Origin of the sequence: Butyrivibrio sp. MC2013 (genome assembly GCF_000424585.1) — a bacterium.
GTDB lineage: Bacteria > Bacillota > Clostridia > Lachnospirales > Lachnospiraceae > Butyrivibrio.
This window is the reverse complement of sequence record NZ_AUKE01000009.1, coordinates 57,672-115,342: the sequence shown is the minus strand read 5'-3', so window position 1 is coordinate 115,342 and position 57,671 is coordinate 57,672. Positions and strand designations below refer to the sequence as shown.

Annotated in this window: 50 protein-coding genes and 1 riboswitch (2 of these 51 cut by a window edge); of the genes, 10 read left to right on the top strand and 40 right to left on the bottom strand. The window is 42.8% G+C overall.

Annotated elements, in window-relative coordinates; all coding sequences use genetic code 11:
- From G636_RS17670 to G636_RS20815, 9 genes are all read right to left on the bottom strand, one after another.
- Nucleotides 1–755: the 5' portion of an ABC transporter substrate-binding protein gene (locus tag G636_RS17670; RefSeq protein WP_051226662.1), read on the bottom strand. It extends 514 nt beyond the left edge of the window; 755 of the gene's 1,269 nt are visible here — the first part of the coding sequence; it begins with the start codon at nt 753–755; the stop codon falls past the left edge of the window.
- 141 nt (nt 756–896) lie between these two features.
- Nucleotides 897–1,853: a hypothetical protein gene (locus G636_RS20480; protein ID WP_196803049.1), complete on the bottom strand. Its 957-nt coding sequence runs from the start codon at nt 1,851–1,853 to the stop codon at nt 897–899.
- Between the two features lie 2 nt (nt 1,854–1,855).
- Nucleotides 1,856–3,106, bottom strand: a complete 1,251-nt coding sequence (locus G636_RS0106955; RefSeq protein WP_026507456.1) for a sirohydrochlorin cobaltochelatase — start codon at nt 3,104–3,106, stop codon at nt 1,856–1,858.
- 118 nt (nt 3,107–3,224) lie between these two features.
- A riboswitch (cobalamin riboswitch) is annotated at nt 3,225–3,423 on the bottom strand.
- Between the two features lie 79 nt (nt 3,424–3,502).
- Nucleotides 3,503–4,606, bottom strand: coding sequence for a hypothetical protein (locus tag G636_RS0106950; protein ID WP_026507455.1), 1,104 nt, complete (start codon nt 4,604–4,606; stop codon nt 3,503–3,505).
- Nucleotides 4,607–4,728: 122 nt separating this feature from the next.
- Nucleotides 4,729–5,214 carry a hypothetical protein gene (locus G636_RS0106945; protein ID WP_026507454.1) on the bottom strand — a complete coding sequence of 162 codons (486 nt, stop codon included), beginning with the start codon at nt 5,212–5,214 and terminating at the stop codon, nt 4,729–4,731.
- 67 nt (nt 5,215–5,281) lie between these two features.
- The gene (gene mnmA, locus G636_RS0106940; RefSeq protein WP_026507453.1) at nt 5,282–6,364 is read right to left on the bottom strand and encodes a tRNA 2-thiouridine(34) synthase MnmA; all 1,083 of its coding nucleotides are present in this window, start codon (nt 6,362–6,364) and stop codon (nt 5,282–5,284) included.
- A gap of 3 nt (nt 6,365–6,367) precedes the next feature.
- Nucleotides 6,368–7,069 carry a pseudaminic acid cytidylyltransferase gene (gene pseF, locus G636_RS17660; RefSeq protein ID WP_035779075.1) on the bottom strand — a complete coding sequence of 234 codons (702 nt, stop codon included), beginning with the start codon at nt 7,067–7,069 and terminating at the stop codon, nt 6,368–6,370.
- An 80-nt stretch (nt 7,070–7,149) separates the two neighbouring features.
- The gene (locus tag G636_RS0106930; RefSeq protein WP_026507452.1) at nt 7,150–7,482 is read right to left on the bottom strand and encodes a helix-turn-helix domain-containing protein; all 333 of its coding nucleotides are present in this window, start codon (nt 7,480–7,482) and stop codon (nt 7,150–7,152) included.
- Nucleotides 7,483–7,624: 142 nt separating this feature from the next.
- Nucleotides 7,625–7,825, bottom strand: coding sequence for a hypothetical protein (locus tag G636_RS20815; RefSeq protein WP_242826933.1), 201 nt, complete (start codon nt 7,823–7,825; stop codon nt 7,625–7,627).
- Between the two features lie 290 nt (nt 7,826–8,115).
- Between G636_RS20815 and G636_RS0106920 the strand changes: the two genes are divergently transcribed.
- Nucleotides 8,116–9,000 carry a metallophosphoesterase gene (locus G636_RS0106920; RefSeq protein WP_026507451.1) on the top strand — a complete coding sequence of 295 codons (885 nt, stop codon included), beginning with the start codon at nt 8,116–8,118 and terminating at the stop codon, nt 8,998–9,000.
- A gap of 627 nt (nt 9,001–9,627) precedes the next feature.
- Here G636_RS0106920 and hslO read toward each other — a convergent pair.
- The 29 genes from hslO to G636_RS0106775 all read right to left on the bottom strand — a co-directional run bounded on the left by hslO (nt 9,628) and on the right by G636_RS0106775 (nt 40,878).
- Nucleotides 9,628–10,515, bottom strand: coding sequence for an Hsp33 family molecular chaperone HslO (gene hslO / locus G636_RS0106915; protein ID WP_026507450.1), 888 nt, complete (start codon nt 10,513–10,515; stop codon nt 9,628–9,630).
- Between the two features lie 276 nt (nt 10,516–10,791).
- A complete protein-coding gene (locus tag G636_RS0106910; RefSeq protein WP_051226658.1) occupies nt 10,792–11,847 on the bottom strand; it encodes an LCP family protein in 1,056 nt (351 codons plus the stop codon).
- A 351-nt stretch (nt 11,848–12,198) separates the two neighbouring features.
- Nucleotides 12,199–12,834, bottom strand: a complete 636-nt coding sequence (locus G636_RS0106905) for a hypothetical protein (protein WP_026507448.1) — start codon at nt 12,832–12,834, stop codon at nt 12,199–12,201.
- Nucleotides 12,835–12,881: 47 nt separating this feature from the next.
- Nucleotides 12,882–13,880, bottom strand: a complete 999-nt coding sequence (locus G636_RS19445; RefSeq protein ID WP_196803048.1) for a class B sortase — start codon at nt 13,878–13,880, stop codon at nt 12,882–12,884.
- Nucleotides 13,867–14,589 (bottom strand): CpsD/CapB family tyrosine-protein kinase, encoded by a 723-nt coding sequence (locus tag G636_RS0106895; RefSeq protein WP_026507447.1) that lies wholly within the window; start codon nt 14,587–14,589, stop codon nt 13,867–13,869. Before G636_RS0106895 ends, G636_RS19445 begins: the two co-directional genes overlap by 14 nt.
- Before the next feature lie 9 nt (nt 14,590–14,598).
- Nucleotides 14,599–15,543, bottom strand: coding sequence for a YveK family protein (locus G636_RS17645; protein WP_051226654.1), 945 nt, complete (start codon nt 15,541–15,543; stop codon nt 14,599–14,601).
- A gap of 18 nt (nt 15,544–15,561) precedes the next feature.
- A complete protein-coding gene (locus G636_RS0106885; protein ID WP_026507446.1) occupies nt 15,562–16,296 on the bottom strand; it encodes a CpsB/CapC family capsule biosynthesis tyrosine phosphatase in 735 nt (244 codons plus the stop codon).
- Between the two features lie 180 nt (nt 16,297–16,476).
- Nucleotides 16,477–17,670, bottom strand: coding sequence for an FprA family A-type flavoprotein (locus G636_RS0106880; protein WP_026507445.1), 1,194 nt, complete (start codon nt 17,668–17,670; stop codon nt 16,477–16,479).
- A gap of 40 nt (nt 17,671–17,710) precedes the next feature.
- A complete protein-coding gene (locus G636_RS17640) occupies nt 17,711–19,228 on the bottom strand; it encodes an LCP family protein (protein ID WP_081668304.1) in 1,518 nt (505 codons plus the stop codon).
- Between the two features lie 24 nt (nt 19,229–19,252).
- The gene (gene larC / locus G636_RS17635) at nt 19,253–20,641 is read right to left on the bottom strand and encodes a nickel pincer cofactor biosynthesis protein LarC (RefSeq protein ID WP_081668303.1); all 1,389 of its coding nucleotides are present in this window, start codon (nt 20,639–20,641) and stop codon (nt 19,253–19,255) included.
- Nucleotides 20,642–20,713: 72 nt separating this feature from the next.
- Nucleotides 20,714–21,217 (bottom strand): transcription elongation factor GreA, encoded by a 504-nt coding sequence (gene greA / locus G636_RS0106865; protein ID WP_026507444.1) that lies wholly within the window; start codon nt 21,215–21,217, stop codon nt 20,714–20,716.
- Nucleotides 21,218–21,282: 65 nt separating this feature from the next.
- Nucleotides 21,283–22,221 carry a class II fructose-1,6-bisphosphate aldolase gene (gene fba / locus G636_RS0106860; protein ID WP_026507443.1) on the bottom strand — a complete coding sequence of 313 codons (939 nt, stop codon included), beginning with the start codon at nt 22,219–22,221 and terminating at the stop codon, nt 21,283–21,285.
- 171 nt (nt 22,222–22,392) lie between these two features.
- Entirely contained in the window at nt 22,393–24,459 is a 2,067-nt protein-coding gene (locus G636_RS17630) for a glycoside hydrolase family 13 protein (protein WP_051226650.1), read from the bottom strand.
- 403 nt (nt 24,460–24,862) lie between these two features.
- Nucleotides 24,863–26,746 carry an ATP-dependent zinc metalloprotease FtsH gene (ftsH, locus tag G636_RS17625; RefSeq protein ID WP_035779072.1) on the bottom strand — a complete coding sequence of 628 codons (1,884 nt, stop codon included), beginning with the start codon at nt 26,744–26,746 and terminating at the stop codon, nt 24,863–24,865.
- Between the two features lie 13 nt (nt 26,747–26,759).
- On the bottom strand, nt 26,760–27,284 hold the full coding sequence (hpt, locus tag G636_RS0106845) for a hypoxanthine phosphoribosyltransferase (protein ID WP_026507442.1): 525 nt from the start codon (nt 27,282–27,284) through the stop codon (nt 26,760–26,762).
- Nucleotides 27,285–27,292: 8 nt separating this feature from the next.
- The gene (gene tilS / locus G636_RS0106840; RefSeq protein ID WP_026507441.1) at nt 27,293–28,846 is read right to left on the bottom strand and encodes a tRNA lysidine(34) synthetase TilS; all 1,554 of its coding nucleotides are present in this window, start codon (nt 28,844–28,846) and stop codon (nt 27,293–27,295) included.
- A 175-nt stretch (nt 28,847–29,021) separates the two neighbouring features.
- Nucleotides 29,022–29,324 carry a septum formation initiator family protein gene (locus G636_RS0106835; RefSeq protein ID WP_026507440.1) on the bottom strand — a complete coding sequence of 101 codons (303 nt, stop codon included), beginning with the start codon at nt 29,322–29,324 and terminating at the stop codon, nt 29,022–29,024.
- Nucleotides 29,325–29,584: 260 nt separating this feature from the next.
- Entirely contained in the window at nt 29,585–29,824 is a 240-nt protein-coding gene (locus tag G636_RS0106830; RefSeq protein ID WP_026507439.1) for an RNA-binding S4 domain-containing protein, read from the bottom strand.
- A 153-nt stretch (nt 29,825–29,977) separates the two neighbouring features.
- Nucleotides 29,978–31,309 carry an ATP-binding protein gene (locus G636_RS0106825; protein ID WP_026507438.1) on the bottom strand — a complete coding sequence of 444 codons (1,332 nt, stop codon included), beginning with the start codon at nt 31,307–31,309 and terminating at the stop codon, nt 29,978–29,980.
- A 306-nt stretch (nt 31,310–31,615) separates the two neighbouring features.
- Nucleotides 31,616–32,608, bottom strand: a complete 993-nt coding sequence (locus tag G636_RS19440) for a hypothetical protein (RefSeq protein ID WP_051226648.1) — start codon at nt 32,606–32,608, stop codon at nt 31,616–31,618.
- Between the two features lie 311 nt (nt 32,609–32,919).
- On the bottom strand, nt 32,920–33,966 hold the full coding sequence (locus tag G636_RS19435; protein WP_155832335.1) for a glycosyltransferase family 32 protein: 1,047 nt from the start codon (nt 33,964–33,966) through the stop codon (nt 32,920–32,922).
- A gap of 22 nt (nt 33,967–33,988) precedes the next feature.
- Nucleotides 33,989–35,191: a glycosyltransferase family 2 protein gene (locus G636_RS19430; RefSeq protein WP_081668302.1), complete on the bottom strand. Its 1,203-nt coding sequence runs from the start codon at nt 35,189–35,191 to the stop codon at nt 33,989–33,991.
- 48 nt (nt 35,192–35,239) lie between these two features.
- Nucleotides 35,240–36,508: a glycosyltransferase family 2 protein gene (locus G636_RS19425; RefSeq protein ID WP_026507437.1), complete on the bottom strand. Its 1,269-nt coding sequence runs from the start codon at nt 36,506–36,508 to the stop codon at nt 35,240–35,242.
- Nucleotides 36,509–36,828: 320 nt separating this feature from the next.
- Nucleotides 36,829–37,734, bottom strand: coding sequence for a nucleoside-diphosphate sugar epimerase/dehydratase (locus G636_RS0106800; RefSeq protein ID WP_026507436.1), 906 nt, complete (start codon nt 37,732–37,734; stop codon nt 36,829–36,831).
- Between the two features lie 3 nt (nt 37,735–37,737).
- Nucleotides 37,738–38,322, bottom strand: a complete 585-nt coding sequence (locus tag G636_RS0106795; protein WP_026507435.1) for a hypothetical protein — start codon at nt 38,320–38,322, stop codon at nt 37,738–37,740.
- Entirely contained in the window at nt 38,322–38,534 is a 213-nt protein-coding gene (locus G636_RS0106790) for a hypothetical protein (RefSeq protein ID WP_026507434.1), read from the bottom strand. The genes G636_RS0106795 and G636_RS0106790 overlap by 1 nt, the downstream gene beginning before the upstream one ends.
- A gap of 15 nt (nt 38,535–38,549) precedes the next feature.
- A complete protein-coding gene (locus tag G636_RS0106785) occupies nt 38,550–39,074 on the bottom strand; it encodes a hypothetical protein (protein WP_026507433.1) in 525 nt (174 codons plus the stop codon).
- Nucleotides 39,075–39,176: 102 nt separating this feature from the next.
- The gene (locus G636_RS0106780) at nt 39,177–40,259 is read right to left on the bottom strand and encodes a hypothetical protein (protein WP_026507432.1); all 1,083 of its coding nucleotides are present in this window, start codon (nt 40,257–40,259) and stop codon (nt 39,177–39,179) included.
- A gap of 67 nt (nt 40,260–40,326) precedes the next feature.
- Complete coding sequence (locus G636_RS0106775) at nt 40,327–40,878, bottom strand: hypothetical protein (protein WP_026507431.1); 552 nt, start codon at nt 40,876–40,878, stop codon at nt 40,327–40,329.
- Between the two features lie 311 nt (nt 40,879–41,189).
- On the opposite strand from G636_RS0106775, the gene G636_RS0106770 reads away from it, so the two are divergent.
- From G636_RS0106770 to G636_RS19410, 9 genes are all read left to right on the top strand, one after another.
- The gene (locus tag G636_RS0106770) at nt 41,190–42,356 is read left to right on the top strand and encodes a tyrosine-type recombinase/integrase (protein ID WP_026507430.1); all 1,167 of its coding nucleotides are present in this window, start codon (nt 41,190–41,192) and stop codon (nt 42,354–42,356) included.
- Nucleotides 42,357–42,503: 147 nt separating this feature from the next.
- Nucleotides 42,504–43,055 (top strand): hypothetical protein, encoded by a 552-nt coding sequence (locus G636_RS0106765; RefSeq protein ID WP_026507429.1) that lies wholly within the window; start codon nt 42,504–42,506, stop codon nt 43,053–43,055.
- Nucleotides 43,056–43,117: 62 nt separating this feature from the next.
- Nucleotides 43,118–44,209, top strand: a complete 1,092-nt coding sequence (locus tag G636_RS0106760; RefSeq protein ID WP_026507428.1) for a hypothetical protein — start codon at nt 43,118–43,120, stop codon at nt 44,207–44,209.
- Nucleotides 44,210–44,271: 62 nt separating this feature from the next.
- Nucleotides 44,272–45,090 (top strand): radical SAM/SPASM domain-containing protein, encoded by an 819-nt coding sequence (locus G636_RS0106755; RefSeq protein WP_026507427.1) that lies wholly within the window; start codon nt 44,272–44,274, stop codon nt 45,088–45,090.
- Nucleotides 45,091–45,123: 33 nt separating this feature from the next.
- Entirely contained in the window at nt 45,124–46,140 is a 1,017-nt protein-coding gene (locus tag G636_RS19420; RefSeq protein WP_051226642.1) for a glycosyltransferase domain-containing protein, read from the top strand.
- A gap of 192 nt (nt 46,141–46,332) precedes the next feature.
- Entirely contained in the window at nt 46,333–47,559 is a 1,227-nt protein-coding gene (locus G636_RS0106745) for a DUF5672 family protein (RefSeq protein ID WP_026507426.1), read from the top strand.
- Between the two features lie 90 nt (nt 47,560–47,649).
- Nucleotides 47,650–48,963 (top strand): glycosyltransferase family 2 protein, encoded by a 1,314-nt coding sequence (locus tag G636_RS19415; protein WP_026507425.1) that lies wholly within the window; start codon nt 47,650–47,652, stop codon nt 48,961–48,963.
- 50 nt (nt 48,964–49,013) lie between these two features.
- Nucleotides 49,014–50,033, top strand: a complete 1,020-nt coding sequence (locus G636_RS0106735) for a stealth family protein (RefSeq protein WP_026507424.1) — start codon at nt 49,014–49,016, stop codon at nt 50,031–50,033.
- A gap of 101 nt (nt 50,034–50,134) precedes the next feature.
- Nucleotides 50,135–51,181, top strand: a complete 1,047-nt coding sequence (locus G636_RS19410) for a glycosyltransferase family 32 protein (RefSeq protein ID WP_051226641.1) — start codon at nt 50,135–50,137, stop codon at nt 51,179–51,181.
- A gap of 115 nt (nt 51,182–51,296) precedes the next feature.
- On the opposite strand, the gene G636_RS0106725 is transcribed toward G636_RS19410, so the two are convergent.
- Nucleotides 51,297–52,721, bottom strand: a complete 1,425-nt coding sequence (locus G636_RS0106725) for an AAA family ATPase (protein ID WP_026507423.1) — start codon at nt 52,719–52,721, stop codon at nt 51,297–51,299.
- A gap of 230 nt (nt 52,722–52,951) precedes the next feature.
- Nucleotides 52,952–57,671 carry the 3' portion of a family 43 glycosylhydrolase gene (locus tag G636_RS17585; protein WP_035779068.1) on the bottom strand. The gene runs 2,114 nt beyond the window's last position, so only the last 4,720 of its 6,834 coding nucleotides appear in the window; its start codon lies beyond the right edge, outside the window; it ends in the stop codon at nt 52,952–52,954.

The window sequence follows — 57,671 nt, the reverse complement described above, 5'->3', positions numbered from 1 at the left end:
ACTACTATCCATTCAGTCCTTCCAAGAGGCTCTGTTTCCATGGATGAGAGATCTATGAGTACCGGTATGCTCAGTTCAGTAAGCTTGTCTATGTTTTCCGGCTTGTGTAGGATCATGGCATTTTCTATTGCCAGATTGCAGCCCCCTTCAAGAAGCATCTCATAATCAGGCTGGGAGTACTTGCCCGCATAGAGGATATCTCCCCTTTCCATGGCAGCTGCCGCCGCAGCTATCTCCCAGTCTTCCTGCCTGGTGCCGCTGTAGGCTACATTATCCATAGCTCCCAGGGATTCAAACCTGCACATTGCAGCCGAAGCTGCAAGATATATTTTCTCAGCAGGGACATGTATTATTATCCTGTCCCTGATAGTTTTAGATGCCATCAGTTCGTCGTATTTACTATCCGTTTCTATACCTGCGACGTCGTTGCTATTTTCATTAGCGGCTTCATTAGGTATGAGAAGATACTTTCTCCCATCCCTTACCCGGATTTCTTTAAATCCACCTTTATAATTTATGATCTTAAAGCCTTCTGCTATAGAGGGCTCGTAAACAGACTCTGTGACCAGTTCTTCTATGTCACTTTCTATATTACTATCTTTAGTACTTTCTATAGCAGTTTCCGGGGTCCCTTTTTCATCAGCTGCTGCATCATTTTGGCAGCCATAAAGGCCAAAAAGGGCAAGCGCTGCCGTAAAGACAGCCCCCACCCTTATTGAATCCCTATATATCTTATGCATATATTGTTTAGTCATATCCACCCTTCACAGATAGCATTGCTATCAGTTATTAGCCCACGCTGCAGTAGAAGTTATTTTCCTCGCTCACTGTGGATAATAATCTTCTACTGCAGCGTTATCAAATATCTTGATAGCAAAACAGAAGTGTTTAGTTCATCAGTCTGCAGGAGAGAGGCTCGCCAGATCAAGCTTCACTTTATATTCTATCTCATGAGGCTTGCTCATGGCTGTAGTATCTGCAATAATATCGTACTCATCCTGCAGCTCTTCTGCCTCCAGATTAAAGACTGAGAGTCCGCCGGTGGTATCAGCTTCATACCTCTTATCCCCTGCGAGCATGTAATCATAGTTGGCACTGGAGAACTCAAGCTTTAAACTTACCTTGCCGCCTTCTATTGTCAGCTCGGTAGGGCTTGTGATGGAAGCCTTGCCGCTGCCGCCTTCCAGTACTGCTTCTACGGTGTAAGTGCCGTCTGCAAGTTCGGAAGTAGCTGCCCCGGCATCATCTGCAGCATTCTCTTCAGAGCCTGTTTCTGCAGGAGCTGTCTCATCATCAGACGCTTCTACTGACTCTGATCCATCAGCCTCACTTGCTTCATCAGCTGTTTCAGAAGCAGATGCCTCCTCTGAAGAGATACCAACCAGCCCCGGTACGCTATCACCTTCTGTCAGATCTGATACAGACACCTTGTGATCATACCACTTGCCCTTGGTACCTATCAGCGCCAGGTCAAATTCCTCATCAATAGCAGGAACGGGTACATCAAAGCCGTGCACCTCTTCTCTTGTCCCATCGGAATATTCCACAGTATCCACGGTGGGCATAAGAAGCTTTGCACCATCAGCCTGGGCATCTTCCTTAAGACCGGGATAGAGATTCAGGGTCTTCTTGGAAGGAAGAGAGATATGCACTGTCATCTCTCCGCCGCTTACGGTAAGGAGCGCCTTGCCATCTAAGGCCTCATTTATCTTAAACATAGTGCTGTCTGTGTTAAAAGTGCAGACATAGCTTCCGTCTGCCACAGCAGGCACTTCTTCCTTATGACCGCAGCCGGTCATAAGGAAGGTCAGCATTATAATTGCCGCAACTGTACTTTTGAATATCTTTTTCATTATTAGTCTATTACCTCTCCCAGGTGCTCAATATACAACGCCTGGACATCCGGGATCCTTCCAAGACCCTCGATCTGACAGTCTACGCTAAATCCGGCTTCTGTCAGCATGCTCTTCCAGGAATCCTCATCATCTCCTGCCATGTCATTATGGGCATGGTCACCTGCTACTACCATAAGAGGACGGATGATGATCTTCTCAAAGCCTGCCTCTTTGATCCTGTCTATTACATTTTCAATCTCTGTATCTTCAGGCTCACCTTCTACAGTACCTACGAATACATTGCTGTGGCCCAGGCTTTCAAAAGCTGTCTGCATCTGATCATAAGTTACATTAGCAGTATGGCTTGTTCCGTGTCCCAGGAAGATAAATGCTGTCTTATCTTCAGCTGCTGCATCAATGCTGTCATAAGATGAAGCTGCTACTGCTGCATTAACTACATACTCAGCAACTCTTGTCTTATCCTCATTGATCTGGGATGCATCCGCACCTACTTCACCAAGAAGGGGCTCAGCGATCTTCACAGTCTCAAACTTGTCTTCATAGCCGGCTACTGCCTCAGTAAGCTCATCATATTCAGCGCCGTGCATAAGGTGTGTGGGCTGGATCAGGAGGTTCTTTACTCCGTTATTAACAGCACGCTCCAGTGCCTGCTCCACATTATCGATTTTCTCACCATCTCTTGCCTGAACGTGGTTGATGATGATCTGTGCTGTAAAAGCTCTTCTTACAGACCAGTCAGGATAAGCCTCTGCCAGGGCATCCTCGATTCCCTTGATATCCAGAGATCTGCTCTCGTTAAAAGATGTACCAAAGCTTACTACCAGGATCTCATTTTCTCCGATTTCATCTGCGTTTCTAGGATCATCCATAGCTGCATCTCCTGTGTCATTGCCAAAGTAATCAGGGTCCGCATACTCACCCTCTACCAGCTCCTGCTGCTCGGGAGTCAGCGCATCCCAAGCTTCTTTTGCTGCTGCACACTGCTCGTCAGTATCTTCTGTTCTTGACTGTACATATATGGCATCTATCATGTCAGCTACAGCCTGGGCAGCCTTTTCATCATCAGAGAGCTCTCCCCCAGCATCTGTCTGCTCACTTTCTTCTGAAGTGATCTCTGCAGCCTCATTGTTTTCTGCCTCAGCTTCTGCAACAGGAGCCTCAGAATCTGTCTTTTCTCCTGCCTTGCAGCCTGCTACACAAGCGGCACAAACTACTGCTGTCAATACCAGTGTCATCAGTCTCTTTTTCATTTGTCCTCTCCTTTTTGGGTATAAAAAAACCTCTTGCTCGCTAAATTTGGGCAAAAGGCATCAGGCGCATTCACGTTGAAAGAATGCACCAGTGACACGCATTGCCGATTACTCGCGGCACGCATCTTCAATTCAGGCAGGTCTCCCGGCTGGGGCCATCAGGACCGGCCTTCCCATAGCTACGGCTACAGTGGCAATCGGTCCCTATGTCTGACTATGACATTGGCCGTCACGGTGACGAGTTCGTGCAGGATTTGCACCTGCTTCCCTATTATCCGGGTACTATTACTTCCCCGGCACCTGATGAATCAACAAGTGGATTATAGAGCATTAATTTGTATCTTGCAAATCTATGCTGAATTATGATTGAACAGTTCCTAATCAATTATTTGCATATCACAGTATTATATTATCAAATACAAGATGAGCATCCTGATAGACAATATATTTGTCTTTACTCACATCATACACCACTCTGCGTTGATACGATTTCTCACCACTGTAATCTGTTGCGGTAAAAACAACGTATCTATCCTGTAAAACGCAAGCAATATCCTCCAATTCAACATTTTCATATTCTTTGGTCAACTTTGAATAGTTTATTTCAGCAATCATGCAGCCATGTTCATTGTATAAATCTATTGTTTTAGCAAAGCTGTTCCACTTGTACATACAAGACAAGTGCCCATTTAAATAAATAACCTTATCAATTCTGCTCTTAAGCAGTAATTCTGCCCTTGCAGTTCTGCTTTGAAGATCGTATTGTTTGATAGTTGTCCTGGTTTCTTCTGCATCTGTCTCCAAATACACAAGCTTCGAATTGTCTACTGCTGCAATTTGAATATATTCATCCTCATTCGCAGAGGCAAAAACTTCCCAATCTACTGCTTCACCATTCATAGCATTTGCTATCAAATCTGATACTCCAACAACGAGTACATCATTTTTGTATGCTGTATCTGTATACCGTGATGCCTCTTGAATTTCAAAAGGATCTATATGTGAATTTTCGGCTACAATATACAGCTCATCTCTATATTCTGTTATATAAGGCATATTGTAAGAATAAAGTAATATATCATCCTCACACACTATAATTTTACTCGTTTTTAAATCAACAAAGTAAAAACTCTTTTTTTGATCATCATCCGTTATATTTCGACATGTTTTCACACACAAATAATCGCTTCCCACTGAGCTTCCAATCATGTATTCTTCTTCAGATAATAATCCAAATTCAAATCGATTCAAATCTGGAATTGACACTATAATTAGTTGTTTGCCAAGAATTTCAACGGCATACAGTCTTTCTTTACTCTGATCAAAAATAAAATCAAACTCTTTTGAAAAATGCGAAACATCTTCTAATGTCTCTCCCGACTGTTTACGTACGACGAAATCACCTTCTCTTTCAGTAATAAAAAAGTGATTTCCGCGCAAAATAAAGCATCTATCAGATATCACCTGTGTCATTCCAAAAGGATGAAAAAGATTATCCATTACTATCTCCACTTATCTGTGTTCATATCAATTGAAGTAGCTTTTTGCTTGTGTAAAAGAGTCAAGTCCTGATTTTTGGAATTTACACCAAAATCAGGACTTGACTGTCTCAACCACACAAATTAAGATACATCTGCTTTTCGGACGTACAAGTTTTCATTATCAACGAGAAGCATTGCCAGTTCAAGCACTTCACTACTCCCGCTATAAAAATCAACTGAAAATCCACCATTTATGCTCATTAAGCTTAATTTATCACTGTCTTTTATAAGGATTTGCAATGAAGAAACATCATAAATTATAGTATGTCTAATTATTTCATCTATTTCTGATAAAGGTTCATCTCTTAAATCCTTGTCCAAATAATCTTTATAAAATGTATCATCTTTTTTAGATGGTTCAACTATAAAGATTTTTGATGGATAATAATGAATCAATCTAATAACAATACTTGATATTTTTGCTGCAAAATCTTCTATATACGTTTTAAGAAGATAATCCTCCAACTCAAAAAATTGGCTCCCAGACATTTTTCGGGGTAGAAAATCCACGATATAGCAGGTACACTCTGACTGCAAAAAATCTATTATAGTCTTTAAATCTTCCACTAAAATCTCTCCTTTTCCCGAAAAATTAAGTATACCTTTAGCCTCATATTATATTTAATTAATATTATCAAATGAAAGTTATAGTACCGCCGCCTATTACCAGGTCGCCGTCATATATTACAGCTGCCTGGCCTGTGGTCACGGCGCGGAGAGGTTCATCCATAGTCACTGTTACGCTTCCGTCTTCCATTACGGTAAATTCTGCCGGTTCTTCCTTTTGGCGGTATCTGGCCTTGCAGGAAGCACGGAAGCTCTCGCCTGCCTTTGGCTCCGGCCTCATCCAGAACATATCCCTTATTTTAAACTCTCTGCTAAAGAGGTCCTTTGAAGGTCCCACTGTTACTCTGTTGGTCTCCATATCCTTGGAAAGTACATATACAGACTCAGGCACAGCAAGGCCAAGGCCCCTTCTCTGACCTATGGTATAGTGCTCTGCGCCCTTGTGCATGCCAAGGACCTTGCCTTCCTTATCCACTATCTCGCCGGGCCTGCTCTCCCTATTGGTAGTCCTGTTGATAAAAGCGGCATAATCTCCATCAGGAACAAAGCATATATCCTCACTATCATGCTTTGTAGCATTGACAAAGCCCTGCTCCATGGCGATCTTTCTCACTTCAGTGCTCTTGATAAGGCCTCCTAAAGGAAGAAGGAGCATGGACAATGTATCCTGGGTAACGGGATAGAGGACATAGCTCTGATCCCGACTGTCGTCAACAGCCTTTTGCAGATACCATCTGCCGTCTTTATATACCTTGCGGGCATAGTGACCTGTAGCTAGGTAGTCATAGCCGTTATCTATTGCCCACTGTTTAAAGATCCCGAATTTGATCCTGCGGTTACAGTCTATACAGGGATTAGGTGTATTACCCCTTAGATATTCCGCAGTAAATCTGTCCATGACTTCCTGCCTGAACTCGGTCATGAAATTGATGACTCTAAAGTCCACGTCCGCCCTGGCAGCAGCCTGCGCTGCATCCTCCACGTCATTGATACCGCAGCAGGTATTCTGCTCTTCCATGCCTATACCTGTATAGTCATAGAGGCGCATGGTGCAGCCTGTAACATCATAGCCCTCCTCCTTAAGGAGAAAAGCCGCTACGGAGGAATCTACTCCTCCGCTCATTCCTACTAATACTTTCTTTTTACTCATATATTATTTCACCGATCCAAACTTCTGATACTTGATAAATCTCTGATACTTAAGCTCTGCTATCTCCCAATCGGACATATTGTCAATGTCCTGTACCTCAGTCTCCGGCACGATTATGGGCACATAGCTGCTGCCGTTCCATTTGATGCAGTCATATAGTCTATAGAAATAGAACTGTCCTGCGTCATGATAGATAGGCTCCAGATCCTGGGATCTGGTGGTAGCATACTCCGGATGCTGATAATATATCCTGCCATCTCTAAGGACATATCCCCTCTGAGGCGGATATGAGAACTGGACCACAGGCATTACGCTGTCCGCCTTATTGGCAATCATCTCCAGCATGGCCTTCTTTAATTTATCCGCAGTCACAAAAGGAGCTGTGGGATAGATGCAGCACATAAAGTCAAACTTTTTGCCCAGGCTCTTGTAATTGAGGAGCACTTCATTTAACACTTCAGCAGTAGTAGCATAATCGCTGCTGGTCTTTTCAGATCTCAAAAAAGGCACAGAAGCACCTGCCATCTTGGCAATATCTGCTATCTCCTTGCTGTCGGTAGACACCATTACTTCGTCAAATACACCTGACTCCAGGGCCGCCTCGATACTGTAATTGATAATAGGCTTACCAAGAAATGATCTGATATTCTTATGTGGTATACGCTTGGATCCCCCTCTGGCAGTAATGATAGCAATAGCTGACATATGCTCCTCCTTTTAGTAACCAATCTGCTATTATTCCCTTACACCCAATGCAATGGAATACTAGTCCTATATTTTTAATTTTACTTTGCCATTACGTTTGTCACAAAAGGAAACTTAATAATAAGTTCCTTATCCATCTCAATCATACTGAGAAGTCTGCTTGCAGCTCCTGATGGATGATTAGTTCCGGCTTCCCACGCCTCAACAGTCTTATCAGATACGCCCATATAGCTTGCAAAAATCTTCTGTGACATGCCAGTTGAATTTCTGATTTTCTTGACCTCATCAGCCTCAAAGACCTTTACTGGCTCAACTGTAACCTTATGTCTCTTAAGTATTGGCTTCTCGCTCTGAGCATCAGCCAACGCTTCGTTTAATCCTACCATCAGGCTTTCATATACACTGTTGCCCATATCATTCACCTCCAAGACTATTCTTAAGTGCTTCAATCGCTTTTTTGATGTTGTTACGCTCTTCTTTGGAAAGATTAGCTTTTTCATTCTTACCATAAACTGTAATCAAATACACTGTCTCAGCAAAAACAAAATCAACATATCAAACTCTAGCTCCGCCGCTCTTCCCTTTATTTTCTAATGCCACTCTTGCCTTACGTAGCCCTCCCGTGCCTTGCATTACTGGGTACTTATCTGGATGCTTCATTATATCAAGTTCCAATAATCGTAGATCTTTATCATCAAAACCTAATCTATCCCAATTACGCGAGAACTCCGCTGTCTGAATAAATGTTCTTGTCATACTTTCTCCTTCTACCTTAAATATACTCCCTATTCAATAGGGTGTCAAACGCATCCTCATGCCTCTTAGCACTTCACAACATTGTTCGTATCTGCGAGTCTGATTAGCATCCTTTCTTGATCAATTATTATTTCAGCAAAGATGGATCGATATATATTATAGTATTATATGGCCTACTCACTGTTTATAAGTAGTGGCAAACGGACAGTAACAGTGATCGACGCATTATTATATATTGCTATAATCACACTATAATAGACTAATTTTTGATCATATGGAGAATAAAAAACATGGCTTTATACGCTTTAAGTGACCTGCATCTGTCATATGCAGAGGATGCCAGGGATATGACTATATATAGTCCCATTTGGAAAGAGCATGAAGAGAAGATAAAGAGAAACTGGCTCTCTACTGTCACAGAGGATGACACCATCGTCCTTGGCGGGGATCTGTCCTGGGGTAAGAGCCTTGAAGATTGCAGGCAGGATTTTGAATTTGTACTGGGACTCCCGGGACGCAAGATCATGCTCCGCGGCAATCATGACAGATTCTGGAGATCCAATTATACAGAGAGACTGAATAAGGAATTTGAAGGCAGGCTCTTGTTTCTGCAGGATAACTTTTACAGCTACAAAGGCTATGCCCTGGTAGGCAGTAAGGGCTACTGCTTTGAGAATCTGGATCCCTTCGATCATTTCAGGAGGATCCAAAAAAGAGAAGTAAAGAGACTGAAGAAATCCTTTGAAGAGGCAGCTGCTGCAGGCTTTGACAAATACATCGTATTTCTCCACTATCCTCCAACCTCCTGCATATGGCCCCCCACCCATGAGCTCTGCGAAGCTCTAGGCTATAGCCCCGCTCAGGAAGAACTCATAAAAGAAAAAAACAGGGACATACTAAGGGCTCACGGATATGTGGACATAGGCAGGAATCTTGTGATCAATCTCAAAAACCTCAGCCAAAAAGAACTCCTCGCCATAAAGGACTGCACCGAATACCTCTCAAGCCCCATAACCGACCTGATCTCCAAGTACAAGGCAGAGCAGGTTATCTACGGTCACTCCCACGGCAAAGAGCACTTTGACGACTCCATCCTTGGAGAGCATCACGGCAGTCTCTACAGACTTTCTTCCGGCGACTACGTAGACTTCGCCCCAATCAAGATCCTTGATTAAGGCAGTGCCATCCCCCTCGCCCACTGCATGCCGGCAGCAAAGTCCGCCCCGCTGTATCACCTCAAAGCATTATAGCCCCGGGGGATACTGATAAACATATGCTGCACTTCAGAAACTCACTGGTCTGCCAAGAATCAGATACCCATTCATCGGCAGATCTTTACACTTAGCTCGCTAGTTTTTCTTAAGGAGAAAGATCGCTTTCTCGCATGGGCCGAATACCTGTCTGAGCATGACGCTCACAGTATTCTAACTGTCATGGTCATACGGTGCGAAGCACCTGCACCAAAAAAGCATTGAAAACCAAGCTGTTCCAGTTTGATTTTCAATGCTTTTTTTGGTGCTATCGCCCGATTCTCGGGCTATGACCATGACCTATTCAAATTACAAGGAGCGTCATGTGAGTTTATTTGGCCCATGCGTTTTTTAGAAAGCGATCTCGACTTTAGAAAAACAAGAGCGTGTGTCGATCTGCCGATGAATGGGTTCTGATACTAGAGCAGACCTGTTCAAACAGTCTTCGTGCAGCATATATCAGCATCCCCCGGGGCTATAATTTCGCTGAAAACAGCGGGGCGGACTTTGCTGCCGGCCTGATAGGGCGAGGGTGCTTGACAGAGCGTCTCCTTATTTGGATTTCTCGCGCATGGCCTTGATCTCGTCAAGGCTGAAGCGGTAGCTCTCGTTGCAGAAGCGGCACTTGGTCTCGATCCCTTCGCCCTGGGTTATGATATCGTCAAGTTCCTTGCGGCCCAGGAGGATGAGACCTCTTTCCATTCTTTCCTTGGAGCAGTTGCAGTACCAGTTTACATCCTTCTTGTCAGTAAAGTTGATGTCAAAGCCTTCCAAAACGATCCTCAATAGATCCTCAGGGCTCTTACCTTCCCTTAATACGTCCGTAACCGAGCTGAACTTTTTCAGGTTAGCCTCAAGCTTATCTATGACATCATCTGCTGCAAAGGGAAGGAGCTGGATGATAAAGCCGCCGGCTTCCCTTACAGTATTATTCTCAGGATTCATAAGAACGCCCAGTCCCACTGAGGAGGGAGTCTGCTCAGACTGAGCATAGTAATAGGTGATATCCTCGGCGATCTCTCCTGTCTGGAGGGGTACCTGGCCCACATAAGGATCCTTTAGACCCATATCCTTGATAACTGTTAATGAGCCCTTGCCAATAGCGCCGCCTACATTCAGATGGCCCTGCTCATTGGGCGGCATGATCACCAGCTCATTTGTGGCATAGCCTTTGACATTACCCTTGCAATCAGCAGTTGCAAGGAGTCCGCCCATGGGGCCGTCGCCCTCTATCCTCACAGTGAGAAGGTCATCTTCATTGTCAGTCATGGCAGCCATCATAAGAGAAGCACTCATGAGTCTTCCCAGTGCCGCTGTTACTATAGGGCTGCTGCCGTGAGCCTTTCTTGCTTCTTCTGTGAGATCCCTGCTGGTGATGGCAAAGGCCCTGATCTGATCTCCTGCTGCTGTTGCCCTTACCATATAATCCTTATATTCCATTTCTCTAACCTGCTTTCATAAATATTTGCATATATTCATATGTATCAAAAATATACTTACCAGCTTATGATATGACGTAAGGGTCAAAAGTCATTTCGATTCGAGCTTGCTCGAAATCGAATATGAATTTATGACCCACAAAACATGAGCAAAGTAGCACGTAGTGCGGATTTGCGAATGTTTTAGGATTGTGAGAGTTTCGAAGAAACGGAACAATCCGTTAGTCATAAGGTGTCAAAAGGAACTTTTGACACCTACCTCATGATATACCAACTATCAATTACCGTATTCTTCGGCAGGCAGCTCTGTATAGAACACCGATACTATAAGATCTGCGAGAGCATCCTCATCATGGTAGAATTCCTCAAAGCCCGAATCGCCCATGGTGGCTACGCCCTTGATAGTCATTATGCCCTCCGTATCAAAGCTGTAATCCTTGCTATTATCAGCCAGATAGACCATCTCATCAAGAGTCAGATCTGTTACGGTATACTCTGCCAGATCCCTGTATATCCTGGGCACTGTAGAGATATCCTTTTTTATGGATTCTCTAAGTATTGGGATAAGCGTCTGAAGGAACTGCTTTTGCCTCTCCATACGGCCTGCTGCCGAATTAAAGACCTCTGTATCCCTGTACTTGGTATACCAAAAGGCGCTGGCTCCTGTAAGGACTACATCCTGTCCCCTGGTCAGCCCTTCAAATGAGCCCATAGGCGGGATATCTTCAAGCACTGTGACAGGTACTCCTCCCACAGCCCTGCTAAGAGGTACCATGCCGCCCATATTGACAGATATGTAGCCTGCCAGAGGCAGATTGTGAAAGAGCCTTCTAACTGCTGCTGCCTGTCTCTCGCAGGACAGGACCATGCCGTCGCCGTATCCGTGCTGGATACAGAGCTGGCCATTGCCTGTATACTCATATTCCCCGGCTTCATTATATACATCAATATCGGTCATGATATTTCTGTTAATAGCGATCAGGGATATCTTCTCCAGGTCAGGGTCCAGGACCATGAGAAATAGGGCATCTGCCTGGCCTCCGCTGGTATAATCCTCAGCCTGAGATACAGGCATGGGGTCATCTATACCCATTACCAAAAAAGTGAGCAGGTCTTTGTTATACTCATATACCCGTCCGTTTCTCAGGATCTGTCCGGGGCGGAGCCTTATCTCTTCTTCCTGATCATCTGACTGATCACTAAGAGACGCGGTATCTAAGTCTTCTGAGTAGTTGGCCGCATAGAGGCTGTCTCTTCCTCTTCCTGACAATATCCTCCAGGATACCATGATCCCTAGGGCAGATATGATGAGGAATATGCCTGTAAAAGCCAAAACTCTTTTGATTATACTATAAATAATTTTACTGTGAGATTCTTTTTTGAATCGCGAATGATCGTCGTGTATCCTCTGACTATCACTGTAATGAGAACTGCGATGAGATGAACGATGAGATGAACTCCTATCTGAGCGCGAAGGCCTGTCCTCATGGGAAGACATAAGTCCCTCAAAAGGATTCAGACTAAACCTATGAACTTTATGCACTCTCCCATACCTGTCAACCCTGAAGGCAGGCGGTCTTCTTCTCCTTGCTCGTCCCACAGCCCCTCGTCCTGTCTTATGTTATAAGAGGGATGCCGCCACAAAGACGACATCCCTTACCAATAGTTCAAGTTATTTAATTAGTTATTTGCAGATAACAAAGTTGCCAAGGTACTCTGTAGATACTACAAGTCTTCCTCCGGATACCCTGCCGCTGAGCTTGGCAATCTTGCCGGTCCTGGTCCTGACATATACATAGAGAGTCTGTCCTTCGTATGCATTGCCTACGCCAAAGGTATAAGTTACCTTGGAGGGCATGAACTCCAGTGATACGCCTCTGGAATATCCTCTGATCAGGAAGGCGCCTGTAATAGCCGTCCTGCCATCTGTGGTAACTGCTGAAAACGTTGCATCTACGCCGCCTGAATTGCCTGCTACAGCATATCCGCTGGTACCTGTCTGGGGAAGCGCTGCTCCGCCCTGATCGATAGCTACGCTGATGGAACTGCCGTTACTGGTGGGAACAGCCGCTCTTGCCGCAGATGTACTGCCTGCTGCAAACATTGCCACACCGCCGGATACAACAGCTGAAGTAGGTGTGGGTCCCTGGGGATGAGGTGCCGGAGCCGAAGGCGGATTCACATAGATGATCTGTGTATTGCTGCTTGGTTTAGGCTTATTGTTCTTTGACGTAGGGCTTTTTGCAGCCAAAGCGCTGCTGCCTATAAATAAGCTAAGAGCCATAGCCGCTGCGATCATTCTGACTAATCCCTTTTTCATTGCTCGTACCTCCTTGCGATTCTGAGCTCATCTCAGGACTACCTCATTTACTGATAGGTCCTGGATCCGGAAAATGTCGCCTGAACGAAGAACCTGTCCGTACTGTCAGTAAAAGGGCCGCCTGATAAGGTAAGTAGTCTCCAACCGTTGATGGCCGCCTCCTGAAGTGCGGGATCGGTTATAGCATCCAGGGAGTTATCATCGTATATACTATTTATATAGTCTGTAAATACATAGAAATCGAATCCGTTGACTTTAGTGAGGATATCGGTTTCCGAGCCGCTGTAAGCAGCGAAAATACAGAACTCGTATTCACCTAGTGGTGTATACACGTAGATATATCGGTTTTTTTCCAGAAAACTTAAGTCCTTATAGGCTTTAAGTGAAGCAAAAGGGCCTTTTTCTTTGCCACTATTATTTATATCGCATCCGTATATGATGGTATTGGGGTCATCAAAGCCAGACAGATTGCCTATGTCCAGGTGGAGCGCGCCGCACTTGGAGGATCCCCCGTCAGCTCCGTGCTTGTCATAATAGGTCTGGTCTCCTGATCTTTGGAAGACCGGCTGAGATATGTCAGTACCCGGGATCACTATCCATGCCACTATATCCGGATTGTCCTTTTCAAGGCTGTCCCAGTCAGGCTTTTCATCTCCCGGGCCGCTGCCCTGAAAGGGTATGTCCTTGCCGCTTATGGGGATCAGAGCTTCTCCTTCCTCCAGCTCCAGATCTCCCAGTATGGTCATATCCTGCTCGTAGGCTGACTCTCCCTGCTCGCCATTTTCGTTATAGAGATCTTCATCTTCAAGGTCTGATCCATTCTCCAAAGGATCCTTGGCTGTCATTTCTTCTTCAGCTGCTTCGCCGGTTCCCATATCTCCCTGGCCTATGCTATCAGCTGCATGCTCCTTGTAAATCTCATCACCGCTTTTAGTGCCCGGTCCCTCTGTCAGATCCTTGCTCTTCTTATTACCGGAGCAGGCTGATAAGAGAGCCGCTATCATTACTATGAGCAGCAGGCGGCTCCATGATCTATTCTTCATCATCTTCTTCTCCGTAATTGCCGTAATAGTTGCCATAGTATTTGCCGTAATACTTGCCGTAGTATTTGCCATAATATTTGCTGCTGCCTATCTCTACCATGTTCATGACGCAGCCCAGTACGTGACATTCAGCCTTGCGAAGCTGGCTCATGACATTCTGCACGAATCTGTAGGATATCCTGCCTGCTGCCACTACCATCACCACGCCGTCGCAGAGCTTGCCTGCCACAGCCGCATCTATGACAGACCCTAGAGGAGGAGTATCTATTATGATCATATCGTACACATCCCTTGCTTCCTCAAGGAGGCGCCTAAATATCATACTTGATAATAGCTCAGTGGGCATAGGCGTCGTAGGACCGGAAAAGATGATATAAAAACCCGGTTCATCGGTGATACACAGACAGTCATCAATAGAGCATCTGCCTACCAGGAAATTGGTCAGACCAAACCTGATCTTACCTGATCTGAAATGCTCTCTCATAACGGATTTTCTAAGGTCCGCATCTATGAGCAGTACCTTTTTGCCGGCCTGGGCAAAGCTCCTGGCCAGTTCAAATGCCACTTCAGACTTGCCTTCATTGGGTGTAGACGAAGTAATGGCAATGGTCTTCATATCCTTGCCGCTAAACTCTATATTGGATCTCAGAGTCTTGTAGGCTTCCTTGGTACGAAATTCCAGCTTGTCATTTTTGATGGCTATCTGCTGCATACGCTACCCTCACTTGCCCGCAGGCTTTCTGGTTGCCTGGCTCCTGGCCTGGGCATATCTGGCTTCTGCGACTTTGCTTGCCCTGCCCTTTGCTTCTGCTGCCTGGATTCCTGTGGCCTGGACGGGCGCAGGCATCACCTGAGGTATTACAGGCTCTTCTTCAGGCTCAGGGCTGCGACGAGGCTCCCTGGCCTTCTTTTTGCTGTTTCCAATATCTTCTACAACATTTTCATCAAAGGGAATAAGACCGAGAGCGGAGGTACCCAGATATTTCTCAATGTCCTCCTCGGTCTTGATGGTGTCATCAGACAGATAACTAAAGACAAATATACATGACATCAGGAAAAAGCCTGCCATGGCGCCAAGCAGTGCCCAGACTATGCAGTGGGGAGATGATTTCTCCAGGGGAAAATTGGCTTTTTCCGCAACATTGACAGCATCTATGGCCATAACCTTGGTGATATGTTCGGAGGCCACTTCTCTGATAGCATCTGCGATCAGCTGGGCGGTTGCAGGATCGGTATCTGTAACCGTGATAGCTACTATTCTGGTATCTGTGGGCGTGACCACGTCCACCTTGTCCAGAAACTCTTCATAGGAATAGAGCTTGTCCAGCTTCATATCCTTCATAACGGTCTCCAGCACATATCTGCCCGTTATAAGCTCTGCATAGTCCTTGGTGAGCTGGGATCCTACCTGGAGATCGGTATAGGTGGCAGAAGCGCTGTCCTTGGCTTCCTTGTCCAGCACATAGATCTTGGTGGTGGACTGGAATTTCTCCGGAAGGACATACTTACTAAAGGCATAGGACATACCGCCAAATATCGCTGCTACGATCAGTATGATCCATAGCCTGTGAAAGATGACTCCCAGTATCTCTCCCAGGTCTATCTCAATAGTCCCTTCATCCCTTTGTACTCTCTGCAGTGCCAGGTTCTCGTCAAAGCTGCTCATAGCTTTTCCCCTTCTAGCTTATTCTCCGCCGGTTAACGCATAGGTATTGTCATGAACTATCAAACGGGCATAATCTTCCCCGTATTTTTTTGCTATATAATTTACGCAGTCCCTGATATAGGGCGCTCTCTCACCTTCATCCCTGTGAGCATCGGTTCCCACAAAGGATATCTTCCTTTCTGACAGGAGTCTTCTGGTAAACCTTCCCATTTTGGAAAAGGGTCCAAGAAGAACATCTCCTGCATTGACCTGGAGCATGACTCCTTTGGAAAGAAGGTCATCTACTCTTATCAGCTCCTTTTGATAAAGGCAGATATATCTCTCGCAGTGAGCCAGTATGATCTTCCAGCCATCATAGGACAGACGCCTTACCGCTTCTGCTATATACGAATACTCATTGTCCGGTGCAAACTCTATGAGTATATGATCAGTCCCTGCCATGGACAGGGCCTGTCCCTTTTCAAGTCTGTCGGAAAGGCTCTGGTCATAATATAGCTCGCTCCCCGGATAGAGCTCTATATCTATGTTATTTTTGATACACTCTTCCTGCAGAGCGTCAGTTCTTCTGATTATTCCTTCGGGAGAAGCTGATTTAAGATAGATCTTGTTGTGGGGAGTCAGGATGATACGCCTGATCCCTTCATCACTTGCGATCCTTAGCATCTCAAGTGACATCTCCAGGCTCCTTGAACCATCGTCCACCCCCGCTATTATGTGGCTGTGCATGTCAGCAAATGTAAAGTCAATCGCCATAAATAGTCCCTGTATATATTAATATAGTATTGATATCGGACGTTTCGTCCGCTTTATTTACGTTATTTCGTTAATCTCTTTTTATATTATAACAGTTTCTTGCAAAAGTCCTATGACTTTTGCAAATGTACTTGCAATAGTCATAGGACTTTTTGTAAAGATCAGATCATAGATGTTTACTTACGCCCCTGCAACCTCTGCGGCGAAGGCTTTAACTGCAGCTTCATCTTCATCATGAAGGGCAGATGTGATAGTCAGGATATTGTCGCTGACAGTGCAGCCGGCAAGCGCGGTAAGCTTCTCAGCCATGAGCTTACCTGACATGGGAGCCCAGGTGCCGTTCTGTCCCAGGAAGAATTTCCTGTTCTTTAGTCCAAGGGCCGCCATATCCTCTATGAGATCCCTAACGGGAATATATATACCGCCATTGTATGTAGGTGATATTATCACTATACGTCTGCATCTCCAGGCTTCTCCTATGAGTACTGAGAGATGGGTACCGCTCACATCATATACAGACACTCTTGCACCTGTGGCTGCGATCTCCTCTGCCACCTTTCTGGCAGCTGATGCCGTATGACCGTAGAGAGATCCGTATACCAGGAGTATGTCATCTGTCTCTGCTTCATAAGAGGACCACTTCTGATACTTGTCTATAAACCAGGAGATGTCCTTTCTCCATACAGGACCATGGAGAGGACAGATATATTTGATATCAAGGCCTGCTGCCTTTTTGAGGACCAGCTGTACCTGACCGCCGAACTTGCCTACGATATTGGCATAATAGCGTCTGGCATCATCCAGAAATTCTTTTTCAAAATCATATTCGTCTGCAAAGAGGCCTGTCTCTATAGCTCCAAAGGTGCCAAAGGCATCAGCGGAAAAGAGCGCTCCGCTTTCCTTGTCATAGGCAAAGAGAACTTCGGGCCAGTGGACCATGGGAGCAGCCACAAATGAAAACTCATGATGACCTGTAGATAAGCTGTCGCCTTCTTTGACAATCTGCTTTTTCATATCATCCAGCTCAGGGAAGAACTGATGGAGAAACTTAAAGGCCTGGGCAGAACCTACCAGAGTCATATCAGGATACATTCCTGCTACTCTTGCTATCTGCGAGCAGTGATCGGGCTCCATATGGAGGATCACCTGATAATCAGGCGTTCTGTCTCCCAAAAGAGCCTGCAGATTCTCGATATACTGATCAGCAACACTTACATCAGCAGTATCAAAAAGGCATATCTTCTCATCGATTACGGCATAGCTGTTGTAGGATACTCCCCTGGGAATGGGAAAAATGTTCTCGAAGCGTGACAGGCGTGTGTCACTTGCTCCGATCCAAAAGATATCCTCTGTGACATTGCGGTAATTCTTCATGGATAGCTCCTTTCCTCTTGTGCTAGCTTATATGAGATTATTAAGGAACCACAGGCTCTGCAGGTGTCTGAGCCGCAGGGTCTACAGGCTGCGAGGTAGGATCTGCAGGCTGCTGCATAGCAGGATCTGCCCCTTGCCCTACAGGATCTGCTGCGGGCGCCTCAGTTACAGGTTCTACCGGAGGCTGCGGCTGTTCTATGGGCTGCTGCTCTTCTACAGCGGGCTGCTGACCCGGCAGCTCAGGATGCACCACGTTGCCGGTGGCGGGATCTGCCAGGGCTCCTGTTGCCAGTCCTGTTGCAGGATCTATTACCACTCCTGTATATGGATCGTACCACACGGTCTGTCCATTCAAGGGATCTATCATGGACCTGAGGCCTGCAGTAGCATCATTTTGCTCCTGACGGGAAGGAGACTGGCTCTGCACCTGGCTTCCCGAATTCGATGGCGTGATGTCGTAATTGCCGCTGGCTCTCCAGGCCACTATATTGCCTTCATCATCCAGCATAAATCCTGTATCATGTCCTATCCTCTCACTCAGCTCCATTACTTCATCCGAGGGAGTATAGTCATATTCTTCAAAGAGATATTCATGAAGCCATGCCACATTGGCTTCCAAAGTCACAGGCATTACGCAGGAGCCCTTCCTGCCTACAGTACCTGTTTTTCTCATCGTCTCTGTGGGAAATCCTCCCGAATCCACCAGTTCAAAGCCTGTAAGCCTTGCTACGTAAGAGAGGATCTCGGAATTGGTCAGAGATGTGTATATTTCATCAGTAACAGCGTTGACTATGGCATTGAGCTCAGCCAGAGAAGCATGTTTGGACAGTTCAAATACCTTTTCCAGTACCAGCCTCTGCCTCTCCGCACGCTTAAAGTCATCACCTGCTGTATATCTGATCCTGCAATAGGCTGTTGCCTGCAGTCCATTAAGATGCTGATAGCCGGACTGTGTCACTTCAATATATTCACGATCCTGCTGCTTTGCCATTATCTTCTGATAATCATTCAGATGCCTTACTTCCTCATCTGTCAGCTCCAGGTCTATGCCTCCCAGAGCATCAATGGTATCCACCAGTCCTGCAAAGCCTATGGTGACAAAATCCGTGATGTTAAGGTCCAGGTTCTTGTTGAGCATGTCTATAGCCTGCGCCGGTCCGCCCTGGGAATATGCGGAATTTGCCTTATTATAGCTATCATTTCCCAGGTTCAGATAAGTATCCCTGTATATAGATACCAGTCTCACCTCCGACGTATCGTTGTTAATGGAAGCTATAAGTATGGTATCCGACCTGGTATCAGACTTTAGCTGGCCTGTCCTGGTATCCACTCCAAAGAGAGCGATGTTGGTATAACCATGCATCTCGCCTGCCTCAGTACTCTCTTTGGCCTGACTAGAGATATTCTCTTCAAGCCTCTCTGCTGCGATATTTACCTTTTGGATCCTGTCAAGCTTGGACAATACAAAGAGTATACCGCCCTCTACAAGGAGTGCTAATATCTCCAGGATGATGATCACAGTCCTGATTGTCCTGCGCGTTTTGGTACTACTAAACATAAAAACTACTATTAACTCCTTAAATTACTTCTTATCCCGTGGCAGCCCCGGAGACAGCACCTGATAAGCACCTCTGTAGGAGGTACCGTTTTCCAGATTCCTGTATGCCTCCCTATAGGACTCGCCTGTTATGGCTGCCAGTCTGGCAGCGCTTTCATATTCGGGATAATATCTGATCTCTCCATCAGGGAGAGTCACTTTCTTAACATGGAAGATACCCTGTTCAAATTCAATTGTGGTATCCTCTCTGGGCAGGACGCTGCGACTGCAGAGGATCCGGCGTATACCAATGGTAGTCGTGTCATGGAAGATGATATTCTCCATCTCCTCAAGCTTGTCCTGACTGCAGAGAACACACAGCTGATAAGCAGGGCGGTTCTTCTTCATATATATCGGAATATAGTACACATCCTTTGCCCCTGCTTCAAGAAGCCTGTCCATCACAAGGCCCAGCTCTTCTCCGGTGGAATCATCGATCCCAGTCTCCAGCTTAAATATTATATCCGAGCTGTCAGATTTGATATGGTCATTATATATAAATGTTTCTTCGGAAAAAAGAGACAAAGCAGCATCATTGTCCCTAAGAGGAGCATTGACGCTCTTTCTGCCGGGCTTTGGCAGCTCCCCAATGATCATGGCTCTCAGGATACTGGGTCTCTCATATGTTCTCTTACCTGCGCCCATGCCCACCTTTTCTATGATGAATCTGTCAGGGAGTCTGTCAGATGTTCGAAGCGCCGCAACAGCAGCTGCTCCCGTAGGCGTGACAAATTCGCCAAAAGAGTCTGTAATCTCCAGGGCAATAGATGCAGCAGCGCATATATTGCTGACTGCCGGCACAGGTATGGGAAGTATACCATGAGCGCATCTCACAGTCCCCTTGCCCTCTGATAGAGATGTCACTATGAGCTCTCTGATATCCAGCGCGTCCATGCAGTAGCCTATAGCAGCCACATCTATTATGGAATCAATAGCGCCCACTTCATGGAAGTGGACCTCATCTTTTGGAATACCGTGTGCCTTGCTCTCTGCAACTGCCAGTACGTCAAATATCCTGCGGGAATATTCAAGAGCTGCAGGAGACAGATCAGATGAAGATAAGAGATCCATGATCTCCCTGAGCCCTCTGTGCTCATGGTGGTGGTGATGCTCATGACTATGCTCATGATCTCCGTGAAGATAATCCATATCATGGTCATGGCCATCATGCTCTTTGTCCAGTATCACATCAAAGTCGCAGCAATCAAGGCCCGCTTTCTCTACCCTGCTGATCTTAATGTCATAGCCCTCAGCCGGTATGGATTTAAGCGCGGTGATCAGCCCTTTAGGCTCCACACCCAGATCTATAAGAGCTGCCACGAGCATATCTCCGCTGATACCGCTGTTGCATTCAAGGTAAAGCTTTTTAGCCATATAGGTCCTCTCTTCCGGGCTTTGCCGGCCATCTTTGCAGCATATTTACATTGCCTAAAGGGTCTGATAGCTTTAGAAATCTCTTAGAGTATCATCATCCGATAAACCGGAATTCTCAATTTTCTTTATAATAACATCATAACTGTAATCCTTGGAAATCTCTATGGTAACTTTATCTCCTACCTTATGGCCCATAAGAGCCTTACCCAGGGGAGACTCCACACTGATAGTACCCTTTAGGGAATCGGCCCTTATTGTGGTCACTATCTTATAGGTTTCCTCACAGTCATCCTCTTCTATATAAACAGTAACGGACTTGTTCATGCCCACCTGATCGTCAGCAGAATCATCATCCACAACTTTAGCAGTCTTGATCATTCTTTCCAGGAAACGGATCCTGGATTCATTCTGGTTTTTTGCCTTCTTGGCAGCATAGTATTCAAAATTTTCAGAGAGATCTCCCTGAGCCCTGGCTTCCTTAACATCCTCCAACAGCTCTTTTCTGACCACAATACGCCTGTGATCGATCTCTGCCTGCATGTCTTCTATATCCTTACGTGTAAGTTCGTTATGCATATGAATATTCCTTTATGATAAAAGCCCCGCAGGTATCAACCTGCGGGGCACTGATGATCTGCAGATCAGATTGTACCGTCAGAACCAAGAACCTCTTTGATCTTGTGCTCAACGATAGCCTTAACATACTTACGGCCATCGCCAAGATACTGACGAGGATCGAAATGATCAGGGCTTGCTGCGAAGTGCTCGCGGATACCTGCTGTCATTCCAAGACGAAGATCGGAGTCGATGTTGATCTTGCAGACAGCGCCTCTTGCAGCTTCACGCAGCTGGTCTTCAGGAATACCGATAGCATCCTTAAGAGCTCCACCGTGCTCGTTGATGATCTTAACATATTCCTGAGGAACAGATGAAGATCCGTGAAGAACGATAGGGAAGCCGGGAAGTCTTCTGGAAACCTCTTCAAGGATGTCCAGACGAAGCTTGGGATCTGTGCCGGGCTTGAACTTGTAAGCGCCGTGGCTGGTTCCGATAGCGATAGCCAGGGAATCAACGCCTGTCTTGTTAACGAATTCTTCAACCTGATCAGGATCTGTGAACATAGCTGCATCAGCATCAACTGATACTGCATCTTCGATACCTGCCAGAGTACCAAGCTCAGCCTCTACTACAACGCCGTGCTCGTGAGCATACTCTGCAACCTTGCGGGACTCTTCAATGTTCTCTTCGAAAGAGTGTGAAGAATAGTCAATCATAACGGAAGTAAAGCCGTTGTCGATACAATCCTTACATGTAGCGAAATCTGCGCCATGATCCAGATGCAGAACGATCGGAACTTCAGGATGAAGCTCATTAGCAGCTTCTACCAGCTTTACAAGATATACTGAATTAGCGTACTTTCTGGCTCCCTGAGAAGCCTGGAGGATTACAGGGCTCTTCAGCTCAGCTGCAGCATCTGTAATAGCCTGTACGATTTCCATGTTGTTGATGTTGAAAGCACCGATAGCGTATCCGCCTGAATATGCTTTCTTAAACAGTTCTGTAGATGTAACAAGTGCCATTGTCATACCACCTTTCTTTTGCATGTCGACTGGAATGGCACCCGCTCAGGGCACATCCGTCGCACAACTTAATAAAGCCAACAAAAAAATTATAACCCGAATTAATTCAGTGGGCAAGAGGCTAGAGCTTATCTCTTACTGTTCATAGGCGCTGCACCTGAACTCTATGACTTATCTCCCGTGTCCGATAGCTTTCTCATATCTGTAGACAAAGCCTGAGTACGGCGGCAGTCTGAAGGATGTAGTGCCTTCTCCCGCCAGTATCCTGTCAGGGCTGGTATTGTAACCTTCCTTGCCTGTCTCTATGACCTTTATGAGTGTATGGCCGCTTCCTATCTCGCAGGCTCTAAGGTCCAGATCCAGGAGTCTGGTGCGTCCTGTATTGTTGATCAGTACTACAGATGCAGCTCCAGGCAAAAATCTTCCATAGGTCAGGATACCCTTTTCCATACTGCCCAGCCTTACCAAGGCCCCTGTTCTCAGCTCCGGAGCATGCTTTCTCATCTGTATGATCTCCTTGTGAAAGGCTATCATATTCTGATCTTCACTGCCCCAGGGATAGGTCCTTCTGTTGTCAGGATCCGTATAACCTGTAAGTCCCGCTTCATCTCCGTAATAGATAGCAGGTGCACCGGGCCATGTCATAAGGAGAAGTGCTCCTTCCATGAATACGGCAGGTTCTGTGTCCTTATCCGCTCCTTCAGAGCCTTCCGCATCCGTTGCCCTTCCCGGCCTCATATTGGTCCTGGTCATAAATCTTGAATGGTCGTGATTAGAGAGCTGGTTCATGGCAGTCTGCATGGACTGACAGCTAAAATTCTCACCCATGGCCTCTTTCATGGAAGACCAGAATAGCTCTGTATTGCAGAGCCTGTCTTTCTTAAAATGGTCTGAGTGCCTGTCTTCACCTGTAAGAAACCAGCTCACAGGATCCATGAACCCGTCATAGTTCATCACAGAATCCCACTCATTACCCATAAGCCATTCCCTGGAGGATCCATAATTTTCAGCTATTATCACCGCCGAGGGATTGGCCTCTTTGACTGCAGATCTAAAGCGCCTCCAGAAATAATGGTTAAAATCCGCGCTGTGACCCAGGTCAGCAGCAACGTCCAGTCTCCAGCCGTCAGCATTATAAGGAGGAGATACCCATTTTCTGCCTATCCTGAGGATGTATTCCTGCAGAGCCCTGGCTCCTTCATAATTGAGCTTGGGCAGGGTCTTGTAATCCCACCAGCCTTCATAGCTATCATTATCAGGCCAGTGGTCCTCCTCAAATTTAAAGAAGGCCTGGTATGGAGATGTCTTGTCGTGATATGCTCCATTACCATATATCTGCTCTGTATCCAGCCACTTATTAAAGCTGCCGCAGTGGTTAAATACTCCGTCCAGGATCACCCTGATCCCTCTCTTATGAGCTTCCTCTACCAGCTGCGCAAAGAGGCGGTCGCTGGCTTCGAGATTGGCAAGGTCCGTGGTACGCCTGATATAGCGCTCTGCGCTCCTGTTGTCCTTGTCAGCCTTTTTGACCAATTCTCCGCCATCATTTATGATCACACCAAAATGAGGATCTATATGGTCATAATCCTGAGTATCGTACTTGTGACTGGAGGGAGATACAAAGAGAGGATTAAAGTATATTACTTCTATACCCAGGTCTGAGAGATAATCCAGCTTAGACATTACGCCCTTTAGGTCTCCGCCGTAGATATGGCGAAAATCAGACCTTGGGTCGGGGAGCTTGTGCCAATCGCTGACCTTCTTGACCAGCTTGCCCTCGTACAGATACTCACCGCTTACTACATCATTGGACTTGTCCCCATTGCAAAAGCGGTCCGTAAAGATCTGATAGATCACGGCGCCTCTTGCCCAGCCGGGCACACGAAAGCCCGGTATGATCCTGAAAAGCGTGTGTGAATCTGCCTTAGGCTTATCCTTCACAACTCCTCTCACATCATAATAGAGAGTCTTGCCGCCTTCCGGCTTAACGGCGAAATAATAAGAACAGGGATCGTCGGAGAGCTCAATCTCTGCTTCATAGAAATCGCAATATTGCGGATAATCAGAAAGAGATACCTTCTGCATAAAGATCTCTTCGCCCTCACAGCAAAGAGTTACAGACCTAACCTGACAAGTCCCGGTCCGAAATCTGATAGTGACACTCTGCCATGGTTCAGGCTCAACCGAGCTAAGGTAGCCTGAAACAACGTCGTGAAAAAGAAGTCCTTCTTCAAACATTATGTCCCTTCCCCTTTATCTGTATACTGATTGTATTCTTTGCCCTGTAATAATAATAACATATTTAGAGATAGCAAAAAAGACAGCTTTAGGGGGAGCTGTCTTTTTCAGAGAAGGTATTTCTTATGGGGTATAGCAAAAACTATATAAATATTGGGGGGTTACGCATATTATAATAGCAAGCTCGCCCCATTGGGACAATTCTCACTTTCAACAAAATATACAAAACAGATCACTGGTTTTTGGTCATTTTTGCAGATGCATAATTATACAGCTCCGTCATTTTCGTCAAATTGTTAGTATTTTAACAAAACTTATTGATAGCAGCTGTAGTTCCCCCCACGAGAACTGCCGCTCCGGCGGGCAAAAGGACCCGGCAGATACTGCCGGGCCCGTAAGTGCTTTATGCAAATATAGGATCAGTGTTCATATCAGAGTAGATCTCTTCGGATCCATCTTCAAAGAGTGCTGCAAATTCCTGGCCTGTGATCTTCTCTTTTTCGATAAGAAGAGCTGCTGCCTTGTCAAGAACATCCCTATGCTCAAGGATGATATCCTTGGCCTTCTTGTAGCAGTCATCAATGATGGCCCTGACCTCTTTGTCAATCTCGCCGCTCATAAGTTCTGAATGATTGTGCCTGTGACCAAGGTCATATCCAATGAAGACATCATCTTCATTCTCTACATAATTAACTGTACCTATCTTGTCAGACATACCATATCTGGTGACCATGCTCCTGGCCATAGATGTGGCCTTTTGTATATCGCTGGAAGCGCCTGTGGTGATATCTCCAAAGATGATCTCCTCAGCAATCCTGCCACCCAGATCCACCATGATCTCTTCCAGGATCTTGGTCTTTGTCAGGAACATCTCATCCTTTTCAGGAAGCGGCATGGTATAGCCTGCTGCCCCTGCGCCTGTAGGAATAACAGATACTGTATACACAGGTCCTACATGAGGGAGCACATGGAAGAGGATAGCATGACCGGCCTCATGGAAGGCTGTGATCCTCTTTTCTTCATCTGTGATCAGATGACTCTTCTTCTCGGTACCAATAGCTACTCTTACAAATGCAGCCTTGATATCTTCCATTACTATGAAGCTGCTCTTCTTCATGGCTGCACCGATAGCTGCTTCATTAAGGAGATTCTCCAGATCAGCACCGGTAAAGCCTGCTGTAGTCTTAGCCACCTGACCAAGGTTAACATCATCAGCAAGAGGCTTGTTTCTGGCATGTACATTCAGTATCGCCTCTCTGCCCTTGATATCAGGTCTGGCTACAGCTATTTTTCTGTCAAAACGGCCGGGACGAAGGATCGCAGGATCCAGGATATCCACCCTGTTGGTGGCGGCCATTACTATGATCCCTTCATTTACTCCGAATCCGTCCATCTCTACCAGGAGCTGATTCAGTGTCTGCTCACGTTCATCGTGTCCGCCGCCCATACCTGTACCACGGCGTCTTGCAACCGCATCGATCTCATCTATGAAGACTATGCAGGGGCTGTTCTTCTTGGCATCTTCAAATAGGTCACGTACTCTTGAAGCACCCACACCTACGAACATCTCCACAAAATCCGAACCTGATATGGAAAAGAAGGGAACTCCTGCTTCTCCTGCGATGGCTCTGGCCAAAAGAGTCTTACCTGTTCCGGGAGCACCCTCAAGGAGTACGCCCTTGGGAATCCTGGCTCCAACCTTGGTAAACTGCTCGGGATTCTTAAGAAATTCTATGATCTCAGCCAGCTGTTCCTTTTCTTCACTCAGTCCTGCTACGTCATCCAGCTTGACCTTGTTATCATCGCCCACTGTCATCTTGGCACGGCTTCTGCCAAAGTTGAGCATACGGTTGTTGGAAGCATTGCCGGCCCCCTGTGGTCCGCTCATCACTGACATGACCATGACAAGGACAATAGCTACGCAGAGAATAGGCAGTCCCCAGTTAAAGAGCCAGTTGTCACCGGGGATATCCCTGACTTCTGCATCTATGCCGCCCTCAGATAGTATCTGCTGAACCCTGGCTACATCTGTAACATAGAGTGTCTCAGTACCCCTGTCTGCATCGCTGAATGTAATATTCACAGCTCCGGTGTCATTGCCTGCATTGGGCAGGATCACTGCGCTGGTCACTCTTCCCTGATCAAGATCTCTTTGAAGCTTTCCTATGGTATATGCCATATTATTGGCAGATCTGGAATCCTCTACCCATTGAAGGAATACCAGGGCGAGGAGTATGACTATGATAATGCCGAATATCGTTCCGAAACTTCTTCTGCGATTTTCCAAGAAAAGCCTCCTTTTAGTCGAACTCGACTACGCCAATATAAGGCAGGTTACGATATCTCTGATCATAATCAAGGCCATAGCCCACTACAAATTCATCGGGTATCTCAAAGCCGGTATAATCAACCTTAACATCTGTCACTCTTCTGTCAGGCTTATCAAGAAGTGTAGTCAGTTTGATAGATTTGGGTCCTCTGTCTCCCAGCATCTTGATAAGATAGCTCAGAGTCCTGCCGCTATCTACGATATCTTCTACTATAATAACGTCCTTATCCTTGAGAGGCTCGTCAAGGTCCTTGACGATCTTGACAACTCCGCTGGACTTGGTGGAGGAGCCATAGCTGGACGCACTCATAAAATCCAGTGTCACAGGAACAGTGATACGCTTGGCCAGCTCAGTCATATAGAAGCTTCCGCCCTTGAGCACACAGATCAGATGCACGGTCTTACCTGCATAATCCCTACTGATCTGCTCACCTATCTCGCGAATTCTCTTATCCACTTCTTCCTCTGTGAACATCACTCGAACTCTTTCTGCCATATTGATACTTACCTCGTTTTCTTATAATAATTTATCTCAAGAATATCTCTGGTATCAGGAGTGACCTCATACCTTGGGGACAGGCGAAGGCCTACCGCCCAAATGATATTCTCACCGTCTGCCAAAAGGTCTACCTGATCCCTCATGGATGCAGGAACCTTCTCATCGGTCATAAACTTAGAGAGAGCCTTGGAATGGCCCTGTCTGTCAAAAAAGAATCTATCTCCGGACATTCGTCTGCGAAGAGACAAACCCGATTTTATTGTATCATAATCAACCCATTTAGTATATGCTGACCGCGGGGCCCTTGATATGTAGCTTTCTGCCTCACTAGGGCTGATATGTATGTGCTTTAGGCTGCAGAATGCATCGCCTTCACGAGCTTCTAATATCTCGGCATCATCATGCTTTTCTTTTATCGTAAGAGCCCTGCCAGCCTCAGCATTATTTGTCACAAGTGCATTTTCATCAAATATGTCTTTGGACGAATACTCCTTTGTCCTATTACAAAGCTGTGCATTATCAGCCTCTCCGCGTCCAACCATCTCTCCGGCCTCTATAGGTCCAGAGATCAGATACAGCCTGTCGTAGCTTCGCCTGCACAATAGCCCGTAGGGGAGGTTTAGGCTCTTTTCTCCTGCCCTGTCCCTGCACAGCTCCATAATGGCATCTATATGGACTCTGCCTATATCCTTGGCAGACTCTGTCACTGCCAGCAGGCTCCTTTTGATAACAGCCTTTTGGACAACCGGGTCCAGCTCTCTAAAGGGTCCCAGCTCAACAATATAGCTCCTACCCCCTGCATTATCCGACTTATAGCAGGCATTTGCAGACAGATAGTCATCTGCCATGCGGTCCAGAAAGTCTGATATCTGCGCAAGGTCAGATGAGAGTTCGCCCATATGCCTGACAGCGCCTGCATTTACACTCTCTGTCAAAAGAGGCAATAGATGATGCCTGATCCTGTTCCTGGTATGCTCATCCTCCAGGTTGGTCCTGTCTGTCACATAGTCCCTGCCTGCTGCCTGCAGGTAGTCCTCAATCTCCTGCCTGTCAGTGCTAAGCAGGGGCCTGATGATAGTGCCCCTTACAGATCTGATACCTGTCATGCCCCTAAGGCCGCTCCCCCTTGCCATATTCATGATCATGGTCTCTGCCTGGTCGCAGGCATTGTGGGCAACGGCTATTTTATCTGCAGATATATCTTTTTGCAGCTGCTCAAAGGCTTCGTAGCGAAGGAGCCTGGCAGCTTCCTCTTCGCTCATACCTGTCTGAGCCTTTGCAGAGGGCACGTCTATCTCCCTTAAGTAAAAAGGGATGCCCAGCTGCCCGCACAGATCAGCTGTAAAAGCAGCATCCTCCCCAGCTTCCTCTCTGATGCCATGATTTACATGAACAGCAGAAAGTGTGATACCAAGGCGTGCTCTAAGCTCATAGAGGATCAGCAAAAGGCATACAGAATCCGCGCCTCCTGATACTCCTGCCAGGATATGGTCTCCCCGGGAGATCATATTTTCCTTCCTGATATATTCATATACTTTATTAATTAATTCTTTTCCCATAGCTTATACTATCTATTATCCTGAGACGGACAACAATGTCCATTTATTATCTTGCCCGATATTTTTAATATCTTGCAGTCTGTAATAATTCATTCCCATATATCATGGATCATCAATCCAGGAATATATTATAAAGAAATAAAGAGTGCAAACTCATCTCACAAGTCTGCACTCCCTAATTATCTTTTTCAAAAATGATCTCACCGGGATAAACCAGGCCCAGCTTCTCTCTGGCTACCTGCTCAATATATCCTCTGGTCTGAGTCTTCTTTGTAAACTGCGCTATTTCGTCGCTTCTCTTCTCCTCACTGCTTATGGAAAGGGTCAGCTCCTCTATACGAGCCTCATTGGCAGCCTGCTGCCTCTTAAGCTCTGCACCTCTAACCCCTACCACTACAGTCAGCAAGAGCAGCACGAGGATGGCAAGCCTCATACCTACGAGGTTTTCCCTGCGCTTAGTCCTAAACCGCTGTCTCATATAGTGTCCCTCTTATGTAAGGAAGTATATAATCTGTTCATCCTGCAATATGCAGAAATATCGTCTCTCAAAAGCTGCTACAAAAGCACATTTAAAAGGCATATATCAACAATATATATACTATAATATCACTCTATGAAAAAAGGCGCAACCACACGGTTTTAAAGGAATATATACTAATAATAACAAAAATATTATTATCGGTTAACAACATCAAAAAGAGAGGTTATAACGACAATGCCGTTTTTTGGGGCAAAAGCCTAGATATATCTGAACATCTCTGAAGCGTCTTCCTTGTGTATGGTCTCCTGGATAGCCAGCACTTCCACATTTGTTTCCTTATTGCCAAAGGATATGCTGATCTTATCTCCCACCTTTACTTCGGTACCTGCCTTGGCCACTTTGCCATTTACTGTCACTCTGCCTGCGTCACAGGCTTCATTGGCCACAGTGCGCCTCTTGATCAGTCTTGATACCTTTAAATATTTGTCCAGTCTCATTAGTCCTCCTGCGGATAGGAATAATATATACGTAATTCTCTGTATTATTGTCTTCTGGAAATATATCTTACATTTTTTCAGTCGAAAAAACAATTTATATTACATTTTTGCCCAGGGATCGTTCCGACACATTTTATATTAATATGTTTGTATTTACAGAAACTGTGCCATATAGATCGGAAGACATTCCAAATCTCCATCTTTTTTATAGTCTTTGGTATATAGTAAATACTTTTTATTTATCCTTGATGAATACTTCTTATTAAAGGCATCTATCGAGGAGTGCTTGGTATAGCCTGAGCTTTTCACTTCTATAGGATTGATCTTGCTCTTATCTGCTATACAAAAGTCTATCTCATAGTTATGACGTGATGCCTCATTAAGAAATGTATAGTAAAAAAGGCCGTGACCACAAGCTGTCAAGGTCTGTGCAACGACATTTTCATAAATATATCCAAGATTAGTCTGAAGCTTATCATTTAACAACTTACGATAGATATCGTTATCGGTAAAATCTCTATCCATAAATGCCAATGTTATAAACAATCCTGTATCAGCCATAAACATCTTAAATTTATGAAGGTCTTTATTCTGCGCAAGCCCTGCACTGGGATCATTTGCATGATAGGACACCAATACGGTCTTAGAATCAGCCATACCAGCAATTTGTTCCAACAGATCTGTCGCTCTGCCACCAGAGACAACACTGGATACATTATATCTGGAAGCATTCTTCATGAGCTGAGCAGGTATTGCATCAAATAACAATGATATTTTCCCCGTAGGATCTATCTTTCTGAAGTCATCTTCATAAAGCGTCAGAATATCTCGTTTAACACTATCTACCTTACTAAGGTCATTGGTCTCTATATATCTTTTTACGGCCTGAGGCATACCTCCCACAAGCATATACAACCTAAAATCCCGCATTATCTTCCTGTGCGCAGCCTGGCCAAGTGGTCTCTTGCTATCAAAAAAACTCTTTATCATAGGAACTGAAACAGTGTCTCCCAATGCCCATCTAAACTCCTCGTAATCCATGGGAAACATCTGTATCTTACGCTCTTCACTGGGAATCAAAATCCCATCTACATTCTTCTTTATTGAAATAAGGGAACCAGTTTCCAGATAATCATATCGTCCATCCTCAACAAGTGCCTTTATGGCGCTTCGAGCCTTTGGACATAATTGAACCTCATCAAAGATTATAAGGGATTTTCTCTCTTCCAGGCTGACTTGATACTGAAGCTGGAGCTGCAAAAAAATATAATTAAGATCCGATAAGTCTTCAAACAGCCCCTTTATCTCGGGGGACGCTTTATAGAAATCCACAATTATATAGCTAGAATACTCATTTTTGGCAAACTCCTCCGCCACGGTAGACTTTCCCACTCGCCTGGCACCTTCTATCATTAACGCAGTTCTACCATTTGAAGTTTCCTTCCAATCGACTAGCTTGTCATATATTTTTCTTTTAAAATTCATAGCATCAATCCTCTTTTAACAAAATCGTCATTTTAATTTTAGCCATTATCCGCAAAATCGTCATTTTTGTTATAATGTTTTGGTACAAAATCGTCATTTTTATTATAGCACTTTAGAACAAAATCGTCATTTTTTATTTGGACTTGTGCTAGTCAAGAAATGTGGACACAAAAAACTCCTTAAGTGACTATGTTTATTTCCATTGCCACCTAAGGAGGATCATATCAGAGTCCACTACATCACATATTTTATTCATGCTATAGCGTAATACCAGTATGCATGGCACGTCTGTTTCTCACGCCATAGCTAATTCCAAATGCTGCCGTTTTCATCACTGCCTGCATCATCTTCATCTTCGATAGGGCTCAGATCATCGTCATCTTCATCCTCAAAGATAGAGTCCGTTTCATCATCCGGGTGTTTATCCGACTCTTGCAGTTCTTCTAGTTCTTCCGAATCTCCTGCTTCCTCCTGCAGGCTATTGTCACTTACGCTGTATGCATCGTCCATATCTTCATCGATTTTTTTAGCATCCTCATCCCCTATATCCTCCTGCAGCTCTTCTTCACCATCTGCAGATTCATCTTCCAGAGGCTCCACCTTCCAGGTCACTTCCACTTTGGGACGAGCAGATATGCTCCACCAGTCGCCGTCTGCGCTGCAGCCTCCCACCAGGCCAAATGAGTAGCTGTCAAAGTCTATGTTCTCCGGATCGGTGGACAAGGTATACTCATAGGTCCCCGTATTTTCATCTATCCTATAGCAGTAAGCATTGTCAGGAGCCTCTCTCATCTCGATAGTCCGTGACACCTCTTCGCCCTCTACAAGAGGGATCTCATGGCCCTCATCATCTGTAAGAGCCATATAGAGCCTGCAGCCACTGCCCTCTGTAAAATCAGGGCTGTCTACCAGCTCTATGTCCCCAAGATTACTTATCCTGGCGGATATAGTCACTGCCACAGGTACCGTGCTCCTGTTATAGACCTTTAGCCTGTCGCTGAAGGACGAAAAATCATAGTCACCCTCATGATTGTGGAAAAGGAGATTTACCCCTTCCTCTACCTTTCCGCCGCCGTAAGCAGCGGCATTTGTCAAATAGATCAGATTCTGGGGATCCATGATAAAGTCAAAGGGAGAGGGCCCTTCCTCGCTTAATACAGGAAGGATCACCGAATAGATTTCCTTATCAAGTGGGACCAGCACCTTGCTGATGGTCTCAGCCCGAGCAGGGATAGATACAGTCAATATAAAAGCGATCACTGCCGCCATGCATTTTATCAAAATCCTTTTTTCTTTCATAGCAATCCTTTGACCTCATATAAGCAGCGCGGCTTTTGGCAAGGTTCGTAAACCCAAAAGTGCCTAAGCTGCACATAAACAGACCTCTTCTACACTTGTATATCGGCTAAATATATTTAGAGATAAAGATTCCATGGATGTATGATACTTCACAAAAAGCTCCCGCATCAAAATACGACTAATTTGGTTTCTGATTCCAGATTAGTCGTATTACATAATAAATACATATTGTCTTCAATCACGTAAAGTATTATCCGACTATTGTTCTTCGAGATCGCCATATAAAAATATTCTTAATGAGATTCAATGATTTATAACCAGCTCCCATAGAAGTGATGGATGCCGTAGGTGTTAGCTGTGATCAGAGTCTCCCTGGTCATGTAGTCATAGGGCTGGAAGAAGTCTGATGAAAGCATAGTAAGACCATTTACAGTCTGAAGAGTATTGTCAGGCACAAAGCCCCTGCTGATCAGAGGCAAAGTCTCGTAGGTACCGCTGGACTCGGTATTTATACTTCCGTCAGGCCATAGGAAATGCCGGTCTCTTCGGTAGTCCAGGATCTCACCTATCATGGGATGGCCCTTTGTAGCCCCGCAGCCTCCGCCCATGTTTGCAATGCCCCATTTCTCAGTACTGCAAAAGCCCTCCAGACATAGGAGCTCATCTATGGGCTTTATGAGCTCTACGTCAGTATCAAAGTAGATTCCGCCGTGGTTGTAGAGGACATCAAGCCTGATCATATCAGGCACAAAACCTAGTTTTCCCGCATTATACGCCTCTCTGACATATGGCCATTTATTGATATCATAGTTGTCTTCATTCCATCTGATGATCTCATAATCCGGGCAAAAGCGCTTCCAGCTATCCATGTATTCACGGAGTTTATCCGGTATGGGATTCTTCCCAAACCAGCAATAGTGTATTATCCTTGGGATCTTCTCTCTTTTATCTGGGAATACTATCTTCTCTGCATTCTGTAGTCCTGCTGCTTTCTTTGCCAGCATCCCGGGCAGGAGATATACATCTGTGTTATCAAGATATGGAAGACTAGATAGATATTCCAGTATCTTGTCATATCTGCTGCCTGTTATCAGGATGGAATAGGGACATGACAGTTCTGATATCTTATCAGGGGACGATACTACTACAGTATTATCGCCTATCCTGATGCTATCTCCCTGCTTATGGGAGTCTGCATCTGCTATAAATAGGACCCTGTCAGACAGCCCGCATTCATCAAGGAAAAAGGGCAGCACAGTCTTGCCCAATACGCCATAGCCATAGACGATGAGCTTGTGACCTGAGGAGTTCATATCCTTTATAAAAGCTTCTTTATCAGCATCCCGGTGAAATATCATGTCAGTGTCCTCGTGATGAGCTTTATATGAATCCAAATCTCTTAAGCGACTCCTCTGAAAAAATCAGCTCTTCATCCATCATGGATATCTTCTCTGCCGGTACGAATTCTCTTAGATAGTCATACACCTTATGTCTTGTTTCATAAAAGGACATAGTGATAATGACATGATCAAAATCCATATCTCTGATAGATTCAGGAGCAGAGACAAAAGAGTCCATATGCTCATAGTCTCTGTCTGTACAGCCCACAACATTCAAAAATCCACGTGCTGTGACAGCTCTGTATAGTCTCATACCATAGAGTCCCATTCCATATATGACAACCTTTGATCCCTTCTTCACCTGTGGATATGGGAATAGATAGTCCAGGTCCCAGAAGCCTTCATACAAGACATCAGCCCTGGGAATAGCCATAAATAGTACATACTCAAGCCACTGCTTTCTAAGATCGTAGATAGCTATATCTCTGCTAAGCTGTCTATCAACATAGTGATAGAGACTGCTAAAGCGCCCTCGTTCTGCCAATATATCTACGCTTGAGGAACTGTAATGCACCAGGGAGCTTTCGTGCATCCTGTAATGATATAGACACTTATCAAGGCAATAGAGACTATCGGCATGTAATATCGCAGGAAATACAGCTGCAGCATCATCGCCCATGCGGATATTGTCATCTACGGATAGTATGTAATCCTTAATTAAATCTCTCTTGAATAAGTGCTCGCAGAGGCTGGGCGAAGTCCCCCAAGTAAAGAAACCTCCCCCGGAAATAAGCGAAGGATACACCTTTGAGATCAGATCGTGTTTAGAATACCTTCCTGCCTGCAGGCTTGGCCTATGGTTAATAGTCCTATGGTCATATTCATCGCACCTGCCGCATATGACTATATCTGAATCGTTATCAGCTGCACAATAATAGAGATAGCGGATATAGTCCTGATCAACCCAGTCGTCAGCGTCAACAAAGGCTATATAGTCGCCACTTGCATTACGGATACCTGTTTTCCTGGCATGTACAGGTCCGTGGTTATCCTGACGGAGCAGAATGATACGGGGATCAGCTATGCTGTATTTCTTGCAAATATCATAGGACGCATCAGTGGAACCATCATCAACAATTATTAGTTCAAAATCTCTAAAGCTTTGAGATAGCAAGCTGTCTAAACACTGGGATATATAATGTTCTTTGTTATACAATGGTAATATTATGGAAATACTACTCATTTAATCCCCCAAGGTATTGTTATCATATAGATAACAAAAATATCATTCTCAAATAAGATTACAATATTTTTCTAAATCTATAAGATGACCTTTGTATTTGATTGAATATAGATAATGATAAACTGTGTTGTTTGCAGCAATTATGCAATCTGATTGTGATAAAGCTTGCTCTTGCGTGATTGAGATATCATTTTCATAGTATTTTAATGATAATTGTTTTGCTTTGTTTATATCAATATCTGTGATTCCAGTAACCTTTATTCCGGCACTCTTTATATATGACAGAAAAGAATCTCCTCTTTTACCGCACCCCCACAATACGACATATTTGTAAGATGACAACAATTCTATTATTTCTGGATATTGAGACAATTGCATTTGACAAATATTGTTTAATTCCCACCAATAAGAATTGACATCGTTTTCCATAAACAATTGAATTTGTTTCTTTTGAGTCTCAGAGGCTTTGTCAAATATGAATCCATTGGAGCGAATAAACTCTCTCAACTCACGATAATACGACTCTTTCTTTACAAATGAAGGACACCTTCTTAATTCATATATAGAGGCCCGCAAAGTGATGTCAATCGTCTTCCTGGACATGGAATCATCAGAGATAGTAGTTTTTTGTATATATTCATTTATTGCCTTCAATAAATCACTTGGACATCTGTTTTCGCTAATTTGACCAGCTCGATCTGTTCGATGGATTATCAAATCAAAGTCATTTATAAAACAAATGGATTTTGCTTCTGATAGTACTCTTAAAGAAAAACAGACATCGTTAGATGATTGTAACGACTGGAACACAATCTGATTGTCATCGATAAGGCTTTTTTTGATAAGCTTATTCCAGGGGTTTAGCCTGCACAAAGAAAAACCGTCATCCCCTAGGTCTTGAAGACGAAATGAGCCATCAGGGATGCATATAGGCTTTTTGTAATAGTCAATGTCTGTACCCGATGACGTATATCCGCAAATACAAATATCATCATCGGCTGTTTTTATTCCGTTGTACATTATTTCTAAAAAGTATTTGGAGAATGAATCATCTGAATCAAGAAAGATAATATATTCCCCGAAAGAATGCATAAGTCCGTAATTACGAGCAGCTGCAGCGCCTTGGTTACATTGCGATAAAACCTTGATACGCTTATCTATACTCATAAACCGTCTCAGTATCATAAGGGATTCATCAGTGGAACCGTCATCTACACAAATCAACTCCCAATCGATAAATGATTGATCGATAATTCCTTGAATCGTGTCATTAAGATATGGAGCTGTGTTAAATACAGGCATAACTACAGAAATCATATTTTCCTCTCATTATAGAAAAGTAAAATAGATGTTGTTATGAAAAATGAACTTTGATTTACAAATCAAGAACATATTGCCTAATATTATTGTTTAAGAATGAGGAACATTCATTTTTCATGTTGAAGTCATAATCCTTTTTCAATGGATATGTATTTACCATTTCCTGTGGATCCGCCGCCAAGTAGTATTATCTTTTTGCTTTTTCAATATATCTTAGCGGAAACAATTTTATGCTCCTCAAACAATCATACGACTCGCTTTAGTTGTGTTAGATCAATAGATATACTTTCATGAGATAAGGATATATATGTGCGTATTCAAACACATAGTATTTTTTCTTTTGTAATACCATGTTCCTTTAGAAGTTTGATAATATCTTTTTGATAATCTGGATTCAGTATAGTTATCAGAATAAAGTCAAATCGATCTGTTTCAAGTGACATTGGAGCAGTTATGGGATATCCACATCTGCTTTCTATTTCCGTAAATGCTCCATCCCACCAAGCGACAATATTGTGTCCTTGATTAAGTAATTGTTTAAAGCAATTGATGCCATTTTTACCAGCACCATAGAGGATGATTCTCTTTTTTGGTGGAACCAGATTTTTTGGTAGTATTTCTCTTAATTTATTTTGTTGTTTAGTAGTAATACAATTAATGTCTACGTTTATATCTCCATAGAGATGATAAAGGCAAGCAGCTCTGTGCCAACCATCTATTATTAAGTTTTGATCTGTATAAACGTAGATTCCTTTAGATAATTCATTGATATCTGTCCTTCTGGCATACTCTAGATTATCCTCTAACCTTTTTTCATTAGTCTGCTTATAAAAATTACTTCTCCTTTGGGGCGTTTGATTTATATCTAATTCTCCTTTTAGAGCCAACACCCGTTTGCAATAAGGTAAATTACATGGTCCATTTTCTTCTCTGACATACAATTCAGACAAACGTACTGTTTTAGTCTTGATATCAATATCATCAGAAAGAATATCTATTGCTGTAAATAGAAATCTTTCATCAAGAGCATATATATCGATATTCATAAGTTTAGCCATTATCTCTTTTAATCTGGCTGTGTTTTCGATAAATAGTTTGCTGGATAGCTCAATTCGAAAAGTGTCATAGTGAATATGGATTGATTCTCCTATATTGTCATCAATCCATAACTTATGCCCTTGTATATCGTTGCTAGCAAGTTTGATCACTCCAGGATTGCTCATATTTTAATATTCCGTCCATTTCAAATAATCAGAATAAATAGTTGCATATTCAGATTTCCTAATTTTTTCAATAATCCTATCTGTATATGAATATAAAATCAGTCTAATTAGAGGATATAAATCTGCATTATCGATATATATCTTATTGTTTTCAAAGTATTGTATTTGGTCTGAATCAAAATGATTACATTCAAAAACGCAGTATACAAGCCGATTTATATAATTTGAAATTGGATCAAGATAAGAAAGACCTTCTTTAGAGATCTTGTGTTCCCAAGCATAGGTCTGGATTGCCCGATCAAGAGGAATTATATTTTTCGGAGTCAGACTATGACATAATAATCTGTTTTGCAGGATGATACTTCCATTTTGACCATGAAGCTCAATTGGCTCTACTGCTCCATATCTGTATAAATAGCCATCTTTGGTATTGTACTTATAAGATGTTTTAACGAAGCCTTTTTCAACAAGAAGGTCTCGCATAGAAATAATATCATCATCTTTGACAAGCAGAATTAAATCCTGCTCATTAGAAATAATAATCAGATCATATTGATCAATTGTTTTAAGAATGGATGTATCCGCCATCACAGTTCCTTATACGATTCAAAGTTTTTCTCTGCAAATATAATAGTTGCGGCTATCTTTAGAAAATCTGATCTGCTACATTCAAATCTGTATTTGGAATTTTGTATATGGATAGACTCCTCACCATTTGTAGTTGCCGAAGCATTTAGCTCAACGTCAAATACCTCGTCCCCCACTTTTAATTCCCCCAGTTTACTTATAAGCTCACCCATATATGAACCTTACCCTTATTTGCTTCTATATCCCGTTTCTATGTACCCTTTGTCGGTCATATAGCTGTCTAGCTGTGCTTTAACAGTCTCCGGGGAAAATGAAATCCCTAAATCATCTGCAATCGAGCTTAGCTTTACAATATAATCGTCTCGAAGTTCTTTTTTGTGGTATACCTCGTGATAGCATAGAGAATAGTAATAGTCTTCCATATCCAGAACATAAAATCCATAAGGACCCATCTTTCTATTCAGAAGCATACTTTGTTCCCATTTAGAATCATAATAATTGTCTCCAATATAGCGAATATCTATTCTTTTAGATGATCCCGCTATATCAACGCTGGCATGTACATGATCATGAGGATTTGAAAAGGCACGAGCTTCTTCATATAGATGTTCTATATCATCACATAAAAGATCTACGTCTCCATGATCTTTTAACCAATCATCCTCCTTATAATTTTCATAATTCCTCAGGACCAGGTAATTGCAAGTATTATTAAGATGTTCAAATAACTCATCGAATGAATTCCATTGCATATGCTCGTGTTCCTATAAAATCCAAGGCAGTGTTTCCACTGCCCTGGAAAAAGATTATTCAGTTATATTACTAACGCTATCATACTGAATGAAGTAATTTGATTATGAATTAGCAATAGTAAGCTTGATTATAAAGGTTTCTCCAGATATCTTAACCTTTAAGAATCTTTCTTCTCCGTTTTCTGCATTACTTGCAAAGCTACCCTTAACAGTAATAGTTCCATTACTTGCTGTTATGGAGCTTGATGCAGCATAACTTCCATTAATAGTTTTAGATGTTGTTACTTCTGTTATACCGGCATTTGTAAGTGTCAGATCAGTACCTTTGGTAAATGTAGCTGTATAATTGTATGCCTGGCCTGAAACTATAGTAGCGTTAGCAATAGCGGGGCTTTCCTTGTATGTTGATACCTTAACTGTACTGTCTGTAGCATCGGCTTCTTGCTTGGCAGCCCAAGAAAAAGTGAGGCTGAGAGAAGGGATTGTTACGGTATCTTCAATAGCAAGGTTTGTGATAGCACCCTCAAAAACAACAGGAACACCATTCCACTTTATGCCCATTGACTCAAATCCATATTCCTCTTCGTCTTCATCATATGTGAAATGGAAATTGTCGGGTTTTGTAGCCAACACTGCTTTTACAGCAGCTGTATCTGTAGCAAGCTGAATGGCATTTCCGCCCAATGTAGCACCGAGATAAAGCTTAGGGGCAGCAGGATTAGCAGCTGTTGCTTCTGCCTTTGTTCCAAGTGCTATATCTGTTCCTGCAACTTTAGCAACCACCTTAGGATTAATGGTAAACGTCACATCAGAAGTACCAAGATTAGCTAACCACAATGCATTACTCTTGCTATCATACTCCTTGGTTCCTGTCTGGAAATACACTCCAGTATCAGCGGACTTTGAAGGGAAGGTATAGCCTTCGCCATACTTAGCTGCGTTGGTTCCCTGTACGAGTCTCTGAGGGTCGACTGTAAATTTCAGTGTGTTTTCAACAGTTTCCTGGGTAGGGATTACAACCTTGACGATAGTGGTATTAACCTTATCTGCTTCCTTGGATCCTGCACCTGTTCCGCTAATTGTTCCGGATGTATCTGTGGGTCCATTAGCAGCCAGTGCTGTCAATGAGCTTCCGAGTACCATTGTTGTTGAAAGTGCAATTGCTAAAAATCTTTTGATGTTCATAGTAATAATCCTCCTTGATTATTAAAAAATATACTTCCGCTCCATCATGTCGCGGATGTTACCTTGATTAGTTTGCGATCTCTAAGGTGAGACCGACTCTTACGGTACTTAATGTGTTCTGTTCTTCATCTATCAGGTGATAGATCATGACGCAGTCATAAGTACCTGCCTCCAGTTCCGTATTTAGTTTGATGTTTTTTAATTCACCACCTAGCGGAATAACCGGCGATTGGTAAATCGGATTCTCTTCATCTTCCGATAGGAAGAGATCGAAGAATACATCGTTTGAGTTTGCCTTATCATTTGCCACGTAAGCGTCGTCCGATTCGGCATCCCCGGTCTTAAAGTGCCATACGTTATTCATAGTTGCACTAAAGTATCCCGGAGGAACATATTCCTGGCTAAAGAGATCTTCAGCGGCTTCCTCTGCGTTTTCTTCAGTTACAACTGTGTTTCGTTTGGCCTCTTCCTTTGTTTCCTCCTTTCCTTCCTTGCCTCCTCTAAGTAACAAGAAGACGATTACACCGATCAGGATGATGATAACAAACGCCAGTATTACAAAAATCAGCGCTTTGCCCTCATTAGAGGAGTCTTTACCTTGTCTTGAAGTTTTAGTCATCTTTGCCTAAACCTCCGACTGCTTTTTTGATATCTTTCGTAGATATCATTCATAAAAGATAAAAATATCTCTTATGTCTCCTTTAATTGTAACAGATTTCAGTAAAATTATCCATATTTTGATAAGTTTAGTTCGTAATACTGTTACATACGCGGATACGCATGCATCATTAACATATCCCACTAGCGTTTCATAATCTTTATCGTCTGTTTTTGTCATATAATTTATAGCTGAATTAAATTTTTTTTGAAATATGATTATCTTTACACTTTTTTAATTGGTCACAAAGATGGTCAGACTGGAGGAGTGTTATGTCAAGAATAGGAAGAAACATCTACAAAAGAAAAGACGGACGCTGGGAGGGGCGGATCAAAGTGGGCAGAATAAACGGGAGGACAATATATAAGTCTGTATATGGAAACAGCTACAGTGAAACCAGAGTCAAGTTAATGGAAAAGATCAAGATCTACAGACTGACCAATCCATCATATGAACGAGACAAGCAAAAGATCACCTTTAGGGCTATATCAGCTCTATGGTTGGCTTCCATCAAAGAGCAGAGAAAAGAGTCGTCAATCATAAAATACGAAGATCTGCTGCAAAGCTATCTGCTTCCGGCTATAGGCAATAAGGAGATGGCAAAGATTAGCAGCAAGGATCTGGAAAAGCTGTCGAGAGAGTTGATGCTAAAGGGTGGAAAGCGGAAACAGGGCTTATCCCCACAGACTATCAGGCAGATTCTCTCAATAGCCAGATCTATCAGGCGATATGCTATCCGTAATAACTATCCTGTGGGCTATACCACAGATGATATTAATATAAGGAAACAAAAACACAATATCAGAGTATTTACATCACATGAAGTACAGGAAATGCTCCGTGTACTAATGTCCGACATCAAGAATAGGCCGGAAACCTGTAGTAAGAAATGCCTGACCGCCATAGGCATCCTACTGTCTCTTTCTACAGGTATCAGAGAAGGAGAACTCTGTGCTCTTAAATGGGACGCCGTTAATCTGACAGAGAAGACACTAAAGGTTTACAGGACTATGAAGCGTCTTCGTTCCACAAGTCCTTTTTCAAAGAAAAGTAAGACCTCTATTCTCATTACTTCGCCGAAATCTGAAAGCTCTATAAGAGAAATTCCCCTTCCGGATGATCTCATAGAACTTATCAGGCCTTTTTATATCGAAGGAGCATATATTCTCACAGGAGAAGCTGATACTTTTGTGGAGCCCAGGACCTTGCAGTACAGGTTCAAGAGTATCCTAAAAAGATCAGGCATAGAAAGCGGCAATTATCACGCTCTTCGCCACACTTTTGCCACCAGATGCGTGGAAATTGGATTTGATATCAAATCTCTATCGGAAATCCTGGGTCATTCAAGCGTTGCCATCACCATGGACAGATATGTGCATCCGACCCTGGCCAGCAAAGCCTCAAATATGGATAAACTGATGCAGTCATTTAACATTTAGACATATTAATTCAATTATTTTAAGTAGTCTAAAGCATCGTCCCTAAACTTCAAAGTATTTATATTACTGACGTTTTAGCTCATCACCTTATATGAATGATATCTGCGAAAGAGATATCACAAAAAGCAGTCGGAGGTTTAGGCAAAGATGACTAAAACTTCAAGACAAGGTAAAGACTCCTCTAATGAGGGCAAAGCGCTGATTTTTGTAATACTGGCGTTTGTTATCATCATCCTGATCGGTGTAATTGTCTTCTTGTTACTTAGAGGAGGCAAGGAAGGAAAGGAGGAAACAAAGGAAGAGGCCAGACGTGACACTGTTGTAACTGAAGAAAACGTTGAGGAAGTCGCTGAAGATCTCTTTAGTCAGGAATATGTTCCTCCGGGATACTTTAGTGCAACTATGACTAACGTATGGCACTTTAAGACCGGGGATGCCGAATCGGATGACGCTTACGTGGCAAATGATAAGGCAAACTCAAACGATATATTCTTCGATCTCTTCCTATCGGAAGATGAAGAGAATCCGATTTACCAATCGCCGGTTATTCCGCTAGGTGGTGAATTAAAAAACATCAAACTAAATACGGAACTGAAGGCAGGTACTTATGACTGCGTCATGATCTATCACCTGATAGATGAAGAACAGAATACATTAAGTACCGTAAGAGTCGGTCTCACTATAGAGATCGCAAATTAATCAAGGTAACATCCGCAACATGATGGAGCGGAAGTATTTTTTAAATCAAGGAGGATTTGATTATGTTTAACAAAAACTTAGTAGCAGTAGTACTTTCAGTAACAATGCTCTTTGGCGGAGCAATGACAGTGCTTGCAGCCGATACTGATATTTCAGGTTCAGGTTCAGGCTCAGGTTCAGGTGCTAAGGAAGGATATGTTTCTACTGTCATCACCAAGGTCTTGGTTCCTACAAGTGAATCTATCGCATCTAGTCTCGCATACAATATTGACCCTCAGAGACTTATTCAGGAAACAGATCAAGCTGCTTATTCTGGGTATACCTTCCCTAACAAAGATGCGGATACTGGTGTATACTTTGCAACTGGTGAAAAGGAATTCTCTAACAAGAGTAATACTTTCATTATTGCCAACAAGGGATCAGGTGATGTTACATTCACTATCAAAGCAAAGCTTGAAGCAAGCGCCGGAGGCAAGGACATTACAGTAGGCTCAAAAGCTGATGCAACAGCATCGAGTCCTACAGCTGAGAAGCTTTACTTAGGGATGCTTCTTGGTAAGGCTGCAACCACAGGAATAGAGCTTAGTACTACTGAAGTATCCAAAACGGTAGTATTAGCAGCAGATGCTAACAACTTCAGTTTTGACTACGATGACAACGGCTATTCTTATAAAGCGTTGAGTTCTGCTAAGTGGAATGCGGTACCTGTACAGTTTGAAGGTGCTGTAGCTAATTTCGAGCCCACAAATGGTAGTGATACAACAGCTCCTAAATTAACATTTTCATATTCTTGGGCTGCTAAAGCGCAAGGTGATGCGACCGATTCTGGAATAACAATAGATACAAACTACTCAGAAGATGCAACACCGTCTATAGCCACAACAACTTATACACAGGTGGCAGGAAGTGATGTTGATGTAGTAGTTGATTTGGGTGCTGGTCCATCTGCTGCAACTAATATTTCATCAATCACCTATGTAAAGAGCGGAAAAACAATGACGCTCGAAACAACAAAATATTCTTTCAGCAATGGAACGTTAACATTTAATGAAGAATATGTAACTGCAATGCCTGGAGCGCGCGAACATACTATTACATTTAACAACACCGCTAAGACAACAGTGAAAGTCACAATTACACCTACAACAGAATAATAGTTTAGGGGATATAGGGAAATACCGTATATCCCCTTTTAAAGTTTTTAAGCAGGGGCAGTATGAAAAAACAGTCTATGGAAATAACAACTCGAATTGGATGCAAATTAAACTGCAAATATTGTCCACAGGATAAACTGGCAGATACTTATTTCAAACAACCTTGCAGAGCAAGAGAAATGTCGTTTGATGTTTTCAAAAGATGTGTTGACAAAATACCTGTTCAGACAAATATCCACTTTACCGGAATGTGTGAACCTTGGCTAAATAGCTCGTGCACACAAATGCTCAAATACGCGGTTAGAAAAGGGCATGGGATTGTTGTTTCAACTACCTTAGAGGGTATGGATGAGTCTGATTGGGAAGAGCTCAGAGATATCAAGTATGAATGGTTTTGTCTACACATTCCAGATGAACAAATGAATTGTCATTTTTCATTAAATAAAGAATGGATAAAAATATTTGACCTTGTCATGAAGGATTATGAAAATGAAAAAATCAAGATTGATGTTTTCTCATGCCATGGAAATGTCCATCCAGATATAAAAAACAGAGTAATAGAGACATCTATACCAATAGACAGCAATCTTATTGATAGAGCCGGGAACATTGAGGATTGTGCTACACATAATTATTTAGGCGGGAAGATAAAGTGTAAAAGATGTGGATGTATGCTGAATAACAACGTACTTTTGCCTGATGGAACCGTGATACTTTGTTGTATGGATTATGGACTGACAGCTGTATTAGGCAATTTACTTGAGCAAACGTACGAGGAAATATTGAACGGAGAAAGTATCAAAGAGCTTCGCTATAAATTAAACCAAGATGAAAGTGACATAATATGTAGAAAATGTAATCAAGCAATCTCAAACGTATGACTAACAAAAGCTTAATAAAGGAGTTGTTGAACAGTGAAAGTCATTGTGTGGGGGACGGGCAAAACAGCAGAAGAATTCATACGACTAAATAAGGATTATCTTCTTCAAAACGAGGTTGAGATTCTATTTTTTTGCGATAATGACATATCTAGACAAGGTAAAATCTTTGGAACTAAAAAATGTTTGAACCCTAACGCTATAATAGACTGCCAATACGATTATATCGTAATTGCGAGCATATATTACGAAGAGATAATCAGCCAGATTACTAAATTAGGTCATTACAGACCTGATACTATCCATACATGGAGATCATTTATTTATTTTTTGAACTGCAGAAACAAGTATTTTAAAAGATATGGAAAATATATAAAGAAGGACAGATATGAGGATAAAGAAAAGCATATTACTGTTTATACGGCAATAACTGGAAACTACGACAATTTAAATGAGCCGCTAACAAAAGATGAAAATACAGATTATATCTGTTTTACGAACTCTAAAAATATCACTTCTAAAACATGGGAAATAATTTATATAAACGATGATAGTTTATCTGATGTAAAACTTTCCAAAAGGATTAAAATATTGCCCCATGAATACTTTAAATGTGATGGAGTATGTATTTGGGTAGATGCAAGGATAAAGATTGTCGGAAGTGTGAGAGAGTATGTGAATATATATTTCAACGGAAAGCTATTATGTTTTCCCCATCGCGAAAGGAGCTGTATTGCAGATGAGACGGCTGCATTGATAGAACGTTTTCCAGAGTTTAAGGCAGACTTTATCAAACAGGCTGCATTCTATTTTAATGATGGATATCCAATTAATAACGGACTTTTTGAGAACGGATGTCTAGTTAGAAATATGAATGATGTACAAACAAAAGAAATAATGTATCACTGGTGGAGTGAATTGGAACGTTTTACTTTCAGAGATCAACTTAGTCTCCCTTATATATGCTGGAAATATCAATATTCTCCGGATATTTGTGACCAATTTGTATTGAGAAACAGGTGGTTTCAAGGAATGAATCACAAACAAAGATAGAAAATAAAAACAAGTTTTTGATAGTGTATAAAGATGAATTGTTACGCGAAGGTGTATCAGCAAAAATATGCATACTTAACTTTGCTCCATATTATAATCCAAAATCCCCAAAACAAAAATATAATATGTAAACAATTGATGTACTATGCAACGATACCACTACCTAATTCTTGATAATATGAGGCGTACATTATGCATAAATGTTGCGTAATAATTCCAATTTACAAAGAAAAGCTAAACCTTTTTGAGAAAATATCTTTAGAACAGGTACATAGAGTTTTATGTAGCTATCATATTTTCTACGTTGCACCATTAACGCTTCATATATCAGAAGAGGAGTATAAAGAGAAAGCTATAGTTGAACGATTCGATAATCATTATTTTAATAGTACGGCATCATACAGTGAATTACTTCTTTCTGAAGATTTTTATATTCGTTTTGAAAAATATCATTATACATTGATTTACCAGCTTGATGCTTTTGTTTTTTCTAACAGGCTTATGGAATTTGTTGATATGGGATATGACTACATTGGAGCACCTATTGCCAAAGGTCGCTGGAAAGAATACCACGTTGGAAACGGCGGATTTTCATTAAGAAAAGTAAATACAACTCTTGAGCTTGTTAGAAACAAGGAATATGTTCCTGAATGGGAGATTCGTAAGGAAATTTTTTTACAACACGAAGATGATTTTTTTGCTTACTGTGGACATCTACATTATCTAGGTTATAGGGTTCCAGATCCTATGATTGCTTCAACATTTTCTGCTCAGGATGATTGTTTTCATGGTCTTAGAGATATTGCTAAAAGAGGTTTACCATTTGGTACTCACCATTTTCCCGATTGGAACTATTCATTTTGGAAACCCGTAATTGAGTCATTGGGCTACAAACTTCCAGATGTCAGTGATGTCATTTCAAGGGATATTCTTAAAGAAGAACAGCTTGATCGTTATGAATCATATTTCATTCATTATCTTTATAATGTCAATGATGAGTATAAAGAAAACATCAGGTGTGATCTACATCTTGATCGTAGCATCTCATATGTCATTTGGGGATATGGAAATTACGGCAAGAAACTTTTACGTCTATTCATAAATCTAGGCATTAGTGTCATAGGAATAATTGATAGAGAACAAAGACGATGTGATTATAATATTGATTTCTTCAATAACCTAAAAGAGTATTTAGAAACAAATCATTATTCTATGCAAAAGATAGTTATAGCTACGAGTTCTTTTGAAAAAGAAATAGTAGATCTTCTGCTTGAAGCGAATTTGGAAGAAGGAAAAGATTTTATCAGATATAGTTCTTTTGTCGAACTCTTGAGAATAACTTTATGCAATCAGATTCCACTTTTTCCGGAAATAACAGGGATTACCTCACCAATTACCGCGGGAGTTCATTATCGATAAATTTCAAAAGTATCCTGTACTAATGCATACTTTTTTCTGATCACATCTCTGCTGGCGTATAACCTGTACAGTTCATAGGGAGTCTGGGATATGATTTCAATAATAATGCCTGTATATAATACTGCAGACTATTTAAATAATTCTATAAAGAACGTAATTAACCAATCGCTTACAGATTGGGAATTGATATGCATAGATGATGGTTCCTGTGATAATTCCTTTCAAATTCTCAGTAAATATGCGGCCGACGACAAAAGAATACGGGTTATTCATCAAGAACATCTTGGAGCTGGTCCGGCTAGGAATGCAGGAATAGACCTTGCATGCGGTGAATACATCATTTTTTTGGATTCAGACGATGAATATAAGACTGACTTTTTATCAAATTTATATAATGCTGCCACTTCTTTTGATGCTGATATTTGTATTTGCAATATAGCAAATGAAGCAGATGGTGTCATTTGCTATTTAGATAAATCTTCAAATATCCCAGAAGGGCCTTTTTCTTTCTCAGAGCTTGGTGATTCTGGCTTTTTTGACTGCAGGAACATGGTATGGAATAAGCTGATCAAAAGGAAGATAGTTACAGATAACAATATTCGTTTTCAAAATCTTACATCTTCCAATGATGTTTACTTCAGTTGTAAGGCGCTGTTGTCTTCAGAGAGAATCTATCACCTTCCCGGAAAATCTGATATGGTTCATAGGAATAACAGAGTTGGCCAAATTAGCGAAAACAGAAATCCAAATAACTTACTATCTTGTGCTAAACAACTTGTAGATGAACATTTCAATCAACAATTCGAAAAAGATAATAACAGTTCACTTCAAATACTTAAGCCTTGTGATATAATCCGTAAAATCATTGAACTTCTTCTTAGAGGGAGCCTTGAAGAGCTTAGAAGGGCATCTGACGACAAAGTAAGAGCTGCCTATTATGATAATCTCAGAGCATATATTCTTGAAAACGAGGAATTATTTGATAACTGCAGTTCTGTTCAAAGCATCATAAAACAACTATTTCTTACTAATACGTTGGAAGAAACATGGTGGAAAGAAGATAAGCTGTTAGCCGCCCAACTTGAATCTTCTGCAGACGAACTTAAATCACTCATTCACGGCGTTAAAAAGCCAGTAGTTTGGGGAATCGGTAAAAGAGGACTTGCTTTTTTGCATTTCTGTTTACGAAATAATATTTCCATTTATGCAGTTACAGATCGAAGTATTTCAAAAGCTATGGATTATCTTAACTCTTCAATCATATCTATCAAAACTATTGACAATAAATCCGCACTAAATGATTCGGAATTAATAATTGCTACAAATAGTATTATTTACAAATATCTTTCCGATAACGGGTTTACTAATGTAATAAATTTAGAACACTACTGTCCAATATTATAATTGCCTTCAAAAACAAGTTATTTTGAATAAATATGGAGTTGATATCATCCATGAATAAACCAATCGATATTGTCATTCCCTGGGTTGATGGAAATGATTCAAATTGGATAGAAGAAAAAAAGACATGGAGTTACAAATCCGCATTATCTATAAGCGATGATTGTAATTCTCAGATTCGTTATGCTGACTGGGATAATTTAAAAATCTGGTTCAGATCTATTGAAAAATGTTTGCCGTGGATTGATCATATATTTTTTATCACATGGGGACATATTCCCAAGTTCTTAAAGACTGACAATCCTAAGCTACGAATTATAAAGCATGATGATTATATCCCAGATGCATATCTTCCGACTTTTAATTCCAATACAATTGAAATGAATACCTGGAGGATAAAAGAACTATCAGATAGTTTTATTCTATTTAACGACGATTCTTTTGTTTTAGAGCCATTAGAAATAAATTATTATTTCAAAAACAATATGGTATGTGACGAATCAATAGAAACACCCATCATGCCAGTCGATGTGGGTAGTGTTTCAGAATATGCGTGTCATACCAAGGCTAACAATATTATCCTTTTGAATAAACACTTCAATAAGAGACAGGTTCAGCAGCGATATCATGATCTATGGTTTAGTCCAGTATATGGAGATTTGTTAGAAAGAAATGAACGCTTATCCTATTGGAATAATTTCTGCGGCTTTCATGATCCTCATTTGCCGAATGCGATTAAAAAAAGCACTATGAAAGCTGTATGGGAAGCTGAATATGAAGCTTTAGATGCTGCATCTAAAAATCGGTTTCGATCCCATAACGACATCTCTTGGTTCCTTGTCAGGTACTGGCAGTTCTGCACCGGAGATTTTGTACCAAGAAGAGCACTTGGTAAGAATCTTCTAATAACGGATGACAATTACAAAGAGATCGCAGATATCATCAGAAATCGACAATACCCGGTTATATGCTTAAGTGAAGCTTTTGACATGAATAGATTTGATGAGATCAAAGAGACTATCAATAGTGCTTTTGAAAGCATTTTTCCGGAAAAATCATCTTTTGAATTATAAAGCAACTGATTATTTCATCTATATTGCTACTTGCTTATCTGTTTACATACTTATTTAACAGAAGGTTATTAGGCAGCTATAATTTTGAGAGGCCAAGGCTAATGCTATTCCACACTGATTCATCCAAAGAGTCTTTTATAGAGGAACAGCTTCGATCAGGTCATAAGCTTATCGTATACGGCTATGGCGTCCTGGGTAAGACTGTTTTGCCCTTTTTTATTGAAGAATGTGGCCTGTCTGATAAAGTATTATTTATCGCAGATACTGACTCTCATAAGCAGGGAGATAGTATAAGGATAGGTGATAATACTGTAGTAGTATCGTCCCCTGATAAGATATCAGAAGTGTCATGCCCCTATTCCATCCTCATAACAGGCAGCAGATATGACAGGATACTGGAGTATCTAAATGCTCTGCCCTATCTTGATGATGTAGATGTATATCTCCTGCCCGGAATGCTGGCAAAGAAGGCCGAAGGACTAACCCAAGCAGAGAAGATCATATTTCCTGATAAGATGGAGAAGATCCCGAGGACAATACACTACTGCTGGTTTGGAGATAATGCTATACCTGACAAGCTTATGGAGTATATGGACAGCTGGAAGCGCTTTTGCCCAGGATACGAGATCATCAGATGGAGCGAAGACAACTATGATTTAAAAAAATGGCCTTATGTCAGAGAGGCCTACAACGCAGGGAAACTAGGCTATGTTCCTGATATGATCAGGCTTGATGTTCTCTATAACTATGGTGGGGTCTACTTTGATACAGACGTAGAACTCATAAAGCCCATAGATGAGCTCCTATGTCTGGATGGCTTTTGCAGTACCGAGAAATGGGGGATCGCCAATGTGGGAGGCGGCTGTGGAGCTATAAAGGGACATCCCATGATAGGCGAGATCCTGGGCTATCGAAGAGACCGGCATTTCCTGTGGCCTGATGGCAGTATAAATACCGAGTCCAGCGGTACCTACGAGACTCTGCCTCTGATCAGCAGGGGCTTTGTGCCTGACAATACTCTCCAGACTGTAAATGGCCTTACTATGCTTTCATCAGACTTCTTCCAGCCCTATGACTACATGACCAGGGAGACTCTGATCACAGCTAACACCTACGGCATCCATCACTTCTATGGGAGCTGGTTATAAATGTACGCCACATATCAAAAACGATCTGTATCACATTTTTTAGGGGATGTTTTCATCGTTACATTACATTTTTTAAGACCATATTTCGGCGCCGCGATACATTTTTTAAGGGATGCTAGTCAAACAAATCCTCCATGGTCACTTCTCTGCCAATATAATTGCTATATTTGTTCTTCTTCACGCCATAGCTTGTGATCATGGTCATTATGATAGTCATTTTGCATTTGCTATCTGTCCTGAATGCCTCCACCTTATTTTTCAGGGCCAGGTCATAGTCCTTATCTATCTCGTATTCTCCCGTTGAGAACTTGATCTCACACAGATTGATCACCCTGTCACGTCTTTCGATGATCAGGTCTATCTGTGCCCCTTTTTCATCATCATCTCCCCTTTTGCTCCAAGTGGACAGCTCTGTCAATACTCCTGATATGCCAAGCGCATGCTTTATCTGATCTATATGGTCCCTACATACCTGCTCAAATGTCAATCCTGCCCATGCACGCCTTGCAGGATTATCATTCATATTGGCCCAGAAATGGCTGTCTTTACCGTAATTATCTCTTATAAATCTGAAATAAAAGAGAGAATAATAATCCGATAGCTGATACCTTGCGCCGCGTTTCTTGTGACCATATTCATTGTTCACTCTGATAAAACCTGATTTTTCCAGGTCAGACAACATCTTTGTCAATACTCCGTTTGACTTTAGTCCAGTCTTTGCTACTATTTCTTCTCTGCTAAGACCGCTCTTTTTTTGACTCAGAGCCTCAGCAATCTTAATATACTGATCACTGTTACTAAAGAGAGTGTGATACAGATGTTCAAATTCATTCCACATCTCTGCTCTCTTCCCAAAGAAAAGCTTGTCTATATTATCGTTAAGAGTCAGACTGCTATCTAGTAGTCTCAAATAGAAGGGAATCCCGCCCATGATCATATAGGTCTGCACAATGTCGTATCTGGACCAATTGATCCCTCGGGACTGAAGGTACGCTTCTGTGTGTCCAAGATCAAAAGGTTCTATGAATAGTCTGCAGGTCTGTCTGTTAAAGAGCCCGCCCTTATTCTCATCAAGCTTGTCCACCATCCATGACGTAGCTGAACCACATACTATAAATACCAGGTTCTTTCTGGCTGCTCCCCATGAATTCCAAAACCACTCAAAGGCACTCAGAAAACCAGATCCCGGCTTATCCATCCAGGGAAGCTCATCAAAAAAGACGACCTGTTTTCCGCTATTATCTGCAGATTCAAGATAAGATCTGAGAGCAAAAAAGGCCTCAGTCCAATCTTTGGGCTGGTCATATTCCCGATGTGCTGCAGCAGTTAATTCCAGTATGAAATTCTTAAGCTGTTCTTTATTATTCTGATTCTCTGATCCTGTAAACTTAAATGTAAATCTATTGTCATAATATTCATTTATCAGATAGGTTTTGCCTACTCTCCGTCTTCCATATACTACGATCAGCTGCGCTTCATTTTCTTCCATTGCATGGTCTAAGCGTTTTATCTCATTTTCTCGTCCTATCAGATCCTTCATAAGCACCTCCTGATATGATTCTATCTTTATCTTATATTTTATAGTAGATAAAGATAAAATACAAACGACATTTTATCTTTATCTCATTATTTTTTCTAGATAAAGATAAAAATAAACTCCCGCTCCGCATCAAAGAAGTTCATGATACGGAGCGGGAGCTATGATTTTTTATTGCTTGTTATTTGCCAGGCTGCGCCATATCTTAGCAGCCTGGCAGTTATTAATTCCTATTACTTAAAGAGATCTACAATCCACTCTACAAGAGAGATGATTGACAGAGGTTTTGCAGATGCTACCTTTGACCATGCAGAATTACCTACCTTGCTGACTGCCCTTACTCTCATGTAATAGGTCTTCTTACTTGACAGACCCATTATCAGCTTGTGGCTGGTCTTAGGATTACTGATGGAGAAGCTTGTGGTATTCTTCTTAAAGTTCTTGTCTGTGGAGAGCTGAACTTCATAGCCAGCACCCATATCAGGAATAGCATCCCAGGTCACATCCAGCATGTAGAAGCCTCTTGCTACGCTCCTTAGGCTGACAGCCTTAGGAGTAATAGTGAACTGCTTTGTCACTGCTGCCTCGTAGAGACCCTTGAATGTAACTGTTACATTTGCTGTTCCTACCTTCTTGTTATCCTTTGCAGTTACATCGTAGTATTCTGCAGGGATCACAGCGCCTTCTGCGTCGATCACTGTTACTTCAGGTACTATAGCCTTGCCGGTGTATACTGCAGAGTCAAGTGAGAGCTTCACGTCTGCGATATGAGCTATTACAGTCTCAGATGCTACTTCTCCGCACAGTGAGCATACTTCCTTAACATATCCGTCTTCAGTAAGAGTTGCCTTAACTATCTCTGTAACATACTCATGCTCGCATACAGGCTCTTCAGGCTCTACTACAGGCTCAGGATTAGGTGATGTTGCCTCATCAAGGTCAGCATACTCAATATAGTCAAGAGCTGCTGTATTCTTGGAAGAATCACCGCTTACTACTACAGTGTTGCTGCCTTCTGCAAATGCAACTTCTATAGCATAACCAAACCAGTTGTCTACGCAGAGAGGTCCGCCTGAGTTTGCATTGAAGTTGTAGATATCCTTTGCATACTCTGTGCCGTTTACGTTTACCTTGAGTCCTGCGCCGTCCACATCTGCTGATGCACCAAGGTAGAGCATGTAGCTGCCAGCCTTATCTACATCAAAGGTAAATGTAGCCGTCTTTGTCTCATCTGTGAATCCATATACACATCCCTCGTTAGAGGAATTGTATGTTGTAGACTTTGAGAGTCCTGACAGCTCTGCATCTTCAGCTTCCATCCTCTTATAGTCTACCTTTACTGTACCTGAAGGGATCTTGACCTTGTCATTGTACTCTGCTGCTGTTCCCAGGAAAGGTGTGCCGTCTTCGTTCCAGTATACGCGCTGTACTCTGACGCCTCTTCCATTCCATCCGCCGCCTGCAAATCTTGTTGCATGATATACCAGGTAGTCTTCCTTGCCATCGGGTGAAGCTACAAAGCTTGCATGTCCTGTGGAGAAGGTGGTTGAATCATTCTTTTCAAATACAGGCTTTGTAGCCTTGATCCAGGAATCCTTGCTCATAGGATCTGCGCCCTTCTTCAGGGTCAGGCAACCCAGGCAATATGTATCGGACCAGGATCCGCTTGCTGAATATACGATGTTAACAGTGCCATCGGGAGCTATAGCTATCTCAGCACCTTCGTTGATAGTGGGATGCTCATTTACTTCCCATGCAAACTCAGGTTTTGAGAGCTCTACTCTATCCCCGCTTATGGTCCAGGGGTTCTCCATCTTCGCGATGTAGAGTCTCTGCTCTCCATCTACAAAGCCTTCCCAGCCTGACCATATAGCGTAGAGCTGGCCATCCAGTTCCAGAACAGTCTGATCGATTGCCCATCTGTCTGTCTCAGGACTCATCTTACCCTTAAATACATATTCGCCCTGAGCGTCATCTGTTACGCTCTCAAGCACCATCATCCTGTGCTGTGAACCTGCACCTGCGGTGTAGTAGATATACCACTTACCGTCTATAAAGTGGAGCTCAGGAGCCCAGAGTTCTCTATTTGGCTGATCTCCGGAAGGCCTATATACGCATACAGGCTCTACCTGACCTATCCTGGAGAGGTCTGCAGTCTTGGTGATCCAGATACCCTGATCGCTGCGGCCCATGCGGATGTAGTAATAATATCCGTCATGATAGGTTACAAAAGGATCTGCACCAAAGTTCACAACCATGCTCTGGAAGCTGTCCTTTGTGTTAAATCTTACTGTGTACTTCTTCATATAAGAAGGATCTTCGCTTGAATATATTGTCACATAGCTCTCAGGCCTGTCTGCAGTTGCCTGAGTTACTGTAGCCTTAAAGCTCTCAGCAGTGCCCTCACCAAATACTACCTTCACTTCAGGAAGGTTCTCAAGGTCTTCTGCATCAGCTGCAAATACCTTCTTTTCGGGATCGAAGCCTTCCAGCTTCTCATCGCCTACGTAGATATCATACTCGGGCTCTTCAAGTGCATGGAAGATGATGTAGTCAAGCTCTGCAAAAGAGCTGTCTCTGCCTGAGTGAGATACTGAGAAGGTGTTCTCACCCTTGTGAAGATCTACATATACGCTATAGAGTGACCATACATCCCAGTTTGTAGCCTTGGTATATTCTATAACCTTGGCACCGGCTTCATCGCCGTTTACCCAGTATCTGTGTGAGGTGTTGGGGAATGCGCCCTTATCACCATCAGCTGCGATATCTACTCTGTAAGTACCGTCATGAGGAGCATTGATCTTCATGGTCACTACAGAAGCTGTATCATCAATGTAGCCTACCTTGTAGCCTCCTGATGCATCCCCTCTTGCTACGGCCTTTGCCTTGCCTGTGATAGTACCGGTCTCAGCTTCGATCTTGACTGTGATCTCTACTGCATCCTCTGCACCCAGCTCTTCCTTGGTCAGAGCCTTGTTATATATCTTAAGATTATCAACACTTCCCCTGAAATTCCTGCCGCCGGTCAGGGACTTTCCTATGAACATATCAAGGTCTTTTCCCAGCTCGGAGATATTCCTGTTCTTAACAGATCCCACAAAGAGTCCATCTGTATAGAAGGAGATAGTATTATTCTCTACTACAAGATCCAGGTGCAGCCATCTGCCATAGGTGCCATAGTTGCCACATGCTACCTTCTTGATACCGTTATTGCCCCTTGCAGTATTGCCTGCAGATGTCTCATCATCCTGTACTCTGATATAGAGATAGCCCTTATCATCTGCGCCCAGAGCCATGAGCATGGAGGAGTCGTCTGCCCTTTCAGCCTTTACATCAAGGCTGAGGGTCAGCTCATCCATTCCGTCAAAGACGCCCCCTGTAAATGCTGCAAAGCTCTCGTCAGAACCGTCAAGATAGAGGACCTTAGTATCATTTCCTTCTGCATCCTTATCATCAACTACTGCAGCTGAGCCCTTAACTGTCAGTCCCAGGTCTTCGCCCCCTGCTACTACCTTATCGCCATCTACTCTTTCAAAATCATACTCTGCTACGGGAGTATCCTTCTTCTCAAGGCTAGCCAGGAGACCTGCTTCTACGCCATAAGCCTTAATAAGAGCTTCATATTCAGCTTCTGTCACAGGCAGGATCACGCCGTGCTTGCAACCTTCCTGAGGAGTATACTCACCTTCAGGCAGAGCTTTGATGCTATTGGGAGCATCCAGGTCTGTAGTTGTAAAAGGAATATATCCTCTTGCAGCTCCGCCGTACTCATCCAGCATCACGCACCACTCATCGCGGTCGTTAAACTTGAACATTGTGCCGCCTTCATAGCTGCCTTTGTAGGACTCAAGGCATCCGGCGTCTGTATTTCTGATATAGCTAAAGTTATTGCCTACTACATTGAAGGTCAGGTTGCCGATCTTCTTTTCACTGACCTGATCTCCATAGGAACGGATGTGGCCTGAAGCCTTGTCCAGTCTCACATACATGCCGTCCTCAATCTTGGTCAGACGATAATAGTCATCGCCCTCTTTCATAACAGAGGTATCGATATTGCTGCCAAAATCATTAAAGAGCTCAGGCTCTGTAAATGTATAGAAATCTCTGGTCCTGGATACAAAGGTATACTGCCTTGCATAGTTATCTGCAGCTATCTTGCTTGCCCAATATACCAGGTACTCACCTGTAGCATCATCATATATTGCTTCGGGAGCCCATGCGCATCCGCCGCCGATAGAGCCTGCTACGTCTACGTTTCTTTCCTTTTCCCAATGGATCAGGTCAGTGGATTCCCAGATTGTAAGTGCTGTACTTCCCTTACTGGAAAGTGTGTCCCAAGGAATATTGCTGCCGTATTTATAAATATCCTGGTCTGTTGCCAGAAGGAAGAATCTGTCTCCCTCTGCGCTCCTTATGATATAAGGATCTCTTGTTGCCTTGTCACTGACATCAGACTTTAATACTGCTTCGTTTCTGTTAAGAGCTGTCCAGTTAAGGCCGTCTGTACTGATACCATAGAAGATATCCTGCTCGCCCTTTTCACCGGGTATCTCCTTAAAGTGTGCATAGAGATAACCTGTATAATCTGTATCAGCCTCTGTAGCTGCAAGGACTGTTACCTCGATATCTCTGGAGAGTGTCACGCCATCTACGCTTCCTGTAACTGTAAGTGTGACCTTCTCGTCCTTATCTCCTCTCTTGACCACGCCTGCAGGAATATCATAATAACCTTCCTGAGCCTGATCCTTTGAGCTGATCACTTCCTCTTTGTCAGATTCCCAAGTAAGCTCTGCTCCGTCCTTCTCGGAAGGAAGAGTGATATTTCCTCTGATAGCATCTGCAGAAGGGATCTCAATTGAGTCCAGAGTCTTCTGAAGGTTTTCCTTTATCTTGGCTACGCCAAGTATCACATTTACAGATACTGACAGATCTGCATCTCCAAGATTCTCTACG

What these genes read in the sequence shown, in the direction of transcription:
- G636_RS0106835 (WP_026507440.1), bottom strand. Translation starts at nt 29,324, where the DNA reads ATGAGACAGCGGTTTAGGACTAAGCGCAGGGAAAACCTCGTAGGTATG.
- G636_RS19440 (WP_051226648.1), bottom strand. Translation starts at nt 32,608, where the DNA reads ATGAAAGAAAAAAGGATTTTGATAAAATGCATGGCGGCAGTGATCGCT.
- G636_RS0106725 (WP_026507423.1), bottom strand. Translation starts at nt 52,721, where the DNA reads ATGAAGGATCTGATAGGACGAGAAAATGAGATAAAACGCTTAGACCAT.
- G636_RS0106895 (WP_026507447.1), bottom strand. Translation starts at nt 14,589, where the DNA reads ATGCAGCAGATAGCCATCAAAAATGACAAGCTGGAATTTCGTACCAAG.
- G636_RS0106760 (WP_026507428.1), top strand. Translation starts at nt 43,118, where the DNA reads ATGTTTAACAAAAACTTAGTAGCAGTAGTACTTTCAGTAACAATGCTC.
- G636_RS0106785 (WP_026507433.1), bottom strand. Translation starts at nt 39,074, where the DNA reads ATGCAATGGAATTCATTCGATGAGTTATTTGAACATCTTAATAATACT.
- G636_RS0106735 (WP_026507424.1), top strand. Translation starts at nt 49,014, where the DNA reads ATGAATAAACCAATCGATATTGTCATTCCCTGGGTTGATGGAAATGAT.
- hpt (WP_026507442.1), bottom strand. Translation starts at nt 27,284, where the DNA reads ATGGCAGAAAGAGTTCGAGTGATGTTCACAGAGGAAGAAGTGGATAAG.
- G636_RS19430 (WP_081668302.1), bottom strand. Translation starts at nt 35,191, where the DNA reads ATGAGTAGTATTTCCATAATATTACCATTGTATAACAAAGAACATTAT.
- G636_RS0106800 (WP_026507436.1), bottom strand. Translation starts at nt 37,734, where the DNA reads ATGAGCAATCCTGGAGTGATCAAACTTGCTAGCAACGATATACAAGGG.
- pseF (WP_035779075.1), bottom strand. Translation starts at nt 7,069, where the DNA reads ATGTCAGCTATTGCTATCATTACTGCCAGAGGGGGATCCAAGCGTATA.
- G636_RS19435 (WP_155832335.1), bottom strand. Translation starts at nt 33,966, where the DNA reads ATGATATTTCACCGGGATGCTGATAAAGAAGCTTTTATAAAGGATATG.
- G636_RS0106745 (WP_026507426.1), top strand. Translation starts at nt 46,333, where the DNA reads ATGCATAAATGTTGCGTAATAATTCCAATTTACAAAGAAAAGCTAAAC.
- G636_RS20480 (WP_196803049.1), bottom strand. Translation starts at nt 1,853, where the DNA reads ATGAAAAAGATATTCAAAAGTACAGTTGCGGCAATTATAATGCTGACC.
- G636_RS0106765 (WP_026507429.1), top strand. Translation starts at nt 42,504, where the DNA reads ATGACTAAAACTTCAAGACAAGGTAAAGACTCCTCTAATGAGGGCAAA.
- G636_RS17630 (WP_051226650.1), bottom strand. Translation starts at nt 24,459, where the DNA reads ATGTTTGAAGAAGGACTTCTTTTTCACGACGTTGTTTCAGGCTACCTT.
- larC (WP_081668303.1), bottom strand. Translation starts at nt 20,641, where the DNA reads ATGGCTAAAAAGCTTTACCTTGAATGCAACAGCGGTATCAGCGGAGAT.
- G636_RS0106905 (WP_026507448.1), bottom strand. Translation starts at nt 12,834, where the DNA reads ATGAAAAAGGGATTAGTCAGAATGATCGCAGCGGCTATGGCTCTTAGC.
- G636_RS0106780 (WP_026507432.1), bottom strand. Translation starts at nt 40,259, where the DNA reads ATGAACATCAAAAGATTTTTAGCAATTGCACTTTCAACAACAATGGTA.
- G636_RS19410 (WP_051226641.1), top strand. Translation starts at nt 50,135, where the DNA reads ATGCTATTCCACACTGATTCATCCAAAGAGTCTTTTATAGAGGAACAG.
- G636_RS19445 (WP_196803048.1), bottom strand. Translation starts at nt 13,880, where the DNA reads ATGATGAAGAATAGATCATGGAGCCGCCTGCTGCTCATAGTAATGATA.
- G636_RS0106825 (WP_026507438.1), bottom strand. Translation starts at nt 31,309, where the DNA reads ATGAATTTTAAAAGAAAAATATATGACAAGCTAGTCGATTGGAAGGAA.
- G636_RS0106770 (WP_026507430.1), top strand. Translation starts at nt 41,190, where the DNA reads ATGTCAAGAATAGGAAGAAACATCTACAAAAGAAAAGACGGACGCTGG.
- G636_RS0106930 (WP_026507452.1), bottom strand. Translation starts at nt 7,482, where the DNA reads ATGGGCAACAGTGTATATGAAAGCCTGATGGTAGGATTAAACGAAGCG.
- G636_RS20815 (WP_242826933.1), bottom strand. Translation starts at nt 7,825, where the DNA reads ATGACAAGAACATTTATTCAGACAGCGGAGTTCTCGCGTAATTGGGAT.
- G636_RS0106950 (WP_026507455.1), bottom strand. Translation starts at nt 4,606, where the DNA reads ATGGATAATCTTTTTCATCCTTTTGGAATGACACAGGTGATATCTGAT.
- G636_RS17645 (WP_051226654.1), bottom strand. Translation starts at nt 15,543, where the DNA reads ATGAGCAGCTTTGACGAGAACCTGGCACTGCAGAGAGTACAAAGGGAT.
- hslO (WP_026507450.1), bottom strand. Translation starts at nt 10,515, where the DNA reads ATGGAATATAAGGATTATATGGTAAGGGCAACAGCAGCAGGAGATCAG.
- G636_RS0106955 (WP_026507456.1), bottom strand. Translation starts at nt 3,106, where the DNA reads ATGAAAAAGAGACTGATGACACTGGTATTGACAGCAGTAGTTTGTGCC.
- G636_RS0106775 (WP_026507431.1), bottom strand. Translation starts at nt 40,878, where the DNA reads ATGACTAAAACTTCAAGACAAGGTAAAGACTCCTCTAATGAGGGCAAA.
- G636_RS19425 (WP_026507437.1), bottom strand. Translation starts at nt 36,508, where the DNA reads ATGATTTCTGTAGTTATGCCTGTATTTAACACAGCTCCATATCTTAAT.
- G636_RS0106755 (WP_026507427.1), top strand. Translation starts at nt 44,272, where the DNA reads ATGAAAAAACAGTCTATGGAAATAACAACTCGAATTGGATGCAAATTA.
- tilS (WP_026507441.1), bottom strand. Translation starts at nt 28,846, where the DNA reads ATGGGAAAAGAATTAATTAATAAAGTATATGAATATATCAGGAAGGAA.
- G636_RS17640 (WP_081668304.1), bottom strand. Translation starts at nt 19,228, where the DNA reads ATGTTTAGTAGTACCAAAACGCGCAGGACAATCAGGACTGTGATCATC.
- G636_RS0106790 (WP_026507434.1), bottom strand. Translation starts at nt 38,534, where the DNA reads ATGGGTGAGCTTATAAGTAAACTGGGGGAATTAAAAGTGGGGGACGAG.
- G636_RS19415 (WP_026507425.1), top strand. Translation starts at nt 47,650, where the DNA reads ATGATTTCAATAATAATGCCTGTATATAATACTGCAGACTATTTAAAT.
- greA (WP_026507444.1), bottom strand. Translation starts at nt 21,217, where the DNA reads ATGCATAACGAACTTACACGTAAGGATATAGAAGACATGCAGGCAGAG.
- G636_RS0106830 (WP_026507439.1), bottom strand. Translation starts at nt 29,824, where the DNA reads ATGAGACTGGACAAATATTTAAAGGTATCAAGACTGATCAAGAGGCGC.
- fba (WP_026507443.1), bottom strand. Translation starts at nt 22,221, where the DNA reads ATGGCACTTGTTACATCTACAGAACTGTTTAAGAAAGCATATTCAGGC.
- G636_RS0106880 (WP_026507445.1), bottom strand. Translation starts at nt 17,670, where the DNA reads ATGAAGAATTACCGCAATGTCACAGAGGATATCTTTTGGATCGGAGCA.
- G636_RS0106920 (WP_026507451.1), top strand. Translation starts at nt 8,116, where the DNA reads ATGGCTTTATACGCTTTAAGTGACCTGCATCTGTCATATGCAGAGGAT.
- mnmA (WP_026507453.1), bottom strand. Translation starts at nt 6,364, where the DNA reads ATGAGTAAAAAGAAAGTATTAGTAGGAATGAGCGGAGGAGTAGATTCC.
- G636_RS0106795 (WP_026507435.1), bottom strand. Translation starts at nt 38,322, where the DNA reads ATGGCGGATACATCCATTCTTAAAACAATTGATCAATATGATCTGATT.
- G636_RS0106885 (WP_026507446.1), bottom strand. Translation starts at nt 16,296, where the DNA reads ATGGCGATTGACTTTACATTTGCTGACATGCACAGCCACATAATAGCG.